This window comes from Serratia entomophila (assembly GCF_021462285.1).
GTDB lineage: Bacteria > Pseudomonadota > Gammaproteobacteria > Enterobacterales > Enterobacteriaceae > Serratia > Serratia entomophila.
The window spans coordinates 1,700,456-1,757,173 of the sequence record NZ_CP082787.1; the positions used below are offsets into that span (position 1 = coordinate 1,700,456).

At 60.0% G+C, this 56,718-nt stretch carries 54 protein-coding genes; 25 read left to right on the top strand and 29 right to left on the bottom strand.

Translation table 11 applies throughout. The features are described from left to right. Positions 1-359 precede the first annotated feature (359 nt). Together deoR and deoC are read right to left on the bottom strand one after the other, a co-directional pair. Positions 360-1,124 carry a DNA-binding transcriptional repressor DeoR gene (deoR, locus tag KHA73_RS08355; protein WP_234590243.1) on the bottom strand — a complete coding sequence of 255 codons (765 nt, stop codon included), beginning with the start codon at positions 1,122-1,124 and terminating at the stop codon, positions 360-362. A gap of 158 nt (positions 1,125-1,282) precedes the next feature. Next, positions 1,283-1,963: a deoxyribose-phosphate aldolase gene (gene deoC, locus KHA73_RS08360; RefSeq protein ID WP_234590245.1), complete on the bottom strand. Its 681-nt coding sequence runs from the start codon at positions 1,961-1,963 to the stop codon at positions 1,283-1,285. A gap of 202 nt (positions 1,964-2,165) precedes the next feature. Here deoC and rbsK point away from each other — a divergent pair, with 202 nt between their 5' ends. The 3 genes from rbsK to KHA73_RS08375 are packed head-to-tail and all read left to right on the top strand — an operon-like array spanning position 2,166 to position 5,453. After that, entirely contained in the window at positions 2,166-3,095 is a 930-nt protein-coding gene (rbsK, locus tag KHA73_RS08365; protein ID WP_234590247.1) for a ribokinase, read from the top strand. Between the two features lies 1 nt (position 3,096). After that, complete coding sequence (fucP, locus tag KHA73_RS08370; protein WP_234590248.1) at positions 3,097-4,443, top strand: L-fucose:H+ symporter permease; 1,347 nt, start codon at positions 3,097-3,099, stop codon at positions 4,441-4,443. Continuing rightward, on the top strand, positions 4,440-5,453 hold the full coding sequence (locus tag KHA73_RS08375; RefSeq protein WP_234590250.1) for an aldose 1-epimerase family protein: 1,014 nt from the start codon (positions 4,440-4,442) through the stop codon (positions 5,451-5,453). Before fucP ends, KHA73_RS08375 begins: the two co-directional genes overlap by 4 nt. A 37-nt stretch (positions 5,454-5,490) precedes the next feature. Here KHA73_RS08375 and ybjG read toward each other — a convergent pair whose 3' ends face one another. Next, positions 5,491-6,096, bottom strand: coding sequence for an undecaprenyl-diphosphate phosphatase (ybjG, locus tag KHA73_RS08380; RefSeq protein ID WP_234590252.1), 606 nt, complete (start codon positions 6,094-6,096; stop codon positions 5,491-5,493). A 5-nt stretch (positions 6,097-6,101) separates the two neighbouring features. Beyond that, positions 6,102-6,836, bottom strand: a complete 735-nt coding sequence (locus tag KHA73_RS08385; RefSeq protein ID WP_234590254.1) for a phosphatase PAP2 family protein — start codon at positions 6,834-6,836, stop codon at positions 6,102-6,104. 145 nt (positions 6,837-6,981) lie between these two features. On the opposite strand from KHA73_RS08385, the gene KHA73_RS08390 reads away from it, so the two are divergent. The 4 genes from KHA73_RS08390 to KHA73_RS08405 all read left to right on the top strand — a co-directional run bounded on the left by KHA73_RS08390 (position 6,982) and on the right by KHA73_RS08405 (position 10,046). Next, positions 6,982-7,824 (top strand): 5'-methylthioadenosine/S-adenosylhomocysteine nucleosidase, encoded by an 843-nt coding sequence (locus tag KHA73_RS08390; RefSeq protein ID WP_234590256.1) that lies wholly within the window; start codon positions 6,982-6,984, stop codon positions 7,822-7,824. A 140-nt stretch (positions 7,825-7,964) separates the two neighbouring features. Continuing rightward, entirely contained in the window at positions 7,965-8,477 is a 513-nt protein-coding gene (gene eco / locus KHA73_RS08395; protein ID WP_234590258.1) for a serine protease inhibitor ecotin, read from the top strand. Between the two features lie 142 nt (positions 8,478-8,619). After that, positions 8,620-9,636: a hypothetical protein gene (locus KHA73_RS08400; protein WP_234590260.1), complete on the top strand. Its 1,017-nt coding sequence runs from the start codon at positions 8,620-8,622 to the stop codon at positions 9,634-9,636. Positions 9,637-9,653: 17 nt separating this feature from the next. Continuing rightward, positions 9,654-10,046, top strand: a complete 393-nt coding sequence (locus KHA73_RS08405) for a hypothetical protein (protein ID WP_234590261.1) — start codon at positions 9,654-9,656, stop codon at positions 10,044-10,046. 361 nt (positions 10,047-10,407) lie between these two features. Here the strand turns inward: KHA73_RS08405 and KHA73_RS08410 are convergent, their stop codons facing one another. Beyond that, positions 10,408-12,096 carry an aspartate:alanine antiporter gene (locus KHA73_RS08410; RefSeq protein WP_234590263.1) on the bottom strand — a complete coding sequence of 563 codons (1,689 nt, stop codon included), beginning with the start codon at positions 12,094-12,096 and terminating at the stop codon, positions 10,408-10,410. Between the two features lie 315 nt (positions 12,097-12,411). On the opposite strand from KHA73_RS08410, the gene ybjM reads away from it, so the two are divergent. Next, entirely contained in the window at positions 12,412-12,789 is a 378-nt protein-coding gene (gene ybjM, locus KHA73_RS08415; RefSeq protein WP_234590265.1) for an inner membrane protein YbjM, read from the top strand. 42 nt (positions 12,790-12,831) lie between these two features. On the opposite strand, the gene KHA73_RS08420 is transcribed toward ybjM, so the two are convergent. Next, the gene (locus tag KHA73_RS08420) at positions 12,832-13,095 is read right to left on the bottom strand and encodes a GrxA family glutaredoxin (RefSeq protein WP_012006074.1); all 264 of its coding nucleotides are present in this window, start codon (positions 13,093-13,095) and stop codon (positions 12,832-12,834) included. A gap of 242 nt (positions 13,096-13,337) precedes the next feature. On the opposite strand from KHA73_RS08420, the gene KHA73_RS08425 reads away from it, so the two are divergent. The 9 genes from KHA73_RS08425 to rlmC all read left to right on the top strand — a co-directional run bounded on the left by KHA73_RS08425 (position 13,338) and on the right by rlmC (position 21,617). Then, positions 13,338-13,652 carry a YbjC family protein gene (locus tag KHA73_RS08425; RefSeq protein WP_234590266.1) on the top strand — a complete coding sequence of 105 codons (315 nt, stop codon included), beginning with the start codon at positions 13,338-13,340 and terminating at the stop codon, positions 13,650-13,652. A gap of 56 nt (positions 13,653-13,708) precedes the next feature. Further along, positions 13,709-14,611: a 30S ribosomal protein S6--L-glutamate ligase gene (gene rimK, locus KHA73_RS08430; RefSeq protein ID WP_234590268.1), complete on the top strand. Its 903-nt coding sequence runs from the start codon at positions 13,709-13,711 to the stop codon at positions 14,609-14,611. 135 nt (positions 14,612-14,746) lie between these two features. Then, positions 14,747-15,226 carry a type III secretion system chaperone family protein gene (locus KHA73_RS08435; protein WP_234590270.1) on the top strand — a complete coding sequence of 160 codons (480 nt, stop codon included), beginning with the start codon at positions 14,747-14,749 and terminating at the stop codon, positions 15,224-15,226. A gap of 408 nt (positions 15,227-15,634) precedes the next feature. Further along, complete coding sequence (gene potF / locus KHA73_RS08440) at positions 15,635-16,744, top strand: spermidine/putrescine ABC transporter substrate-binding protein PotF (protein ID WP_234590272.1); 1,110 nt, start codon at positions 15,635-15,637, stop codon at positions 16,742-16,744. Between the two features lie 128 nt (positions 16,745-16,872). After that, complete coding sequence (gene potG / locus KHA73_RS08445; protein WP_234590273.1) at positions 16,873-18,006, top strand: putrescine ABC transporter ATP-binding subunit PotG; 1,134 nt, start codon at positions 16,873-16,875, stop codon at positions 18,004-18,006. A 24-nt stretch (positions 18,007-18,030) separates the two neighbouring features. Next, positions 18,031-18,996 (top strand): putrescine ABC transporter permease PotH, encoded by a 966-nt coding sequence (potH, locus tag KHA73_RS08450; RefSeq protein ID WP_380738208.1) that lies wholly within the window; start codon positions 18,031-18,033, stop codon positions 18,994-18,996. Then, on the top strand, positions 18,993-19,838 hold the full coding sequence (gene potI / locus KHA73_RS08455; RefSeq protein ID WP_234590275.1) for a putrescine ABC transporter permease PotI: 846 nt from the start codon (positions 18,993-18,995) through the stop codon (positions 19,836-19,838). Before potH ends, potI begins: the two co-directional genes overlap by 4 nt. A 103-nt stretch (positions 19,839-19,941) precedes the next feature. Continuing rightward, positions 19,942-20,421: a YbjO family protein gene (locus tag KHA73_RS08460; RefSeq protein ID WP_234590277.1), complete on the top strand. Its 480-nt coding sequence runs from the start codon at positions 19,942-19,944 to the stop codon at positions 20,419-20,421. A gap of 68 nt (positions 20,422-20,489) precedes the next feature. Beyond that, positions 20,490-21,617: a 23S rRNA (uracil(747)-C(5))-methyltransferase RlmC gene (gene rlmC / locus KHA73_RS08465; RefSeq protein ID WP_234590278.1), complete on the top strand. Its 1,128-nt coding sequence runs from the start codon at positions 20,490-20,492 to the stop codon at positions 21,615-21,617. A 43-nt stretch (positions 21,618-21,660) separates the two neighbouring features. Here rlmC and artJ (KHA73_RS08470) read toward each other — a convergent pair whose 3' ends face one another. From artJ (KHA73_RS08470) to KHA73_RS08495, 6 genes are all read right to left on the bottom strand, one after another. Next, positions 21,661-22,395 (bottom strand): arginine ABC transporter substrate-binding protein, encoded by a 735-nt coding sequence (gene artJ, locus KHA73_RS08470; protein WP_234590280.1) that lies wholly within the window; start codon positions 22,393-22,395, stop codon positions 21,661-21,663. A 203-nt stretch (positions 22,396-22,598) separates the two neighbouring features. Continuing rightward, complete coding sequence (gene artM / locus KHA73_RS08475; protein ID WP_234590282.1) at positions 22,599-23,267, bottom strand: arginine ABC transporter permease ArtM; 669 nt, start codon at positions 23,265-23,267, stop codon at positions 22,599-22,601. Next, positions 23,267-23,983 (bottom strand): arginine ABC transporter permease ArtQ, encoded by a 717-nt coding sequence (artQ, locus tag KHA73_RS08480; RefSeq protein ID WP_234590284.1) that lies wholly within the window; start codon positions 23,981-23,983, stop codon positions 23,267-23,269. Before artQ ends, artM begins: the two co-directional genes overlap by 1 nt. A 9-nt stretch (positions 23,984-23,992) precedes the next feature. Beyond that, positions 23,993-24,724, bottom strand: a complete 732-nt coding sequence (gene artJ / locus KHA73_RS08485; protein ID WP_234590285.1) for an arginine ABC transporter substrate-binding protein — start codon at positions 24,722-24,724, stop codon at positions 23,993-23,995. Positions 24,725-24,757: 33 nt separating this feature from the next. Then, positions 24,758-25,486: an arginine ABC transporter ATP-binding protein ArtP gene (artP, locus tag KHA73_RS08490; RefSeq protein ID WP_234590286.1), complete on the bottom strand. Its 729-nt coding sequence runs from the start codon at positions 25,484-25,486 to the stop codon at positions 24,758-24,760. A 261-nt stretch (positions 25,487-25,747) separates the two neighbouring features. Beyond that, positions 25,748-26,296 carry a lipoprotein gene (locus KHA73_RS08495; RefSeq protein ID WP_234590287.1) on the bottom strand — a complete coding sequence of 183 codons (549 nt, stop codon included), beginning with the start codon at positions 26,294-26,296 and terminating at the stop codon, positions 25,748-25,750. 159 nt (positions 26,297-26,455) lie between these two features. On the opposite strand from KHA73_RS08495, the gene KHA73_RS08500 reads away from it, so the two are divergent. After that, positions 26,456-26,779 (top strand): heavy metal-binding domain-containing protein, encoded by a 324-nt coding sequence (locus KHA73_RS08500; RefSeq protein WP_234590288.1) that lies wholly within the window; start codon positions 26,456-26,458, stop codon positions 26,777-26,779. A gap of 44 nt (positions 26,780-26,823) precedes the next feature. Here the strand turns inward: KHA73_RS08500 and KHA73_RS08505 are convergent, their stop codons facing one another. Then, positions 26,824-28,293 carry a DUF3300 domain-containing protein gene (locus KHA73_RS08505; RefSeq protein ID WP_234590289.1) on the bottom strand — a complete coding sequence of 490 codons (1,470 nt, stop codon included), beginning with the start codon at positions 28,291-28,293 and terminating at the stop codon, positions 26,824-26,826. A 184-nt stretch (positions 28,294-28,477) separates the two neighbouring features. Between KHA73_RS08505 and KHA73_RS08510 the strand changes: the two genes are divergently transcribed. Next, positions 28,478-29,314, top strand: coding sequence for an N-acetylmuramoyl-L-alanine amidase (locus KHA73_RS08510; RefSeq protein WP_234590290.1), 837 nt, complete (start codon positions 28,478-28,480; stop codon positions 29,312-29,314). On the opposite strand, the gene KHA73_RS08515 is transcribed toward KHA73_RS08510, so the two are convergent. After that, positions 29,315-30,325, bottom strand: a complete 1,011-nt coding sequence (locus tag KHA73_RS08515; protein WP_234590291.1) for an NAD-dependent epimerase/dehydratase family protein — start codon at positions 30,323-30,325, stop codon at positions 29,315-29,317. It lies immediately after the preceding gene. 157 nt (positions 30,326-30,482) lie between these two features. Further along, a complete protein-coding gene (locus tag KHA73_RS08520; RefSeq protein ID WP_234590292.1) occupies positions 30,483-31,922 on the bottom strand; it encodes a DUF2867 domain-containing protein in 1,440 nt (479 codons plus the stop codon). Positions 31,923-32,072: 150 nt separating this feature from the next. On the opposite strand from KHA73_RS08520, the gene KHA73_RS08525 reads away from it, so the two are divergent. Further along, positions 32,073-32,420 carry a DUF1294 domain-containing protein gene (locus KHA73_RS08525; protein ID WP_234590293.1) on the top strand — a complete coding sequence of 116 codons (348 nt, stop codon included), beginning with the start codon at positions 32,073-32,075 and terminating at the stop codon, positions 32,418-32,420. Between the two features lie 30 nt (positions 32,421-32,450). Here KHA73_RS08525 and ltaE read toward each other — a convergent pair whose 3' ends face one another. The 5 genes from ltaE to KHA73_RS08550 form a co-directional block, all read right to left on the bottom strand. Continuing rightward, entirely contained in the window at positions 32,451-33,467 is a 1,017-nt protein-coding gene (gene ltaE / locus KHA73_RS08530) for a low-specificity L-threonine aldolase (protein WP_234590294.1), read from the bottom strand. Between the two features lie 123 nt (positions 33,468-33,590). Further along, the gene (gene poxB / locus KHA73_RS08535; RefSeq protein ID WP_234590296.1) at positions 33,591-35,312 is read right to left on the bottom strand and encodes a ubiquinone-dependent pyruvate dehydrogenase; all 1,722 of its coding nucleotides are present in this window, start codon (positions 35,310-35,312) and stop codon (positions 33,591-33,593) included. Between the two features lie 215 nt (positions 35,313-35,527). Then, entirely contained in the window at positions 35,528-36,529 is a 1,002-nt protein-coding gene (gene hcr, locus KHA73_RS08540) for an NADH oxidoreductase (RefSeq protein ID WP_234590298.1), read from the bottom strand. Between the two features lie 54 nt (positions 36,530-36,583). Then, positions 36,584-38,233, bottom strand: coding sequence for a hydroxylamine reductase (hcp, locus tag KHA73_RS08545; protein ID WP_234590300.1), 1,650 nt, complete (start codon positions 38,231-38,233; stop codon positions 36,584-36,586). Positions 38,234-38,407: 174 nt separating this feature from the next. Next, complete coding sequence (locus KHA73_RS08550) at positions 38,408-39,304, bottom strand: lysine exporter LysO family protein (protein ID WP_234590301.1); 897 nt, start codon at positions 39,302-39,304, stop codon at positions 38,408-38,410. Between the two features lie 186 nt (positions 39,305-39,490). Between KHA73_RS08550 and KHA73_RS08555 the strand changes: the two genes are divergently transcribed. After that, positions 39,491-41,149 carry an ATP-dependent endonuclease gene (locus KHA73_RS08555; protein ID WP_234590303.1) on the top strand — a complete coding sequence of 553 codons (1,659 nt, stop codon included), beginning with the start codon at positions 39,491-39,493 and terminating at the stop codon, positions 41,147-41,149. On the opposite strand, the gene KHA73_RS08560 is transcribed toward KHA73_RS08555, so the two are convergent. Next, positions 41,146-42,117 carry a VirK/YbjX family protein gene (locus KHA73_RS08560; protein ID WP_234590305.1) on the bottom strand — a complete coding sequence of 324 codons (972 nt, stop codon included), beginning with the start codon at positions 42,115-42,117 and terminating at the stop codon, positions 41,146-41,148. The two genes, KHA73_RS08555 and KHA73_RS08560, sit on opposite strands and share 4 nt — an antisense overlap. 195 nt (positions 42,118-42,312) lie before the next feature. On the opposite strand from KHA73_RS08560, the gene macA reads away from it, so the two are divergent. Together macA and macB are read left to right on the top strand one after the other, a co-directional pair. Beyond that, complete coding sequence (macA, locus tag KHA73_RS08565) at positions 42,313-43,428, top strand: macrolide transporter subunit MacA (RefSeq protein WP_234590306.1); 1,116 nt, start codon at positions 42,313-42,315, stop codon at positions 43,426-43,428. After that, positions 43,428-45,374, top strand: a complete 1,947-nt coding sequence (macB, locus tag KHA73_RS08570; RefSeq protein ID WP_234590307.1) for a macrolide ABC transporter ATP-binding protein/permease MacB — start codon at positions 43,428-43,430, stop codon at positions 45,372-45,374. The genes macA and macB overlap by 1 nt, the downstream gene beginning before the upstream one ends. Positions 45,375-45,457: 83 nt before the next feature. Here macB and cspD read toward each other — a convergent pair whose 3' ends face one another. Then, entirely contained in the window at positions 45,458-45,679 is a 222-nt protein-coding gene (gene cspD, locus KHA73_RS08575; protein ID WP_004942590.1) for a cold shock-like protein CspD, read from the bottom strand. Between the two features lie 354 nt (positions 45,680-46,033). Here cspD and clpS point away from each other — a divergent pair, with 354 nt between their 5' ends. Both clpS and clpA read left to right on the top strand, forming a co-directional pair. Then, positions 46,034-46,354 carry an ATP-dependent Clp protease adapter ClpS gene (clpS, locus tag KHA73_RS08580; RefSeq protein ID WP_234590308.1) on the top strand — a complete coding sequence of 107 codons (321 nt, stop codon included), beginning with the start codon at positions 46,034-46,036 and terminating at the stop codon, positions 46,352-46,354. A gap of 27 nt (positions 46,355-46,381) precedes the next feature. Next, positions 46,382-48,661 (top strand): ATP-dependent Clp protease ATP-binding subunit ClpA, encoded by a 2,280-nt coding sequence (clpA, locus tag KHA73_RS08585; RefSeq protein WP_234590309.1) that lies wholly within the window; start codon positions 46,382-46,384, stop codon positions 48,659-48,661. 204 nt (positions 48,662-48,865) lie between these two features. Here the strand turns inward: clpA and infA are convergent, their stop codons facing one another. From infA to trxB, 7 genes are all read right to left on the bottom strand, one after another. Then, positions 48,866-49,084: a translation initiation factor IF-1 gene (gene infA, locus KHA73_RS08590; protein WP_002211347.1), complete on the bottom strand. Its 219-nt coding sequence runs from the start codon at positions 49,082-49,084 to the stop codon at positions 48,866-48,868. A 105-nt stretch (positions 49,085-49,189) separates the two neighbouring features. Next, positions 49,190-49,915 carry a leucyl/phenylalanyl-tRNA--protein transferase gene (aat, locus tag KHA73_RS08595; protein WP_234590310.1) on the bottom strand — a complete coding sequence of 242 codons (726 nt, stop codon included), beginning with the start codon at positions 49,913-49,915 and terminating at the stop codon, positions 49,190-49,192. An 18-nt stretch (positions 49,916-49,933) separates the two neighbouring features. Next, positions 49,934-51,682: a heme ABC transporter ATP-binding protein/permease CydC gene (gene cydC, locus KHA73_RS08600; RefSeq protein ID WP_234590311.1), complete on the bottom strand. Its 1,749-nt coding sequence runs from the start codon at positions 51,680-51,682 to the stop codon at positions 49,934-49,936. Positions 51,683-51,684: 2 nt separating this feature from the next. Next, complete coding sequence (cydD, locus tag KHA73_RS08605; protein WP_234590312.1) at positions 51,685-53,451, bottom strand: heme ABC transporter permease/ATP-binding protein CydD; 1,767 nt, start codon at positions 53,449-53,451, stop codon at positions 51,685-51,687. A 176-nt stretch (positions 53,452-53,627) separates the two neighbouring features. Then, positions 53,628-54,245 carry a glutathione transferase GstA gene (gstA, locus tag KHA73_RS08610; protein WP_234590313.1) on the bottom strand — a complete coding sequence of 206 codons (618 nt, stop codon included), beginning with the start codon at positions 54,243-54,245 and terminating at the stop codon, positions 53,628-53,630. Between the two features lie 96 nt (positions 54,246-54,341). Then, positions 54,342-55,229 (bottom strand): LysR family transcriptional regulator, encoded by an 888-nt coding sequence (locus KHA73_RS08615; protein WP_234590314.1) that lies wholly within the window; start codon positions 55,227-55,229, stop codon positions 54,342-54,344. Positions 55,230-55,308: 79 nt separating this feature from the next. Next, a complete protein-coding gene (gene trxB, locus KHA73_RS08620) occupies positions 55,309-56,280 on the bottom strand; it encodes a thioredoxin-disulfide reductase (protein ID WP_234590315.1) in 972 nt (323 codons plus the stop codon). Between the last annotated feature and the right edge of the window lie 438 nt (positions 56,281-56,718).

The window sequence follows — 56,718 nt, forward strand, 5'->3', positions numbered from 1 at the left end:
CTCAGGTAAACTAATTCGTGATTAACCGGATAAAAATGCTTAATCATTCATCATATAAATAGGGCTATTTGGCGATATTTGCTGCATGCAGGTTAAACGGCTGTTGATATTCAATGGGGGGACGTCATGCCTGTTTGCCATATAAAAAGCCTGCCGTTGTGCTTAATTCACGCAAATAGACGGCGGTTTAGCTGCTGTGCAAATAATAACCCGGGTGAGCTGTTGCATTCTATTAACCTGATGTTGCATAGGGAGAAGCGAAATTGGCCAACTGATTGCGCATTATTTGCACAATATTGCCGGGGCCTGCGGGAGAAAAGATGGGGGCATCGCCGCCGAACGCCGACGGCGGCGGAAGGTTAGAAACGGATGGCGATGGCGTTTTCGCTGAAAAAATCGGCGAATTCGGCATCCGGTTGGCGATCGGTGATCACCCGGTCGAACTGGGCCAGGGGGCCGATGCAGGCCGGCTTGGTTTTGCCGAACTTGCTGTGATCGGCCACCAGGATCTTTTGCTGCGCCATCGCCATCGCGCGGTGCTTCATCTCCAGCTCGTCGAAGTTAAAGCAGGTGGCGCCGTGCTGGAGGCTGAGGCCGGCGGCGGAGATAAAGGCGATGTTCGGGCAGATGTGATCCAGCTCGTTGTGCTGGCCGACGCCGGTAAAGATATAGTTGTTCGGCTTGAATTCCCCGCCGCACAGGATGACCTTGCAGTTGGGTTTGTCCTGCAGCGCCAGAAAGGTGTTCAGCGAGTGGCAGACCGCGGTAAAGGACAGTTCGTCGGCGATGGCGTCGATGATCGCCGGGGTGGTGGTGCCGCAGTCGAAAAACACTGTGTCGTTTTCATTGATTAACGGGGCGGCCAGCAGGCCGATGCGGCGTTTTTCCGTGACCTGCTTGGCTTTTTGGTCGGAGACAAAATAGTTGGTCACGCCGTTGCTGCGCGGGTCGGTCACCACATAGCCGCCGAGCAACACAACGGCCGCCGGTTCTGCGCTGAGATCGCGGCGGATGGTCATCTCCGACACGCCCAGCAGCACGGCGGCTTCCTTGAGGTGGATCTTGTCGGCGCGTTTTAACGCCTGCACTAACCGGTTGATACGTTCTTCGCGCCGCGTTTCCATCTGTCCGCTTCCCACAGGTTTAAGAGATAAAAGAGTGCGTGCTGCCGTTGTTCGGGGCTATATGCAACGATGCGGGGCAATATCGGGCAGCCTGCGCCGCCCGTATTGTCCCGCATCAGATTATCTCGGCGCGCCGGCTACCGGCGCGCTTCAGGCTATCAGTAACTGCCTGCCGCCGCTTGCTCGCCGGAAACGATGGCCACGCCTGAGCTGGTGCCGATACGCGTGGCGCCTGCTTTGATCATCTTCTCGGCGGTTGCGCGATCGCGCACGGCGCCGGAAGCTTTCACGCCCATCTCGCCGCCCACGGTGGCGCGCATCAGTTTGACGTGCTCTTCCCGCGCGCCGCCGGTGCTGAAGCCGGTGGAAGTTTTAACGAAGGCCACATCGAGCTCGCGACACATTTCACAAACCTGAACGATCTGCGCATCGCTGAGCAGGCAGGTTTCCAATATTACCTTCAACGGGATCGCCGCGCAAACCTCACGCACTGCGGCGATGTCGGCTTTTACTTCGTCCAGCAGGCCGCTTTTCAGCCAGCCGACGTTGATCACCATATCGATTTCCTGCGCGCCTGCGGCGATTGCCGCCTTGGCTTCAAAGGCTTTGGCGACGGTCAGGCCTGCGCCCAGCGGGAAACCGATCACCGAACACACTTTCACCGCGCTTTCCTGCAGCAGGTGCGCCGCCAAAGGCACATAGCCGGAGTTGACGCATACGGCATAGAAGTTGTGCTGCTGCGCTTCTTCACACAGCTTGGCGATTTGCGTTTCGGTGGCGTCCATCGCCAGCAGGGTGTGATCGACGTAGCTTGCGTAATCAATGTTTTCAGTAGTCATCTCGATTCCTTAGTGAGGTATAGACAAAGCAGGATGTGAGTAATGTGAGAATAGTAACATTACTCACGCCGCAAACCTAGCTTGTTTTACCGTGCAACAGCTAAATCATTGTTGGGATCGATGTCACAGCTATCACATAAGTCGATTGATAATGTTATTTAACTAACATTGAATGCTCAAAAAGACCACAGGGGACAGCAGGATGGATATCGCAGTGATTGGTTCGAACATGGTGGATCTGATTACCTACACTGACCGGATGCCGAACGCCGGGGAAACGTTGGAGGCGCCGGAGTTTGAAATCGGCTGCGGCGGCAAGGGCGCCAATCAGGCGGTGGCCGCTGCCAAACTTGGCGCCAGTGTAATGATGGTGACATGCGTGGGCGACGATCTGTTCGCCGATAACACCCTGCGCAACCTGCAACAGGCCGGCGTGGATACCCGCTATGTGAAAAAGGTGACGGGCGTCTCCAGCGGCGTAGCGCCGATCTTCGTCGATAGCGCCTCGCAAAACCGCATCCTGATCGTCAAGGGCGCCAACAACCACCTGCTGCCGGCGGATATTGAACGTGCGGCCCCGGCGCTGCAAGCGTGCCGGCTGATGATCCTGCAGCTCGAGATCCCGCTGGAGACGGTGTATGCGGCAATCGACTTCGCCCGCCGGCATCGCATTGCGGTGATCCTTAACCCGGCGCCGGCGTCGCGCGATCTGGATATCGCCTATGCCTGCCAGTGCGACTTCTTTATGCCGAACGAAACCGAGCTGGAGATCCTGACCGGTATGCCGGTGGACAGCGAAGAAAATATCCTGCGCGCCGGCCGCACGCTGTTGGCGAAGGGGTTGCGCAATCTGATCATCACCCTTGGCCAGCGCGGCGCGCTGTGGATGACCGGCGATCGGGTAGAACATGTTGCGCCGCTGCAGGTAAAGGCGCTGGACACCAGCGGCGCCGGGGATGCCTTTATCGGCTGTTTCGCCCACGAATACGTGCGCCACGGCGATGTGCCGCAGGCGATGCGCCAGGCTTCGGCCTATGCCGCCTACAGCGTTACCGGCAAAGGCACCCAACGTTCTTATCCCGATGCATCGCAATTCTTTGATTTTATAACCGCTACGCGGCAAGGAAAATAACATGCGCGCTAATATCGTTCAGCAGCCAGACGGCTATCTCGACAGAACGCCGTTGTTCCAGTTCATTTTGCTTTCCTGTCTGTTCCCGCTGTGGGGCTGCGCCGCCAGCCTCAATGATATCCTGATCACCCAGTTCAAGAGCGTGTTCGAACTGAGCGATTTCGCCAGCGCGCTGGTGCAGAGCGCGTTTTACGGCGGCTATTTCCTGATTGCCATTCCGGCTTCGCTGGTGATCAAAAAAAGCAGCTACAAGGCGGCGATCCTGATCGGCCTGACGCTGTATATCGTCGGCTGCATGCTGTTCTACCCGGCCTCGCACATGGCGACCTACACCATGTTCCTGGCGGCGATCTTCGCCATCGCCATCGGCCTGAGCTTCCTGGAAACCGCCGCCAACACCTACAGTTCGATGATTGGCCACCGTGATTACGCCACGCTGCGGCTTAACGTCAGCCAGACTTTCTATCCGGTCGGCGCGCTGATGGGGATTGTGCTGGGCAAGTATTTGGTGTTCCAGGAAGGCGACAGCCTGCAAACGCAGATGGCGGGCATGACGCCGGAGCAGATCCACCAGTTTCGCTTGACGATGCTGGAGCATACGCTGGAGCCGTATAAATATCTGATCATCGTGCTGCTGGTGGTGATGCTGCTGTTCCTGATGACCCGTTACCCGCGCTGCAAACCGCAGAACGAGCGCGGTGAACAGGCCGCCGGGCCTGCGTTGGGAGAAACGCTGAAGTACCTGGCCGGCAACGCGCGCTTTCGCAAGGGCATTGCCGCGCAGTTCTTGTATGTCGGCATGCAGGTGGCGGTGTGGTCGTTCACCATCCGCCTGGCGTTGAATTTGGGCGCTTCCAACGAACGCGACGCTTCTAACTTTATGATCTACAGCTTTATCTGCTTCTTTATCGGCAAGTTTGTCGCCAACTTCCTGATGACGCGCTTCCGGGCGGAAAAGGTGCTGATCGCCTATGCGGCGCTTGGCGTACTGACGTTGGCCTATGTGATGCTGGTGCCGAGCTTTACCGCCGTCTACGCCGCGGTGTTCGTCAGCGTGTTGTTCGGGCCGTGCTGGGCCACCATCTACGCCGGCACGCTGGATACGGTAGACAACAAATACACCGAGGTGGCCGGGGCGATCATCGTGATGTCGATCGTCGGCGCGGCCTTCGTGCCGGCGTTGCAGGGCTACGTGTCCGATCACCTGGGCTCCATGCAGCGGGCGTTCGGCGTGTCGTTGCTGTGCTTCGCCTACGTGGGGTTCTATTTCTGGGGCGAGCTGCGGCATAAACGGCGCGATGCGCGGCAGACGCCGGCCGAACGCGAAACGGCAGGGGAATGGCGATGACAGCGATAATCAACCTAATCCCTGAGCAGTTCGGCGCACAGCCGCGCGAGCTGTATCGGTGCGCCGAGTTTTGCGTCACCGCATTCCGTTACGACAGCGGCATCGCCGCGCTGAAACTGGCCAATAGCCGGGGTTATCTGACGGTGCTGCCGTATTACGGCCAGATGGTGTGGGACGCCGAGTTCGACGGCCATCAACTGAAGATGGAGAACATGTTCACTCAGCCGCGCCAGGGCGAAAGCATCATCGACAGCTACGGCTGCTTCGCTTTCCATTCCGGGCTGCGGCGCAACGGGTGCCCGGCGCCGGAGGACGATCATCCGCTGCACGGCGAAATGCCCTGTGCGGCGATGGATCGCATCTGGCTGGAGGTGAACGGCGATACGCTGGCAATCGGCGGCAGCGTGGAATATGTGAAAGGCTTTGGCGACCATTATCTGGCGCAGCCGCGGGTGCGGCTGACGGCTGGCAGCGCGCAGTTCAACATCGAGATGCAGGTAACCAACCTGGCCAGCGTGGCCATGCCGCTGCAGTACATGTGCCATATGAACTACGCCTACGTACCGGGCGCCACCTTCCGGCAGAACCTGCCGGGATCGGCGCTGCAACTGCGGGAAAGCGTGCCGGCCCACGTGCAGCCGACGCCGCAGTGGCTGGCCTATACGCAAAAGCTGGCGCAGCGCGGCCACGGCCTGTGCGAACTGAACGAACCGCAGCATTACGATCCGGAGATCGTGTTTTTCGCCGACGAGCTGTCGCAGTATGTCGACCAGGCGGAGTTCTTTATGCTGGCGCCGCAGGGCCACCGTTTTGTGACGCGTTTTTCCACCGCGCAGTTCAACTACGGCACGCGCTGGATATTGCACAACGGCGATCAAAAAGTGGCGGCGTTTATTTTGCCGGCGACCTGCAGACCTGAAGGCTATCTGGCGGCGAAACGGGCGGGCACCTTGCTGATGCTGGAAGCGGGGGAAACGCGGGAGTTTTGCGTCACCACGGGCGTGGTGTGATAAGCAGGGGCGGTAACGCCCCTGTCATATTGTGCGGTTATTCTTTTACCCAACCTTTGCGGATCGCGAAGGCAAAGACGAAGCGGTACAGGCGCGCCAGGCGATCGGCGATGATGTCGCCAAACAGGTTCCACACCAGTTGGGCGAACAGGCAGCCGACCAGGCCGAGCAGGAAGCCGCCGACCATGTCCAGCGGCCAGTGCACGCCGAGATAAACGCGTGACCAGGCGATGCCGGCGGCGACGATCATCAGCAGCACGCCGGACCATACGCGGTGCCAGAATACGAACGCCAGCGCAAAGGTAAAGATGGCGGTGCCGTGATCGCTGGGGAAAGAGCTGTCTGGCGCGTGGGCGAGGAAGGTATAACCGACGCCGGCGACGAACGGCCGTTCGTGCGGCAGCAGCATGCCGATAGTCGAGGCGGTGAGCATGGCGAACAGCAGCGCGATTGTCGTCTTGGCGACCACTTCACGCTGTGAAACCAGCTGGCTTTGCGGCCCCCACAGCCATAGGCCGACGATCAGCAAGGGGACTATGGCGATCAGATCGCGCGCCAGGAAGGTGGCGAAGTCGATAAGCCACTCGGGGGACGCCGGGGTCGCATTGATCCAGGCGAAAAGAACGTGATTCAACTGCTCCATAACTTTTACCTCGTCTGACGGCGGTAATAGCCGCTAACCGTCCAATAAATAGCCAATTGGCTGAGCCAAACCCACCAACCCGCCCACAGGTTATGGGTAAGAAAATGTGCGCCGCGCATGACCTGGCCAAAGCCCATCAGCATGCCGAGCGCGATGCCGCCGAACCAGCACCAGTAGGCCAGGCGCGGGCGCTGCGGATAGAACAGGAAAAACAGCGCCATCACCGCAAAGCCGCTGGAGGCGTGGCCGCCGGGGAAACAACGTCCCGGGCCGGAGAACGCCGGCGCTGCGCCTAACAGCGGATAAGACATCGCTTTGCCGCCGTACTCGATCAGATCCCAGGGGCACGAATGCGCGCTGGTGGCTTTAAGCACGCCGACCACCAGGGGGCCAATGCCGATCAGCAACATGCTGACGATCAGCCGCGGGCTGCGGCGATAAATACCCCACAGCAACGCCAGCACCGCGCCGGCAATCACCAGCAGCTTCAGCAGGCGATGGTTGATCAGATCCAGCCAATAATTGTTCTGCCAGGGAAAATGCCCGCTGGCCGGGTCGAACCAGTAATTACTGATGGCCCAGTCCAACTGCTCGTTGCGCGACAGCCAGAGAAACAGCAACCCGCTGACCAACAGGCCAAAAGCCTGCCAACGGTAAAAGGATGTCGGCAGGGAGTAAATAGCAGTCGTCTGAATGTGGGGGGCCGTTGAGGATTGATTTAATGAAGCTTTTGAATTCACGTGCAGGCTCGGTAGCTGAAGGGTATCCGGCTACTGTAATCATTCCGCCTTAAGAAAACCTTAATCTCCCCTGGGAAAAAGTCATATCCGCAACCGTCGCTTTCAGCTAAGGTAAACGTTTGCTTTTTATTGGGATGATGCGGTGATGAAGAATAAAACGATCGTTTTGCTGCTGGCCGCTGCGGGCGCCGCCTTTTCGCCATTGGGCTATGGGCAACAGCCTGCGGGGCCGATTGTGGTGCAGGGGGCGATGCCGGTGGAGGCGGAGCGTTTCGCCCAGCGGCTGGAAAACCCGCGTGAAGAGCAGATTGGCGGCTGGCGCTTTTGGCATGGCACCGTCGACGGCTATCCGGTGGTGGTTTCCGAAACCCTGAAGGGCATGTCTAACGCGGCGGCGGCTACGGCGATTGCCGCTACGCAGTTCCACCCGGTGGCGATCATCAACCAGGGCACCGCCGGCGGCCACGATCCTGCGCTGAAGGTATATGACATCGTGCTGGGCAAATACTCGGTCAATTTGGGCGCGTTTAAAACGCCGAACAAGGCGCAGGGCGAGGGCAGCGATTCGCGCCAGTGGCGGCCGATGGATCTGCTGGCCTCGAAAGGCAGCGCCGGCGAGGACAAGAACGCCCACAGCATCCGCCAATTCCCGGCGAGCGGGCAACTGCTGGCGATTGCGGAAAGCGTGAAGGACAGCTATAAGCAGGGGCGGGTGGTGGAAGGGGTAATCGGTTCGGCAGACGTGTGGAACAGCGAGCTGGATCGTATTCGCTATTTCCGCGATAGCTACCACACTTCGGTAGAAGAGATGGAGACCGCTTCCGCTGCGCAGATCGCCGCGGCGTTCAATATCCCGTTTGTCGGCATTCGCGTGCTGTCCAACAACATCACCAATCAGGGCAAATACGATCCACAGACCGGGTTGGCGTGCCAGGACTATGTCTACCAGGTGGTGAAGGCCTACATTGCCAAAACTGCAGCTCACTAAGGCATTGCTCTGAATAACAGGAAATGTCAGGCGATTGTCACTGATAATCGCCTATTGTAAAGAAGATTAAACCTGTGGCGGCGCCAGCTGTAGTGTATTAGTTTATAGACGGATTATTTGATAAATCGTAGGGATAAAACATGAACAAGGCATCCGTTGTATTTTCCGGCCTGCTGATGGCCGTTTCCGCCAGCGCCATTGCGGCCACCTCTGCAGAAGACGCCGACATCAGCAAGCAGCCGCTGGAAAAGGTCGCGCCTTACCCGAAAGCTGAAAAAGGCATGAATCGCCAGGTAATCTACCTGCCGAAGCAGGAACATGAAGAGAACTTCCAGGTTGAGCTGCTGATCGGCAAAACGCTGGAAGTGGACTGCAACCGCCATATGATGGGCGGCACGCTGGAAAGCAAAACGTTGTCCGGCTGGGGTTATGACTACCTGGTGCTGGAAAAACTGTCTGCACCGGCGTCCACCATGATGGCCTGCCCGGAAAACACCAAACAGCAGAAATTTGTCGCCGCCAACCTGGGCGACGCCGCGATGCAGCGCTACAACAGCCGCCTGCCGATCGTGGTGTACGTGCCGAAAGACGTGGAAGTGAAGTACCGCGTGTGGAAAGCCGAAGACACCGTCAAACAGGCGGAACAGAAGTAAACCTGCCCCACGAAGCCGGGGATCGCCCGGCTTCACAATAATCTTTTCTGATCCTTTCCTGTGGTTGCAACGGTTGGGTGTTTACGGGCACACTGCGCTTTATTGCATAACATCAGCGTTGCATCAAAGAAAGGATATCTTGATGACTAAATCTATCACGCCCGGTTACTGCATCGTAGAACAACCCGGCCCTTTGGCCTTTCAGGCTCAAACGTTATTCAACGGGCGTAGCAACAATGCCAGTAGATATTTCATGACTCTGAATGCAGACAGTGCATGGTTGAAGCCAGGGCAGATCCTATTGGTTGCAGACCCAGAAAACGCTCTCACTCCGAATACGTTGCGCTTGTTGCGACTGGCAAAGCAGAACGTGAATCGTACCATTGCGCCAATGTCTACAGACGATGCGGGATTCATGCAAAAAAATTATGGCGCTATAGCGGCGTTAACATCTGTAGGGGACAAATTGTTTGGGACAGCAAGTGATGTTGGTGAGAAATACTTCCGTCAGATAGAGTCTACGCTGCAAAAAATAGAAAAAAGTTATCAGAGTCAATACCGTTCCCAAGGCAGTCTGATTAGCCAGCAATTTTATGCCGAACGTGCCGCATTGTTTACAGAGCTCAGGGGGATGGTAAATAAGCCCATTCTGGCACGATTAACTCAAAAGACTTTAAAACTAAAACACTATGAAGACATGCGCCATGCGCTTAACCTATCCAGTAAATCCATAGTGCATGAATGGTCTACCGCAGGAGTAGGGGCGATTAAGGGGTATTCAACTTATTTGGACGGCGCTTCTCGTGCTGCAACCTTTATGAAAAGTGGCGGATATATTGCAATCGCTTTCTCCGGTTTAAACGCAACTAACGAAGTGATGAACGCTTGTACTACCGGTCGAGAAATGGATTGCCCAAAAGTTGCTGTTAAGGAATACAGTAAGTTTGGTTTTAGCACGGGAGGGGCGATTCTCGGAGGTTCGGGGGGCGCAATGCTGGTAGGAGGGATCTGTGTTGTGGCGGGTATAGCCACCGGTGGAGCGGCGGCGTTTGCTTGCGGTTTGGTGGGATCTCTCGGTGGGGGATTATTAGGCGGCGCAGCTGGTGAACAGGTGGGGGCCAAGTTTGGTGATGGCGTTAACACACTGTTTTTAAATTGAGAGCGAAGGAGTAGCCGGTGGATTTGTTTTTAATGAGAATATTTGTTGCCCTTGGTGCCGTTTTCATTTTTCTTTTTCTGACGTGTGTCGTTATGTTTTTTAGGCATAAAAATCACTACAATTATATTGTCTCTAGCTATTTAGAGGCGAAATTGTTTATGCCAAGCTATTATAAATTTTTGTCTCAGGCCGGTTTTTTTGGCAGCTTTCCGGTGGTGTTGTTTTTTAGGAAAGTAATTGAAAAAAAGAAAGTGAAAATTTCCCATGGAGAATACTTACCAGAAGACGCTTATGTTTTTTTTAGTGGGCAATCGTTGGTAAACATTAAATGGATGAAAAGGTATAGTTTTTTGTACCTCAGCTTAATGGTCGTATTTTTTCTGCTAATAATACTGACTTTTTGGATTTGAATTACCGCTGTTTTTACATAGTAAAAAAACCAATTACATGCAAAGGAAATAATTTCAATTTATATTATTTTGGTGCTAATTTTGTCGTGATGATGACTTGTTGCGCTAAGCGTTGTGTCTGCCGCCATTTCATCGCCACTAGGCATATGCTCCAACTGTATGCTTTTGTTATATAGCTATTTATTCAACAAAAAACCCGATAATCTTGAACCTAAAAGGCGGGATTATCGGGCTCCACAAATTGGGGACATCAAAGAAAAGCAGTGGCACTAATTCAGACTGCCCCCCGCAACGAAAGTTCTCTGCGGCGATAAAAAAATCAAAATATTTTTACCGCCGATTCATCTCCGCTGCTTATCAGTTACCCGGCGATCCCCGGCCACAGCACCACGATCAGCGAACCCGCGAGGGTTAACAGTACGTTAGCGATGGCGTAGGTGCCGGCATAGCCCAGCGCCGGGATATTGCTGCGTGCGGTGTCGCTGATGATCTCCATCGCCGGCGCACAGGTGCGGGCGCCCATGATGGCGCCGAACAGCAAGGCGCGGTTCATGCGCAGCACGTAAGCGCCGAACAGGAAGCAGATGATCACCGGCACCAGGCTGACGATCAGCCCGGCGATCAGCATCTGGCCGCCGACCGCGCCCAGGCTGTGGCCGATGCCGGCGCCGGCGCTCAGGCCCACGCCGGCCATAAACACCATCAGGCCGAATTCTTTCACCATGTTCAACGCGCCCTGCGGGATATAGCCGAAGGTCGGGTGGTTGGCGCGCAGGAAGCCGAGCATGATGCCGGACATCAGCAGGCCGGCGGCGTTGCCGATACCGAACGAGAAGTTGCTGAACTGGATGGTTATCTGGCCTATCAGCAGGCCGATGATAAAGAAGGCGCAGAACGCCAGCAGATCGGTGACCTGGCTGTGGATCGAGATAAAGCCGATCTTCTCCGCCACGCTCTTCACCCGGCGCGCATCGCCGCTCACCTGCAGTACATCGCCCTTGTTGAGCACGATGCTGTCATCGATGGGCATTTCAATCTGGCTGCGGATCACCCGGTTGAGGAAGCAGCCGTGGTCGGTCAACTTCAGCTGGCTCAGGCGTTTGTTCACCGCGTTGCTGTTCTTCACCACGATCTCTTCGGTGACGATGCGCATGTCGAGCAGATCGCGGTCGAACACTTCCTTGCCGTTGCGGAAGCTCGGGTCCAGGCGCGCATGGGCGTCCGGGTAGCCGACCAGCGAGATCTCGTCGCCCACCTGCAGCACCGCGTCGCCGTCGGGGTTGGCCAAAATGCCGTTGCGGCGGATGCGTTCAATATAGCAGCCGGTCTGGCGATAGATGCCCAGCTCGCGCAGGTTCTTGCCGTCGGCCCAGGCCACCAGCTCGGGGCCGACGCGGTAGGCGCGGATCACCGGCAGGTACACCTTGCGCTGGCTGTCGGTGTCCAGGCCGCGCTCGCGGGCGATCTGTTGGGCGGAGGTAGACAGATCCTGGTGCTGCAGTTTCGGCAGGTAGCGCGCGCCGAAGATAAGGCTGACCAAACCAATCAGATAGGTGAGGGCGTAACCGAGGCTCAGATGGTCCTGGGCCGCCAACAGCGCCGGGCCGTTGACGATGGTGTTGCGCAGCGTATCGCCGGCGCCCACCAATACCGGAGTCGAGGTCATTGAACCGGCCAGCATGCCGGCGGTCAGGCCGATGTCCCAGTGGAACAGCTTGCCGAGGCCGATGGCGATCACCATCGCCGAACCGACCATCACCAGCGCCAGCATCAAATAGTTTTTGCCGTCGCGGAAGAAAATCGAGAAAAAGTTAGGGCCGGCTTCCACCCCCACGCAGAAAATAAACAGCATAAAGCCGAGATTCAACGCTTCGGTGTTAATGGCGAAGTGTTGCTGGCCGAGCAGCAGCGAAACCACCAAAACGCCAATGGAATTACCGAGTTGAACGGAGCCCAGACGGACTTTACCGAGGCACAGCCCCAGTGCGAGTACCACGAACAGTAACAGAATGTAGTTACCGTTTAACAAACTAGCGACGTTTATGTTCACGGAGGATAACTTATTGTTTACCAGTAAGTGCTTGATTTTTGATGACTATAAGATATAAATTCAGCCATAAAATGACGTCATAAATAACTCACCAGCGGAAGGCGATTCGAACCATCGATCGGCGGCGTTTATTCTAGTCGCTCTGGCGCGTGACAGCCAGCATAAAGCTGATTTCCTGCGCCGCCGGGCGCATTTAACTCTCTTTTGGCCAAGGAAAAGTTCAGTTCAGCGTTGCCGGTTGGCGGCAAGGCGTCACCTATTTTGTGACACGGCTGATTTTAATTGATGCGGTGATGGGCAAGGGGGAGCGTTCGCATGGCGAGTTATCGATATTGGTTGGGGATTTTAAGCTGTTTCCTGCTGTTCAGTTTGCTGTTCCTCGGCCAGCAGAGCGGCCTGTTCGGCAGCACCGACCACGAGCACCACGGCGAGACCGGCCTGCTGCTGTTCGTCATTCCCGGCGCCATCGCCAGCTATCTGTCGAGCCGCAAGCGCCTGCTGTGCCCGCTGTTAGGCGCACTGTATGCGCTGCCGCTATGTTTGGCGATCCGCCATTTCTGGCTGACGCCGTCCTATTCGTTCTGGCAGGAACTGGCCTACGCCACCAGCGCGGTATTTTGGTGCGTGTTCGGCGCCATGCTGATGCTGTGCGCCCATGCGTTGCAACAGCTGTACCGCGGCGAGCGGCAATAAAAAAAGGCGCTCTAAGCGCCTTTTTGTCGTTCAGCCTGCGGCTTACTGGAACAGATTGAGGTTTTCTTTGGCGTAGGCTTCAAAATCAGTGCAGCCGCCAATGTGTTTCTCGTCCAGGAAGATCTGCGGTACGGTTTCAACCGGTTTGCCGACGGTTTTTTCCAGATCGGCCTTGGTGATGCCTTCAGCGTGGATATCAACGTAACGGAAGTTGAAATCGTCGCGTTCTTCAGTCAATTTTTCCGCCAACTCTTTAGCACGGACACAATAAGGACAGCCCGGACGCCCGAAGATTACTGCAAACATGCAACGCTCCTTAATTTGATATTCAATGAATTACTCGCAATCGCAACGACATTCTGTCAGCCCCAAAAGACCCAAGCCTGCCCATCACCCGCGTTAATGCCGCTTACTATGCCCGTTGAGCTGATGAAAAAAAAGCAGGAATTACCTGTTAATCTGATTCATGTAACCAATTGGTCTGCCGGGGCTGTCGTCGCCGACGGGAATTCACTACACTGTGGGCAGAGCCTCTGGAGAAGAAAAATATGCGTTCATTCGGTGACTTACCGCGCCCGGTGTTGGTGCTGGAAGGCCTGGGCATGGTGCTGCTGGTGCTGGCCTATCTCGGCATTCACGGCCATCTGCAGTTGCCGGGGTGGCTGGCATCGCAGCAGGCGGCGGTCGGCATGATCTTCCTCGGCGTGGCGATGATGGTGCCGGCGGCGGCGTTTTTGGTGTGGCGCGTGGTGCAGGGCTTTGGTCCGTTGATGCGCGGCGGCCTGCCGCCGGAAAACGACCGCCATAAGCCGCAGGACGACGACAAGTCGAAAAATAATCAGGACCGCGATCCGCGCGCCTGAGTGCGGCGGCCGCTTATCCGCCTGCCGGGCAGGCGTTTGCCTTTTTGGGGTGACGAGTGAAAATTGCCATTCTTTCGCGCGACGGAACGCTGTACTCATGCAAGCGGCTGCGGGAAGCGGCGGAGGATCGCGGGCACAGCATCGATGTCATCGATCCGCTCTCCTGCTATATGAACATCAACCCGGCGGCGCCGACCATCCACTATCGCGGCCGCCAGCTGGATCGCTACGACGCGGTTATCCCGCGTATCGGCTCCGCCATCACCTTCTACGGCACCGCGGTGCTGCGTCAGTTTGAGCTGCTCGGCAGCTATCCGCTGAACGAATCGGTCTCCATCACCCGGGCGCGCGACAAACTGCGTTCGCTGCAGCTGCTGGCGCGGCAGGGTATCGATCTGCCGATAACCGGTTTCGCCCATTCGCCGGACGATACCGGCGACCTGATTGAGCTGGTGGGCGGCGCGCCGCTGGTGGTGAAACTGGTGGAGGGCACTCAGGGCATCGGGGTGGTGCTGGCGGAAACCCGCCAGGCGGCGGAGAGCGTGATAGACGCCTTTCGCGGCCTGAACGCGCACATTCTGGTACAGGAGTACATCCGCGAAGCGCAGGGCAGCGACGTGCGCTGTCTGGTGGTGGGCGGCCGGGTGGTGGCGGCCATCGAGCGGCAGGCCAAGGCCGGAGAGTTCCGCTCCAACCTGCACCGCGGCGGCACCGCCCGCAAGGTGAGCATCACCGCCAAGGAGCGGGCGATAGCGGTGAAAGCGGCCGCCACGCTGGGGCTGGACGTCGCCGGGGTGGACATCCTGCGTGCGGCGCGCGGCCCGCTGGTGATGGAGGTCAACGCTTCGCCGGGGCTGGAGGGGGTGGAAACCACCACCGGGCTGGATATCGCCGGCATGATGATCGAATACATCGAGCTGCGGGCGCGGCCGGGATTCAGGCTGAAGTCGGGCGGATAAGCCGGTTGGAACGCAACTTTTTCTCGCCGATAATTATCCTTTTAGTGAATTAAGCCGCATTGATCGTGGCGCATCGGGTGAATATTCCGTAAGCTATGCGCCTTTTCGCGTTTTGAATATTGTGAGGCTGGTTATATGGATTCACTCATTGTCCCTGATTTGGCGCTGCTGCGGCGCTGGCTGGATCAATCGGGCATTTCTTTCTTTGAGTGCGATTCCTGTCAGGCGCTGCACCTGCCGCACATGCAAAACTTCGACGGCGTGTTCGACGCCAAGATCGATCTGGTGGACAACGTGATCCTGTTCTCGGCGCTGGCCGAGGTGAAACCGACCGCCTTGATCCCGCTGGTGGCCGATCTGAGCCAGATCAACGCCAGTTCGCTGACCATCAAAGCCTTTGTCGACATTCAGGACGACAACCTGCCGAAACTGATCGTCTGCCAGTCGCTGAGCATCGCCGTCGGCGTGACGCTGGAGCAGTTCACCCACTTTATGCAGCAGGGCGAAGAGCAGATCTCGATGGTGATCCTCGAGGCGCGGGCGAACGATCTGCTGTTTATGGGCGACGAAGAAGAGAACCCCGCTGGCGCCGAGCGCCAGCCGATGCTGCACTGATCCCCGCTGTACATTATGCGTGCCGCTGTTTCGGCGGCATGCTGCCGTTATTCCCCTCCGCAATAATATATTCTGCATTTTGCCCGCTGTTGCCAGATATTTCTCGTCGTTTGTGCCGTTAATGGCGTATCACATAGAGAAAAACTGCATAAAAAATCGATAAAAGGCGTTTTTTACCCTGGAGGCTGGCGGGTTCCGGCCGCAGCGGTTATGCTGCTGATTCTGCTAAGGGCTTGCGATTCCCCTTGTGACCACGCGGGCTGGGCAGCTGAAAAAGGCTTATGCAATCAACTGCATAGCCATTCAATCCGCGGTTGCAACGATTGCGCTCGATCAGGAAAGGTTTTGTATCGTCTCGCGATACAAGTTCAATTCTATGATTCACCCCTGTTTTGGAGGAAGTTACGGATGGTCACCCAACGTAAAAAGTGGTTATCGGGTGTTGTTGCCGGCCTGCTGATGGCCGCGTCCGTCACAGCGTCAGCCGAGGAAAAAACGCTGCACGTGTATAACTGGTCCGACTATATCGCGCCGGATACCTTAGCCAAATTCCAGAAAGAAACCGGCATTAAAGTGGTGTACGACGTCTTTGACTCCAATGAAGTGTTGGAAGGCAAACTGATGGCGGGCAGCACCGGTTATGATCTGGTGGTGCCTTCATCCAACTTCCTCGAGCGCCAGTCCAAAGCCGGCATCTTCGAGCCGCTCGACAAGAGCAAAATGCCCAACTACAAAAACCTTGATCCCGAGATGCTGCAACTGGTGGCGCATAACGACAAGGACAACAAGTTCGGCATCCCTTACCTGATGGTGACCACCGGCATCGGTTATAACGTCGACAAGGTGAAGGCGGTGCTGGGCAAAGACGCGCCGGTCAACAGTTGGGATCTGATCCTCAAGCCGGAAAACCTCGAGAAGCTGAAAAGCTGCGGCGTTTCCTTCCTGGATGCGCCTAGCGAAGTTTATGCCACCGTGCTGCACTACCTGGGCAAAGATCCCAACAGCACCAACGCGGCGGATTACACCGGCGCAGCCAACGATCTGCTGCTGAAGCTGCGGCCGAACATTCGCTACTTCCACTCCTCGCAGTACATCAACGATCTGGCGAACGGCGACATCTGCGTGGCGATCGGCTGGTCCGGCGACGTAATGCAGGCGGCCAACCGCGCCAAGGAGGCGAAGAACGGCGTAAACGTGGCCTATGCGATCCCGAAAGAAGGGGCGTTGACCTACTTTGACATGTTCGCCATGCCGGCGGATGCCAAAAACAAAGATGCCGCTTACCAGTTCCTGAACTTCCTGCTGAAGCCGGACGTGATGGCGGATATCAGCAACCACGTCTACTACGCCAACGCGGTGAAGGACTCAACCCCGCTGGTGAACGCGGAAGTGCGCGACAACCCGAACGTGTATCCGCCGGCGGACTTGCGCGCCAAGCTGTTTACGCTCAACGTGCAATCGCCGAAGCTGGACCGGGTAATTACCCGCGCCTGGACTAAAGTTAAAAGCGGGAAATGATGCGCAGGGCTCAGCATGCTGAGCCCAATGCCATACCGGCAGGCGGGTGATCCCCGCCTGCATTGCCATTTTGGGCCATGGCAATCGCCGTGGTTTTTTGTACTGCTTTACGCCGGAGATCACCCCGATTGAACGACGCCATCCCTCGTCCTCAAGCCAAGTCGCAGAAGGTTTTCACCCCTCTGCTGGAAATCCGTAACCTCACCAAAACCTTCGACGGGCAGAACGCGGTTGAAGACGTCAGCCTGACCATCTACAAGGGCGAGATCTTCGCGCTGCTGGGGCCGTCCGGCTGCGGCAAGTCGACGCTGCTGCGCATGCTGGCCGGCTTTGAACAGCCGACGGAAGGGCAGATTGTGCTCGACGGGCAAGATATGTCGCACGTGCCGCCGTACCAGCGGCCGGTCAATATGATGTTCCAGTCTTACGCGCTGTTCCCCCATATGACGGTGGAGCAAAATATCGCCTTCGGCCTGAAGCAGGACAAAATGCCGCGGGCGGAAATCGCCGCTCGGGTGGCGGAAATGCTGTCGCTGGTGCATATGCAGGAATACGCCAAGCGCAAGCCGCACCAGCTTTCCGGCGGCCAGCGGCAGCGGGTGGCGCTGGCGCGCAGCCTGGCCAAGCGGCCGAAACTGCTGTTGCTGGACGAGCCGATGGGCGCGCTGGACAAAAAGCTGCGCGACCGGATGCAGCTGGAGGTCACCGACATCCTTGAACGCGTCGGCGTGACCTGCGTGATGGTGACCCACGATCAGGAAGAGGCGATGACCATGGCGGGGCGCATCGCCATCATGAACCGCGGCAAGTTTGTGCAGATAGGCGAGCCGGAAGAGATCTATGAGCACCCGAACAGCCGCTTCAGCGCCGAGTTTATCGGCTCGGTCAACGTGTTCGACTGCGTGCTGCAGGCGCGCCACGACGACGCGCTGATCCTGCAAAGCCCGGGCCTGCGCCATGCGATCAAGGTCGATCCGGACGCCTCGGTGGTGGACGGCGTGCCGATCCAGGTGGCGCTGCGGCCGGAAAAAATCATGCTGTGCGAAGAGGTGCCGGAAGACGGCTGCAACTTCGCGGTGGGGGAAGTGGTGCATATCGCCTACCTGGGGGATTTGTCCATCTACCACGTGAAGCTGCACAGCGGCCAGATCATCAGCGCCCAGCTGCAAAACGGCCATCGCTTCCGCAAAGGCATGCCGACCTGGGGCGACGAAGTGCGTCTGTGTTGGGAAACCGACAGCTGCGTTGTGTTGACGGTGTAGATGAGACGCTGAGGAGTAACCCTGATGACAATGCTTTCTGAACGCACGCCGCCGGAGCCGCCGGCCAAGCCGCACGGCGGCCTCAAGGCGCTGTTCCAACGGCTGCAGATGGCGCACGGCCGCAGGCTGGTGATCGCGTTGCCGCTGCTGTGGCTGATGCTGCTGTTTATGCTGCCGTTCCTGATCGTGTTCAAGATCAGCCTGGCGGAGCTGGCGCTGGCGGTGCCGCCTTATACCGATCTGATGAGCTGGGCGGACGGCAAGCTGGACATCGCGCTCAACTTCGCCAACTACCTGCAGTTGGCTGACGATCCGCTGTATATCGACGCTTACCTACAGTCGCTGCGCGTGGCGGCGGTGTCTACGCTGTGCTGCCTGATCATCGGCTATCCGTTGGCCTGGGCGGTGGCGCACAGCAAGGCTTCGACCCGTAATATTCTGCTGTTGCTGGTGATCCTGCCGTCCTGGACCTCGTTCCTGATCCGCGTATACGCCTGGATGGGGATCCTGAAAAACAACGGCATTCTGAACAACTTCCTGCTGTGGCTGGGGGTGATCGACCAGCCGCTGGTGATCCTGCACACCAACCTGGCGGTGTATATCGGCATCGTTTACTCCTACCTGCCGTTTATGGTGCTGCCGATTTACACTGCGCTGACCCGGCTGGACTATTCGCTGGTGGAGGCGTCGCTGGATCTGGGCGCCCGGCCGCTGAAAACCTTCTTCAGCGTGATCGTGCCGCTGACGCGCGGCGGCATTATCGCCGGGTCGATGCTGGTGTTCATTCCGGCGGTGGGCGAGTTCGTGATCCCGGAACTGCTTGGCGGGCCGGATAGCATCATGATCGGCCGCGTGCTGTGGCAGGAATTCTTTAACAACCGCGACTGGCCGGTAGCCTCGGCGGTCGCCACCATCATGCTGCTGTTGCTGATCGTGCCGATCCTGTGGTTCCACAAGCACCAGAACAAGGAAATGGGGGGGCAGGGATGAACAACTTGCCGGTAGTGCGCTCGCCGTGGCGCATCGCTATTTTGGTGCTTGGTTTCACCTTCCTGTACGCGCCGATGCTGATGCTGGTGATTTACTCGTTCAACAGCTCCAAGCTGGTGACGGTATGGGCCGGTTGGTCCACTCGCTGGTATACCGAGCTGTTCCACGATTCGGCGATGATCGGCGCCGTTGGCCTCAGCCTGACCATCGCCGCGGCTTCGGCCACCGCTGCGGTAGTGCTCGGCGCCATTGCCGCGGTGGTGATGGTGCGTTTCGGCCGTTTCCGCGGCTCGACCGGCTTCGCCTTTATGCTGACCGCGCCGCTGGTTATGCCGGACGTCATTACCGGCCTGTCGCTGCTGCTGCTGTTCGTGGCGATGGGCCATGCCTTCGGTTGGCCGGCGGAGCGCGGCATGTTCACCATCTGGTTGGCGCACGTTACCTTCTGTACCGCTTACGTGGCGGTGGTGATCAGTTCGCGCCTGCGCGAGGTGGACAGGTCCATCGAAGAAGCGGCGATGGACTTGGGAGCGACGCCGCTGAAGGTGTTCTTCGTCATCACTTTGCCGATGATTGCGCCAGCGCTGGTTTCCGGCTGGATGCTGGCGTTTACCCTGTCGCTGGACGATCTGGTGATCGCCAGCTTTGTCTCCGGCCCGGGGGCGACCACGCTACCTATGCTGGTATTCTCCAGCGTGCGTTTGGGGGTTAACCCGGAAATCAACGCGTTGGCCAGTTTGATCCTGCTGGTCGTGGGCATTATCGGCCTGATCGCCTGGTGGTTTATGGCGCGCTCGGAAAAACAGCGATCGCGCGAATTACAACGGGCCGCCCGTAGCTGAGCCGCAACAAACCTGCTATTTTTGAAACTATTGTTATTGCAACTAGTTAGCTGGTTTTATATACATTACCTGAATTGGTTGTGTGTTGTTGTGGAACAGGGATATGTCAGAGATGCTGAAAAGCAGGCAGGGGATGGGATCGGCTTCAGACGCGCCTGTGCCGGTGATGGTGGCCGGCACGGCGATGGTGGCCATCAAGTGCATCAGCGTGCTGTTGCTGCTGGGGGAACTGGGCGTCGACGGCGCCCAGGAGTTTGTTAACACCAGCGCGCAGGCCTGGGATTCCACCTTTATTTTTCTGGCCGGCCTGGTATTGCTGTGTCTGCAAATCAGCTGCGGTTTTGCGGTAATGCGCGGCCGCAACTGGGGGCGCTGGGGCTATGTGGCCTGCCAGTGCGTGGTGGTCGCCTACCTGCTGCTGGCTACCATCGGCAGCCTGTTGCCGGAAGTGTTCACCGTGGAAGGGGAAACCAGCGGGCAGATCCTGCGCATCTTGATTTTGCAAAAGATCCCCGATGCGGTGATTTTGGCGCTGTTATTCGTTCCTGCCGCCAGCCGCCGGTTTTTCGCCGCCGGCGGTTGAGACTTTGAGGGCGCGGAGTGCTAGAATCTGCGCCCTTAATTCTTCATCCTGAACGCAGAGTACTCTTCATGCATTGCGCTTTGTATACGGCGGGCACCTGCCGTTCCTGCCAGTGGCTGGAAAAGCCGTACCCACGGCAGCTGGCCGACAAACAGCATCACCTGCAATCGCTGCTGGCCGGGCGCGCCGTTGCGCAATGGCGGGAGCCGGTGGCAGGGGAGCAAAGCGCGTTCCGCAATAAAGCCAAGATGGTGGTCAGCGGCAGCGTTGAACGCCCGCTGCTCGGCATGCTGCACCGCGACGGCACGCCGGCCGATCTCAGCGACTGCCCGCTGTATCCCGCCAGCTTCGCCCCGATGTTCGGCGTACTGAAAAGCTTTATCGCCCGCGCCGGGTTAACGCCCTATAACGTGGCGCGCAAGCGCGGCGAGCTGAAGTATCTGCTGCTGACCGAAAGCACCCTTGGCGGCGGCGTGATGCTGCGCTTCGTGCTGCGGTCGGAAACCAAGCTGGCGCAGCTGCGCGCCGCGCTGCCCTGGCTGCGGCAACAGCTGCCGCAGCTCCGGGTGATCTCCGCCAATATTCAGCCGGTGCACATGGCCATCATGGAAGGGGAACGCGAGATCGCGCTAACCGATCGCCAGGCGCTGGAGGAGCAGTTTAATCAGGTGCCGTTGTATATCCGCCCGCAGAGCTTCTTCCAGACCAACCCGCAGGTAGCCGCCGGCCTGTACGCCACTGCCCGCGACTGGGTGCGGGCGTTGGGCATCGGCAGCATGTGGGATCTGTTCTGCGGCGTCGGCGGCTTTGGCCTGCACTGCGCGCAGCCGCAAACCCGCCTGACCGGCATAGAAATCAGCGCAGAGGCGATTGCCTGCGCGCGCCAGTCGGCGCAGCAGCTGGGCCTGCAGCAGGTCGATTTTCAGGCGCTGGACTCAACGCGTTTCGCCACCGCTGAAGGCCATGTACCGCAGCTGGTGCTGGTCAATCCGCCGCGGCGCGGCATCGGCCAGGCGCTGTGCGAGTATTTGAACCACATGGCGCCGGGCTACATCCTGTATTCCAGCTGCAACGCCGAGAGCATGGCGAAAGATATCGATATGCTGCCGGGCTACCGCATCGAGCGGGTGCAGCTGTTCGACATGTTTCCCCATACCGTGCACTATGAAGTGCTGACGCTGCTGGTGCGCAACTGACTGATATAAGGCCCGGTTGAACGGGCCTTATGATTTGCGGGGTTTACTGCGGGAACCATTTGTCGTTGATGGCTTGGTAAGTGCCGTCGGCCTTGATGGCGTCCAGCGCGGCGTTCAGCTTGGCCAGCAACGCCTGGTTATCCGGGCGCACCGCGATGCCCAGGCCGGTGCCGAAGTATTGCGCATCGGTGACGTGTTCGCCGACCGGCGCCAGGCCGGGGTTGTTCTTCAGCCATTCATTCACCACCGCGGTATCGCCGAACACGCCGTCGATACGGCCGTTTTTCAGCTCCAGAATGGCGTTCTGGTAACTGTCGTAGGAGACGGTGTTGATTTCCGGGTGCTTGTCCTGCATGTATTTCTGGTGGGTGGTGCCGTTTTCCATGCCGACTTTCTTGCCCTTCAGATCTGCCAGCGAACTGAACTTGCCTTTCTGGGCGATAACGACCGCCGAGTTGGCGTAGTAGGGTTGGGTGAAGGAAACCTGCTTGCTGCGCTCCGGCGTGATGTCCATACCCGAGATCACCGCATCGTATTTTTTGAATTTCAGCGCGGCGATCAGGCTGTCGAACGCCTGGTTGGTGAAGGTGCATTCCACCTTCATCTGTTTGCACAACGCATTGGCCAGATCGATATCAAAACCGACGATCTGGTTGCTGGCGTCCAGCGATTCGAACGGCGGATAGGTGGCGGAAGAGGCGAAGCGAAGGGTGTCGGCGGCGCCGGCGTTAAAGGCGATCCCAGCCAACACTGTCGCGGCCAGCAGTAATTTTTTCATGCGTAGTGCTCCTGTCTGTATTCAGAATGTCGTTATCTCGCCATCGCTTGATTTTACTGATAATAACCAGAGGGTTTTCGCGAATGTGCCGGAAGATAACCATGCCATTGAGTGAATTGATATGCAATGTAAATGATTAAAAATTGCTATGGGCATAAAAAAGCCCCGTACTGAGACGGGGCTTCGACAGGGGCGTCTTGCCTTCAGTTGCGGCGTTCGAACGCCAGCGCGCGGCGCTCGACCAGCCGCATCAGCAGCGTCAGCAGGCCGTTCACGCACAGGTAGACCAGGCCCGCGGCGCCAAACACCATCACGTCGTAGGTGCGGCCGTACATCAGCTGGCTGTAGCCCATGACCTCCATCAGCGTAATGGTGTAGGCCAGCGAGGTGCTTTTAAATACCAGCACCACTTCGTTGGAGTAAGACGACAGCGCGCGTTTGAAGGCGAACGGCAACAGGATGCGCAGCGTCTGTTTGCGCGACATGCCCAGCGCCTCGCAGGACTGCCATTGCCCGGCGGGGATCGCCCGCACCGCGCCGTAGAACAGCTGGGTAGTGTAGGCCGCGCTGTTCAGCGCCAGTGCGATCATCGCGCACAGCCATGGCTGCGACAGCAGGTTCCACAGCCACGGATAGTCGCGGATCGACGGGAACTGGCCGGGGCCGTAGTAGATCAGGAAGATCTGCACCAGCAGCGGCGTGCCGGTAAACAGCGTGATGTAGATTTTCACCAGCGGCGTCAGGATCGGCGTTTTCAGCGTCAGGATCACCGTCAGCAGCAGCGACAGCGCCAACGCCACGATCAGCGCGGCGAGGGTCAGCGTCAGGCTGGTGTGCAGCCCTTTGACGATTTCCGGCAAATACTCAAGCATCAGGCTGGCCCCCGCTCAAAGCGCGTGGTGCGCAGCTCGATCCGTTTGATGACGTACTGGCTGAGCAGGGTGACCAGCAGATAGATCGCCGCCGCAATCACGTACCAGGTAAAAGGCTCCTGGGTGCGGGTGGCGATGCTCTTGGTCTGCAGCATCAGGTCGTTCACGCTGATCAACGACACCAGCGCGGTGTCCTTCAGCAGCACCAGCCATTGGTTGCCGAGGCCGGGCAGCGCATGGCGCCACATCTGCGGCATGATCAGGCGGAAGAAGATCGCCGCCTTGCTCATCCCCAGCGCCTGGCCGGATTCCCACTGCCCCTGCGGCACCGCTTTCAGCGCGCCGCGCAGCGTTTGCGAGGCGTAGGCGGAGTAGAGCAGGGCCAGGGCGATCACGCCGCACAGGAACGGGCTGACTTCGAAGTTATCGATAGCCAGCTGGATAGGCAGCTGGAACAGGCCGAGGTTGAGGGTAAAGCCGTCTGACAGCATCAGCAGCAGCTGCGACGAACCGAAATAGATGAACAGCACCACCAGAATTTCCGGCAGGCCGCGCAGCAGGGTCACCCAGGCGGTGCCGAGCCAGCTCACTACTCGCCAGCGGGAAGACTCCCACACCGCGAACAGCATCGCCAGGATCAGCCCGAGGATCAGGGCGCAAACGGCAAGGCCGACGGTCATGCCGGCGGCGCTTGCGAGAGGTTGAAATTCATTCATCGGGGCGTATTACTGCTGGAACCATTTTTTGTAGATGGTTTCATAGGTCCCATCCTGCTTGATCTTGTCCAGGGCGGCGTTGAACTTGCCCTGCAGCTCGGTATTTTTCTGACGCACCGCGATGCCCAGGCCGGTGCCGAAGTAGTCTTTATCGGTAACCTTGTCGCCCACCGCCGCCAGCGCGGCATTTTGTTTCAGCCACTCGTTGACCACCGCAGTGTCGCCGAATACCGCGTCCACGCGGCCGTTTTTCAGATCCAGAATGGCGTTCTGGTAGCTGTCATAAGGCACGGTAGTGATTTCCGGGTGCTTGTCGGTCAGGTATTTCTGGTGAGTGGTGCCGTTCTGCACGCCCACTTTCTTGCCTTTGAGCGCGGCGACGTCGGCCACCTTGCCTTTCTGGGCAACAAACAGCGCCGAGTTGTCATAGTACGGCTTGGTGAACAGCACCTGTTTTTCGCGCTCCGGCGTGATATCCATACCGGCCATCACCGCATCGAAGCGTTTGAACTTCAGGCTGGGGATCAGGCTGTCGAACGCCTGGTTGGTGAAGGTGCAGTCGGCCTGCATTTCTTTGCACAATGCGTTGGCCAGATCGACGTCAAACCCCTGGATCTTGTTGCCGGCGTCAATAAATTCAAACGGAGGATAGGAGGCTTCGGTAGCGAAACGGATAGTTTCGGCTGCGGAGGCGGAAACGCTGATGCCAGCCAGAACGGCGGCGATTATTAGTTTTTTCATCGCAAACTCCCCAAATTACAGCAAGTTAAATTTTTAGTGTGATAAGTAGTTGGCAAACTCGGTGGTCTGCGGCTGCGTGAAGTGGCTGCTGTCGCCCTGTTCCACCACGCGGCCGTTTTCCATATACACCACGCGGCTGGCGGTTTTGCGCGCCACTTCCACTTCGTGGGTCACGATCACCTGGGTGATGCCGGTGCCGGCCAGTTCGCGAATGATGCTGACGATCTGCGCGGTGATTTCCGGATCGAGCGCCGCCGTGGGTTCGTCAAACAGCAGCACCTGCGGTTCCATCATCAGCGCGCGGGCGATCGCCACACGCTGCTGCTGGCCGCCGGAGAGGTGCAGCGGGAAACGATCGGCAAAGTCGGTGAGGCGCAGGCGCTTCAGCAGCTTATCCGCACGCGCCATCGCCTGCGCCTTGGTCAGGCCCAGCACGCGGCAGGGGGCTTCAATCAGATTTTGCACCACGGTGAGGTGGGGCCACAGGTTGTATTGCTGGAACACCATGCCGACGTTCTGGCGCAGTTCGCGGATGGATTTTTCACCCGGAGCCTGCTTGAAGTCGAACTGATTGCCGGCGATCTGCAGCTGGCCTGAACGCGGCATTTCCAGCAGGTTCAGCACCCGCAGCAATGAACTTTTCCCGGCGCCGCTTGGACCAAGCAGCACCAGGGTTTCCCCCGCTGGGCAATCCAGCGTGATGTCAAACAGCGCCTGATGCGCGCCGTAATAGCAGTTGATACCGTTAAGTTGAATACTCATGCGCCAGAATTGAATAGACATTGATGCCGCGAATGTTAACTTCCACAGAATACTTATGCAATCTTTGTGCGTTAAAATTTATGACCGTGCGGCGGGACAGTAAAAGAATAGCACAAGATATCGCGACTCAGGCTGGAGCAGGGGATTTGTGGCGCAGGCTGTGAGATGCGTAGCGAAATTTTTTAAGTTGGCGGAAATTTGCGCGGCTGCGGAGCCTTTGCCGCACTGCCGGCGCCGCGGGGCGCCGGCCTGTGAAGCGGATTACTGGTTTTCCAGCACCTGGCGCAGGCTGCCGCTGGCGGCATGCGGCGGCACGTTCAGGTAACGGACGTCGTCCACCACCCAACAGGTGCCTTCGCGCACCATCAACACTTCATCCTGCCAGTTGACCGCGCTGCCGCCGTCTTTCTGGTAGCTCAGCGCCACGCGCAGCGGGATGTTTTTCGCATCGGTATTGGGAATGGTAGAGGCGCTGGCGACGGACGCGCTGGTCGGGCCCTGGGCATTGCCGGAGAACAGGTCGCCGGTCACCTGATGTTTACCCGGGTTCTGGCCGGCGCTGAGCAGATCCTGATACAGCACCTGGCTCAGGTAAGGTTGCAGCTGCGCCAGGCGGGTGCTGTCCGGCAGGCTGGTGGCGGAACCCTGCTGAATGCGCAGATCATAGAACTTCTGTGCGACCGTATCCGGGCCGCCTTCCACACAGCTGCCGCTGCGGGTGCCAATATCCTTGAATGCCGGCTCTACGGTGGTGCAGGCACTCAGCAACAGCGCTAGAGGAAAAACAGCCGCAATAGTTTTTGTTTTCATCTTATTACCTTATGTGAAAGTCTCTACCATGAAGACCGATAGCTTACAGTATAAATGCGTTTTTTGGCCTTGCATTCGTACTGCGTGCCATTGCATCGCCGAACATAATGCCAAATTTCTGGTCATAGATGTGTTGAATTAATCAAACAAGGAATTCTGATGCAGCTTTCAACCACCCCGACCCTGGAAGGGTTTACCATTACCGAATACTGCGGCGTTGTCACCGGTGAAGCGATCCTGGGTGCCAATATTTTCCGTGATTTCTTCGCCGGCGTGCGCGACATCGTCGGCGGCCGCTCCGGGGCTTACGAGAAAGAGCTGCGCAAGGCGCGGCAGATCGCGTTTCAAGAGCTGGAAGAGCAGGCGAAGGAGCTGGGCGCCAACGCGGTGGTCGGCATTGATATCGACTATGAAACCGTCGGTAAAGACAGCAGCATGCTGATGGTGACCGTCAGCGGCACCGCGGTGAAGGTAAGCCGCTAACCCCGTCCCAAACGCCCCGGCCTGCACCGGGGCGCAGTCGTTTCTTACGGCACCTTGTGCTCTTCAACCTTCACCGGGCGTTGCTCCTGCGGTTTGGCCACCTGTTCCTGCCGATGTTGAATTGGCAGCAGGTGCGGCTGTTGCTGCGGTGTCGGGGGCTGATGCGGGATCGGGCGCACGGGCTGTGGCATCTGCGCTGGGCGTTCCAGCGCCGTCGCAGGGTGATTGAAAACTCTGGCCGGCGCCGCCGGCGGTGCGGCGACATGCTGCACCGCTGCGGGCATGGTCCGATTTTCGGCCGGGTGCGCCGTTGCGGCTTTTACCTCTGGGCGCGTCGGCGTTGGCGCCGGGTGAATGAGGGCCGGCCCGTTCATCTTCTGCTGGAGGTGGGTCGGCGCAGCGGCCGGGTGTTGCGGCGCGGCCGCCGGCATGTGCGCAAAGGCCGGCATGGTCATCGGCTGATGCGGGTTGGTCGCCGGCGGCGGAGCGAAGTGCGGCTGCGGCGTTGGCGCGGCGTTGTATGCCGGATGGGCTACCGGCGGAGCGAAGTGCGGCGCTGGATTGGCGGTGGCGTTATTGTAGTTGTTCACCGTATTGCTGCGGTTCACATTATTGTATTGATTGATATTGGTGACGCGGTTAATCACAGTGGTCGAATGCGAAATATAAGGCGCATTGTTGTAAACCACCGGCTGGCGCCGGTTGTTCCAATGCACATCCCAGCTGTGCCAGCCGTTATTGTGCTGATTGATCAAGGCGCCGACGGCGATGCCGACGCCGAAGCTGATCGCCCCGGCCGCCAGCATATCGCCGCTGCTGTAGCTGGAGTAGGTTTGATAGCGGTAGTCAGGGTAGGCCGGCACCGGTTCACCATAGGCCACCCAGGGATCGTAATGCGGCACGTAGATCACATCCGGCTGGCTGGGCTCAATCACGATGGTTTGCGCGGGGGCGGCCACCAGGGTTTGCGGGTAGGGCTGCTGCGCGGCGGGCGTTATCACCACCCGCTGCTGCGGCGACGTTTTCAGCGTGCCCTTGCCGGCCGCGCGTTGGCGCATTACCTGAATGGCGTTCATCACGTCGGTGGGGTCGTTGAGGTAAGCGCTGCCCAGCGCGGTGGTCCAGGGGCGGTTTTTCGCCATCTGATCGAGCACGTCAGGGAACTGCACCAACCCGCGCACGCTGGGATCCCAGGGCTGCGCGTCGGCCGCATTGGTCAACGCCGCCGGCTGTAGCCCGCGGTTTTGCGCCAGCCAGGCGTCGGCGGCGCCGATTTGGTCGGGATAACCCGCGCCGGCCAGCACCTGGGCCAGCAGTTTGTCGGGAAACAGCGCCACCGGGCTGACCAGCTGGTACAGTTGATCGGCGCTGAGCGGCGTATAGGTCGGGGTATTGGCCGCCGGCGTCGCCGGTGCCGCGGCGCCCATTGCATTGGCCACCGTTTTTTGGTCGCAGCCGCTGAGCTGCAGCATGGCGACGCAAATAAACCAGGCCAGGTACCTTGGTTTGAACATGTTGGACTCCGCATTTCAGCGCAGGGGATACTTTGAGGCTATCATGGGGAACATAGGGCGCCAGCCGGCAGCAATACTCGCTTGCACTTCGGCGGGCTCTGTCATCATTTATGGATTAACTTGATTATTGGATACAGGTTAATCAACCTGAGTTACAAATCACGGACGCAAATCAGGGGGACAAGTGAAGATTTGGCCAGGGATATTCACCGCCGCGCTGCTGGCGGGATGCCAAAACCCTCATCAGGGCACCACCGTCGATCGCGGGGATTACCAGTTGGAAACCCTGCATCAGGCGCAGGGTGCCGATCGGCGGATTCGTTTTCTGGTGATGCACTACACCGCGGAAGATTTCCATTCCTCGCTGAAGACGCTGACCGACGAGCACGTCAGCGCGCACTATCTGCTGCCGGCGCACCCGCAGCTTGAGCATGGCAAGCCGACGGCCTTTCAACTGGTGCCGGAGGAAATGCGCGCCTGGCATGCCGGGGTCAGCGGCTGGCGTGGCCGCAGCAATCTGAACGACACCTCGATCGGCATCGAGATCGTCAATCGCGGGTTCACCCGCAGCATGCTGTTTACCCATTGGCAGCCCTACACGGCGGAGCAAATTGCGCTGTTGATCCCGCTGAGCCGCGACATCATTCGCCGTTACGGCATTCAGCCGCCGGACGTGGTGGGGCACAGCGATATCGCGCCGCAGCGCAAGCAGGATCCCGGCCCGCTATTTCCGTGGCAGGCCCTGGCCGAGGCCGGCATCGGCGCCTGGCCGGATGCCGCTGAGGTGCAGCGCCTGCTGGCCGGGCGCGACAAACATGCGCCGGTGCCGATGGCGCCGCTGCTCGCCAGGCTGGCGCGCTATGGTTATGCGATAGATCCGGCGTGGGATGTTAGCCAGCAGCGCAACGTGCTGGCGGCGTTTCAAATGCATTTCCGGCCCGACGATTTTCGCGGCGAGCCGGATGCGGAGAGTGAAGCGATCGTGGATGCGCTGCTGCTGAAGTACGGCGCGGCGCGTTGATTACAGGCCGTGCAGCTTGCCGTGTTCTTTCAGCCAACGGGCCGTGCGCGCAATGCCTTCATCCAGTGAGACGATCGGGTGATAGCCCAGTTCTTGCCGGGCGCGGGTGGTGTCGAGCGTCAGATCGAAATTGAGTTTGGCGACGCCGTAATGGGTCAGCACCGGTTCCTTTTCGCTTTTGCTGCCCAGCCGCTCCATGCCGCGTGCCATCATGTCGAGCATGGGGTAAGGCACGGAGCGGATGCGGCACTTCATGCCCAGGTCGTCGATCAGCTGTTGCACCACGCTGCGCAGCTGGCGCGGCTGCTCGTTGGTGATGTTGTAAGCGCGGCCCGACGGCGTGTCTTCTTTTTGCGTCGCCAGCCACATGGCGTGCACCGCATTTTCCAGGTAGGTCATGTCCACCAGCGCCGCACCGCCGCGTGGCAGCAGCAGGTTGCCGTAGCGTTTGATCATCTGCAGCAGGCGCGGCAACATCACCTTGTCGTGCGGGCCAAACAGCCCCTGCGGCCGCAGGATGGTAAAGTGGGTTTGCGGGTTGGACAGCGCCAGCTGTTGGATCACCTGTTCACCGGCGGCCTTGCTGCGCGCAAACTCGTTGGCGTAGCGCGCCGGGCGAAAATCCTCACCGACGTTGCGGTGGTGGTGATAGTCGAAGTAAATCGCCGGCGAAGAAATGTGAATGAACTGCGCAACGCCATAGGCTGCGGCCCATTCCCCCAGGCGGCGGGTGGCGCGCACGTTGGCCAGTTCGAAGGCTTCTTCGGTACCCCAGGGGGAGGTAAAACTGGAGCAATGCCACAGCACGTCGACGTCCATCAACATCGCTTTGGCCTGAGAAGAAATCAGGTTGGTGAGATCGGCATGGATGAACTCCGCACCCATTTTTTCCAGTAGGCTGCCCATCGCCTGGTTGCGACCGGTGGCGCGCACTTTTATGCCCTGGCGGCGGAGATATTCAACGGCGTTACGGCCTAACCCACTGGTTGCACCGGTGACCAATACCTTCATAACGGACTCTATTCTCACCAAAAATCAGAATGCCGGGGGCCGTTGTGGGCGCCCCGGCAAATAAGATGCCATTCTTGCGGGATTTTGTGCGCTATGCAATCGGAAAGGGACTAACCACAGCGGTAAACTGTGCGGTTGATCGACAAATGAACGACGGCTAGGGCTGATTCCGATCCTGCTGTTGCGCCAGCGCGGCGATGCGCTTTGCCATGCCGCGGAAAATAAACCGGTGAGCCGGCATCATGGCGAACCAATACAACAGGCCGCTGAAGCCGGCCGGGTGCCACCAGGCGCGGACGTCCAGGGTGCGGCGGTCGCCATGGTCCTTGATGGTGAAGCTCAGGCGCCCAAGCCCCGGCGCCTTCATGCCGAACAGCAGCGCCAACTGGCGTTGGGGAACGAGTGTGATCACCTTCCAGCCGTCGACCACATCGCCCAGCGCCAGCGTATCGCGCGGTGGCCGGCCGTAAACCACGCCGTTGCCGATCATGTCGTCCATACGGGCGCGGATCTGCCACAGGATATTGGCGTAGAAATAGCCTTCCTCGCCCCCCAGCTGTTGCACTACACGCCACAGGGCCGCGCTGGAGGCCTGGGTTTCCAGCGTGCAGCCGGCCTGCTTGGGGTAGTAGCCGTAGCCCGGCCGCCAGCGCGCCTGGGCGGCCGGATCGTAACCCCAGTCGGCGGAGTCGACCACCTCGCGTTCGCGTTGCAGCGTCGTCGCCACCGCCTGCTCGAAGGTGTGCAGCCGCTGCGGGATCAATGCCTGCAGCGGCCGGCCGTCGGCGGGCAGATCGTGCTTCAGCCCCTGGATCAGCGCGCGGGCGATGGACGTGGGCACCGAGGTGATCAGGCTGATGAACCACACCGAGATCAGGCGCGTCGGCAGCGGGACAGGGATCAGCCAGCGCCGTTTGCCGCTGATGGCGATAAAGCGTTCGAACATCGTCTGGTAGCTGAGGTATTCCGGCCCGGCGACGTCGAAAATACGGCTCTCCTGCGCCGGGTGTTCCAGCAGATCGGCCAGATAAACCAGCAGATTATCCAGCGCCACCGGCGAAGATTTCGAACGTACCCAGCGCGGCGGCGTCAGCAATGGCAGGTTATAGACCATATCGCGCATGATCTCGAAGGCCGCCGAGCCGGGGCCGACGATAATGCCGGCGCGCAGTTCGGTCACCGGAATACCGCTCTGGCGCAAAATCTCGCCGGTCAGCCGGCGCGCCGCCAGGTGCGGCGAACTGTCGTCGGTCGGCTGCAGTGCGCCGAGAAAGAAAATCTGTTTGACGCAGGAGCCGCGCAGCGCATCGCGCAGGTTTTCCGCCGCCTGCCGCTCTTTCTCGATGAAGTCATCGCCGTCGCTCATGGCGTGCACCAGGTAGTAGAGGCTGTCTATTTCCCACAGCGCCGCATCCAGGGTTTCCGGGCGATAAAGGTCGGCGTATCGGCAAGTGACCCGTGGCCAGTGCCGTTCTTCCAGCCATTCGATGCGTCGCGCGGCGGCGGTGATTTGGTGGCCCTGTTCGATCAGGTGCGGGATCAGGTTTTGGCCAATGTAGCCGCTGGCCCCGAGAACCAGCACACGTTGAGGTGTCATCAGTCCGCCTTATGCGGTGAGAGTGGCAGCATGGCCACAGGATGCCAAACTCAGGGTTTAAATGCACTTTTTGTGTGGATATATCGCAGTTGCATCCGTCGTCGGGCAAGGCGACACTACGCGCCTTTCATTAGCCGAAAATCGAATGCCATGAGACTCAATGTAATTTGTTATGTCCTGCTGGGCCTGGCGCTGGCCGCCAGTCTGTTTTTCCCGCACCCGATCATGATGTGGCTGCTGTTGGCCAACGTGCTGACTCTGGTGATTTACGGCTGGGACAAGCTGGCGGCGATTAAGGCGTGGCAGCGGGTGCCTGAGGTCACGCTGTTGCTGCTTGGCCTGGCGGGGGGATGGCTGGGAGCGCTGGTTGCGCAGCAGCTGTTCCGTCATAAAACCCAGAAACAGCCGTTCAAAACCTGGTTTGTACTCAGCGTGGCCCTGAACCTGGCGGCGACGCTGGCCCTGTGGTATTGGGTGTACGGCCGTTGGATCCTCTGAAACCGGGGCGCCGTGCGGCGCCCCTGCGCATCAGGCCTGCTGTTGCAGGAACGTCCGCCACAGCTCGACCAGCTTCTGCAGATCCGCTCTGCTGACGTCGAGATGGGTCAGAATGCGCGTCAGCGGGCCGCTGCTGATCAACACGCCGCGCTCGCGCATCCACGGACCCAGCCTGGCCGCCAGCGCCGGCGGCTGGCGCAGATACAGCACGTTGGTCTGCGCGCCGGGCGCGACAATCTCTACGCCGATGCTTTGCAACTGCTGTTCCAGCCATTTGGCGTTATCGTGATCGTCCCGCAGCCGGGCGACGTTATGCTCCAGTGCGTACAGGCCGGCCGCTGCCAGAATGCCCGCCTGGCGCAGGCCGCCGCCGGTCATTTTGCGCCAGCGTAGCGCACGCTGGATAAACGCCTCGCTGCCGCACAGCAGTGAACCGACCGGCGCACCCAGCCCTTTCGACAGGCAGATAGTGAAAGTATCGCAATACTGCACGATCTCTTTCAACGGCACATCCAGCGCCACTGCGGCGTTGAAGATGCGTGCGCCGTCGATATGCAGCGCCAGATTACGCTCGCGGGTAAACTGCCAGGCCTGTTGCAGGTAGGCCTGCGGCAATACTCTGCCGCCGAAGGTGTTTTCCAGGCTCAGCAGCCGGGTGCGGGCGAAATGAATGTCGTCGGGTTTGATGGCGGCGGCCAGCTTGTCCAACGGCAGCGTGCCGTCCGCATCCGCCTCGATCGGCTGCGGTTGGATGCTGCCCAACACCGCGGCGCCGCCGGCTTCGTACTTGTAGTTGTGCGCCTGTTGGCCGACCAGATATTCATCGCCGCGCTGGCAGTGGCTGAGCAACGCCACCAGGTTGGCCTGGGTGCCGCTGGGCAGGAACAGCGCGGCCTCTTTGCCCGACAGGCGAACCGCCTCCGCCTGCAATGCGTTGACCGTCGGGTCATCGCCGTAGACGTCGTCGCCGACTTCGGCGCGGGCCATCGCCTCGCGCATGGCGGCGCTGGGCCGGGTCACGGTGTCGCTGCGTAGATCGATAAACATACAACTCCTTTATCCCCTTCATCTTTCAAGCCGCAGCGTTGTTGGCTACACCTGCTTATCGCTTGGCTGCAACCTGAAATCTATTGGGGATAGCTGTCAGTGATGGGAAAGAGGATACGATTATTAACGCAGCCAGTTGGTTTTCGCCAGCTCGACCACTTCGTCGCCGCGGCCGTTGATGATGGCGCGCAGCATATACAGGCTGAAACCCTTGGCCTGCTCGAACTTGATCTGCGGCGGCATCGCCAGCTCCTGCTTGGCGGTGACCACGTCGAGCAGCGCCGGCCCGGGGTGCGCCAGCATCTCTTGCAGTGCACCGTCCAGATCCGATGCTTTCTCCACCCGGATGCCCTTGATGCCGGCGGCGTTGGCGATCGCCGCAAAGTCCGGGTTATGCAGATCGGTGCCGTCGGTGAGGTAGCCGCCGGCCTTCATCTCCATCGCCACAAAGCCCAGGACGCTGTTGTTGAATATCACGATTTTCACCGGCAGCTTCAGCTGAGCCAGCGACAGAAAGTCCCCCATCAGCATGGTGAAACCGCCGTCGCCGCACATGGCGATCACCTGTTTGTGCGGTTCGGTGGCCTGGGCGCCAATCGCCTGCGGCATGGCGTTGGCCATCGACCCGTGGTTGAACGAACCGAGCAGCCGGCGCTTGCCGTTCATCTTCAGGTAGCGGGCGGCCCACACCGTCGGCGTGCCGACGTCGCAGGTGAACACCGCGTCGTCGCTGGCGTAATGGCTGAGCTGCTGCGCCAGATACTGCGGATGGATTGGCTGATCGTCGTTGGCGGTCGCCAGCCCGTCGAGATCCTTGCGCGCGTTGCGGTAGTGCTCCAGCGCCTTGTCGAGAAACGCCCGGTCGCTTTTCGCTTCGAGCTGCGGCAGCAGGGCGGACAGGGTGGTGTGGATATCGCCCACCAGCGCCATATTCACCGGGCAATGCGCGCCGATGCTGCCGGGGTTGATATCGATTTGAATGATGTTGGCATTGGTCGGGTAGAAGGCGCGGTACGGAAACTGGGTGCCGAGCAGCACCAGCGTGTCGGCGTTCATCATCGCATGGTAACCGGAAGAGAAACCGATCAGGCCGGTCATGCCGACGCTGTAGGGGTTATCCCATTCGATATGCTCCTTGCCGCGCAGCGCATGCACGACCGGCGCCTGCAGCAGCTCGGCCAGCTTGACGACCTGGTCGTGCGCCCCGGCGCAGCCGCTGCCGCACATCAGGGTGATGTTCTTCGCTTTGTTCAGCACTTCCGCCAGCTTGTTGAGCTCGCTCATCGGCGGCTGCACCAGCGGCAGCGCCGGGGTGTGCCACACCATGGCGGCGTCTTCCGGCGCCATGCGCAGCGCCACATCGCCCGGCAGCACGATCACCGAGACGCCGCGATTGAGGATCGCCTTGCGCATGGCTATCTCCAGCACCCGTGGCAGCTGTTCCGGGTTGGAGACCAGCTCGCAATAATGGCTGCATTCGCGGAACAGCTCCTGCGGATGGGTTTCCTGGAAATAGCCGCTGCCGATTTCGCTGGAGGGAATATGCGCGGCGATCGCCAGCACCGGCACATGGTTGCGGTGGCAGTCGAACAGGCCGTTGATCAGGTGCAGGTTGCCGGGGCCGCAGGAGCCGGCGCAAACCGCCAACTGGCCGGTAAGCTGGGCTTCGGCGCCGGCGGCGAAGGCGGCGACTTCTTCATGACGGGTGCCCAGCCATTCGATGGTGCCCATGCGGTGCAGGCTGTCGCTGAGGCCGTTGAGCGAATCGCCGGTGACCCCCCAGATGCGTTTCACGCCCGCCTGTTCCAGAGTTTTGGCGACCAGTGTGGCTACGGTTTGCTTCATAGTTCCCCCAAATATGGTGAAGATCCCCTTCATCTTTCAAGCCGCAGCCGGGCTGCGCCTGTGCACCCCGGCTGCGGCTTGAAAATCTATTGGGTATCATTCTGAGTGCTTGCTGACGAAATCATTGATACGCATGGAACAGAGGAAAGTGTAGAAGGGGAGTGCGGGACGTGCTTGCCGATAAATGCCCCATCGGCGAGATGGGGCGGGTAGAATCAGGCCAGGGTGACGTCGCCCCGCAGCTGGCAGCTGCAGGCCAGCACGTAGCCTTGCGCAATCTCTGCCGGCGTCAGCGTCATGTTGCTGGTGGTGGCGTAGTCGCCCTCGAGAATGCGGGTCTTGCACGCACCGCACACTCCGGCGCGGCAGGCGGCGTTGACCGGCAGCGCGTTGGCTTCCATCGCCGCCAGCAGCGTGCTGCCGACCGGCACGCGAAACTCGCGCAGCGGGCGGGCGGCGCGCAGCGTTAACCCCTCACCGGGTTCAGCCTTGGCCTCCGGCGTATGGAACCGTTCCTGATGGAAGCGCGAGGCCGGCACCCCGAGCTGAAGGCACAGCCGCTCCACCTGATCCATATAGGGCGCCGGGCCGCAGGTCATCACCCGGCGTTCGGCGATATCCGGCGCCACCTGCCGCAGCACCTGCCCGTTGATGCGGCCGCCGAGGTAACCCGGCTGGAGATCTTGTTCGGCCATCAGCGTCAACCTCAGCTGCGGATGCGCGGCGCACAGGGCGTGCCACTGGCCGGCGAAAAGGGTATCGGCCGGGGTGCGCACGTTGAAGATCACCGCGATATCGCAGGACGGGCGGTTCGCCACCAGCCAGCGGCACATCGATACGATTGGCGTTACGCCGCAGCCGGCGGTCAGCATCAGATAGCTATCCGCCGGATGGCGCACGCAGCTGAAATCGCCCTGCGCGTCGGAAAGCCACAGGGTATTGCCGGGCTGTACCTCCTGCGTCAGCCAGCGCGAGCCGACGCCGTTCGGCAGGCAGCGCACGCTGATGCTGAGAAAACGGCTCTGGCCGGGGGATGACGACAGCGTATAAGCGCGCAGCGTTTCTTCATCGTTGCGGATACCGATCAGCGCGAACTGGCCGGGCTGGTAGGGATAAAAAAAGTCGCAGATCAGGTTCAACGTCCAGACGTCGGCGGTTTCCCGCTGAATGGAGTGCACCTGCATGCGGTTGGGACACCGCGGGCTGGGTTGGGTCATGGGCTACCTCAAAAGCAAAGGGGCCGATGCGAGCGGCCCCGGGAAACAAACGCATCAGCCGAGCAGAGCGGAAAGATCCTGCTCAACGGTGGTGATTGGCCGCATGCCGAACTTCTCGTTGAGGACTGCCAGCAGGTTGTCGGTCAGGAACCCCGGCGCGGTCGGGCCGGTGACGATGTTTTTCACCCCCAATGACAGCAGCGTCAGCAGGATGACGATCGCCTTCTGCTCAAACCACGACAGCACCAGGCTGAGCGGCAGCTCATTGATATCGCAGCCCAGCGTCTCGGCCAGCTTGACCGCCAGCATGATGGCGGAATAGGCATCGTTGCACTGGCCGACGTCCAGCAGACGCGGCAGCCCTTCCAGCGTGCCGAAGTCCAGCTTGTTAAAGCGGTATTTGCCGCAGGCCAGGGTCATGATCAGGCAGTCTTGCGGTACGCTGCGGGCGAAGTCGGTGAAGTAGCTGCGTTCGTCGCGGCTGCCGTCGCAGCCGCCTACCAGGAACACGTGGCGCAGCTTTTTCTGCGCCACCAGATCGATCACCGTGTCGGCGGCGTTGAGCAGCGTCTGGCGGCCGAAGCCGACGGTGATCAGGTGCTCAATCTCGGTGTAAGGGAAACCGCTCATACCCTGCGCCTGGCGAACGATAGCGCCGAAGTCGTCGCTTTCCAGGTGGTTGACGCCCGGCCAGCCGACGATGCTGCGGGTCCAGATACGATCACCGTAATTGCCGACGTTAGGATCGATAATGCAGTTGGAGGTCATCAGGATCGGGCCGGGGAACTTGGCGAACTCAATCTGCTGGTTCTGCCAGCCGCTGCCGTAGTTGCCCACCAGATGTGTGAATTTTTTCAGTTCCGGATAACCGTGCGCCGGCAGCATTTCACCGTGGGTGTAAACGTTGACGTTCTGGCCTTCGGTCTGCTCCAGCAGCATGCGCAGATCTTTCAGATCGTGGCCGGAGATCAAAATCGCCTTGCCGGCCACCGGCCGCACGTTTACCGCGCTGGGTTGCGGATCGCCGTAGGTCTGGGTTTCGCCGCGATCGAGGATCGCCATCACGCTGAAGTTCATCTTGCCAATGCCCATCGCGTTGTTCAGCAGGGTATCGACGTCGCGCGGGCGGGTGCCGAGCCAGGCCATAAAAGCGTGGTAATCGGCGTAGATCTGTGCGTCAAACTGCCCCAGCACGTGGGCGTGTTCCATATAGGCCGCCGCGCCTTTGAGGCCGTACAGGCACAGCATGCGCAGGCCATGCACGTCATCGCCCACCTCGGCCTTGTCGCTGTCGAGGGCGAACTGCGCCGCCTGCTGCAACAGCGACGGCATATCGTTGCCCGCCAACTGCAGCGCCGCCAGCGGATGATCGACGTGCACCCCTGCTGCCAGCAGCCGGCAGCGCGCCGCCAGCGAGTCGCGCAGCATCAGGGTTTCCCGCGCGTAGCCGATGATGCGCTCGGAATCGAAGTTGACGTTGGTCAGGGTGGAGAAGAAGGCGCGTGGGGCGAAACTGTCGATGTCGTGGTCGACTATCCCCAGCGAACGCGCCTGCAGCGCCCAGGCGGACAGGCCTTGCAGCGCCGCCACCAGCAAATCCTGCAGGTCGGACGTTTCCGCCGTTTTGCCGCACATGCCCTGGGCATAAGAGCAGCCGTTGCCTGCCGGGGTACGAATGGTTTGTTCACATTGCACACAGAACATAATCGCTTCCTTTTTAAAGTTGCATTTATAATGCCTGTTTAAAAGCATAGATCGGCGACCGGGGATGAAAAAGGCTTTTGTGCGACTACTGCGGGCAACGTTGATTTAGCGCAATTTTGCCGTGCGGATGGGAATTATTACGCTTTCGGGGGCCGGCCGGCCCCCGGGCAGGGATCAGGAAAACAGGGCGATCAGCACCGGCGCCAGCAGGCTCAGCAGGAAGCCGTGCACGATGGCCGGCGGCACCATTTCCAGCCCGCCGCTGCGCTGCAGCACCGGCAGGGTGAAGTCCATCGAGGTGGCGCCGCACAGGCCGAGGGCCGAGGAGCGGCTGCGGCGCACCAGCGTCGGGATCAGCATGATAGCCACCAGCTCGCGGGCCAGATCGTTGAAGAAAGCCGCGCTGCCCAACACCGGGCCGTAGGCGTCGGTGATCAAAATGCCGGACAGCGAATACCAGCCAAAACCGGAGGCCATCGCCAGCCCGGCCTTCAGCGGCAGGCCCATCAGCTGCGCCGCCAGCGCGCCGCCCGCCAGAGAGGCCACGGCCACCGCCAGCGCCACCAGCGTGCCGCGGCGGTTCAGTACGATTTGACGCAGGGTCATGCCGCTGTTGCGCAGCTGAATGCCCACCAGCAGCAACAGGAAAATCAGCGCGTACTCGCTGCCCTTGCCGGCGAACTGCAGCCAGTGCCACTGCGTCAGCCCGAGCAGGAAGCCGCCAAGCACCACGCCGCACAGCTTGAGCGATTCCAGCGCCATATGCAGACGCGAGGGCAACTTCTCTTGCTTGTGCGTATTGCGCCACGGCATGCGGCGTTCCAGCAGCGCCAGCAGCAGCAGGTTGGCGCAGAAGATGCACAGGAAAAACACCGCAGTGTACTGGAAGATCAGCAGCAGGTTGCTGCTGAGGTCTTCCAGAAACGCCAGGCTGATGCCCATGAAAAACAGGATCACGTACACCATCCCGCTCAGCATCCGGTTGATCTGCTGCAGCAGCGAGCGGCTGCGTAAAGGGATGAGGTAACCGGCAATCAGCGGTAACAGAATAATCAGCAGTCCTGAATACATGGTGAAACTAAAGTCCTTTATTTGGAGCGCGGGGAGTTCCGGCGAGGACCACACGCTAACCAAAAGCCGGGCCGGAGTAAAGCGGCAGATTTCGCGTTGGCTGCTTGACCTGCAAGGGGTTTTTTGACCATGCTCTGTTAAGGTCACCTCACTGAGGACGGTGACGGCGCGCACGGGAGGCGGCTGATGTTCTTGGAGCGTATCGAGATTGTGGGGTTTCGCGGCATTAATCGGCTGTCGTTGATGTTGGACGACAATACGCTGTTGCTCGGCGAAAACGCCTGGGGTAAATCCAGCCTGCTGGATGCGCTGACGCTGCTGCTGGCGCCGGAACAGAAGCTGTACCGCTTCGAAGCGCAAGATTTCCATTTCCCGCCGGGAGAAGAGGCCGCCAAGGAACGCTATCTGCAGGTGGTATTCACCTTCTGTGAAAAAGACATCGGTCATGCGCATTTGCCGCGCTATCGCCACCTGTCGCCGCTGTGGGTCAAGGGCGACGACGGCCTGAGCCGCATTCACTTCCGCTGCGAGGGCGAACTGGCCGACGACGGCACGGTATGCACCTGGCGCAGTTTTCTCGATGCTGACGGCAATGCCATGCAGCTGCACCATATCGAGCAGTTGGCGCACGCCATTATCCGCATTCATCCGGTGCTGCGCCTGCGCGATGCGCGCTTTATCCGCCGCCTGCGCCCCAGCAGCCTGAATGATGAAAACGCTACCGACCAGCAGGCGCTGGCGCAGCAGTTGGATCAACTGACGCACGAGCTGGTGCGCAATCCGCAAAAGCTGACCAACGGCGAACTGCGCCAGGGCCTGGCCGCCATGCAGCAACTGCTGGAACATTACTTCGCCGAACAGGGCTCTCAGACGGTACGGCCGCGGCGCCGTGGCCAGGAGCTGGAACAGGACGCCTGGCGCGCACTGGACGGCATCAACCGTATGGTGGCCGAACCGAACAGCCGCAGCATGCGCCTGATCCTGCTCGGGATGTTTTCAACGCTGCTGCAGGCCAAGGGCAGCGTCAAGCTGGATCCGCACGCCCGGCCGCTGCTGCTGGTGGAAGACCCGGAAACCCGGCTGCACCCGATCATGCTGTCGGTCGCCTGGGGGCTGCTCAACCAGCTGCCGTTGCAACGCATCACCACCACCAACTCCAGCGAACTGGTGTCGCTGGTGCCGGTGGAACACGTCTGCCGGCTGGTGCGCGAGTCGGGGCGGGTGGCGACCTACCGCCTTGGGGCGCGCGGGCTGGGCGCCGAAGACGGGCGCCGCATCGCGTTTCATATCCGCTTTAACCGGCCGTCGTCGCTGTTCGCCCGCTGTTGGCTGTTGGTGGAGGGCGAGACCGAAGTCTGGCTGCTGAACGAACTGGCGCGCCAGTGCGGTTACCACTTTGAAGCGGAAGGGGTGCGGGTCATCGAGTTTGCCCAGTGCGGCCTGAAGCCGCTGTTGAGATTCGCCCGGCGCATGGGTATTGAATGGCATGCGCTGGTGGACGGCGACGAAGCGGGCAAGAAATACGCCAATACCGTGCGCAGCATGCTGGACAACCACGAAGACAACGAGCGCGACAGGCTGACCGCATTGCCGGCGCCGGATATGGAGCACTTTATGTTCCGTGAAGGTTTCAGCACCGTTTATCACCGGATGGCGTCGGTACCGGCCAACGCCCAGATGCCGATGCGCAAGGTGATCCTGAAGGCGGTGCACCACTCTTCGAAACCCGATCTGGCGATCGAGGTGGCGATGCAGGCCGGTGAATGGGGCACGGATTCGGTGCCGCCATTGCTGAAAAAGATGTTCTCCCGGGTGATCTGGCTGGCGCGCGGCCGGGCGGACTAGCGTTCGGTCAGGATCTGCCTGGCGGTGAAGTGCGCCGCCATACCTTGTTCCAGCTCATCCAGCAGCTGGTAGCGGCGGCGGTACTCGGCGCGCTTCTTGCTGGCTATCTCGTCAATCGGCTTGCGGGCGATGCGCTCCGGCAGCAGGAAATAGCCGCTGCCGAGCGGCTTGCCGCCCATCGAAACCCAAAACTGGTCATAATCGGCGTGCAGCTGAGCTTGCTTCTTACTTTTATAGCGCCAGTTCTGATAGATATGGGTGGCGTTGCCGACCGCCACTATGTGGTGAATGTCCAGATGGCGCGCCAGTGCGCAAACTCCCTCCAGCGCCAGCCGTTTCGGGAACAGGCCGTGGCATTCTTTGGTGGTTTGCTGGATCTCGGCGTGCGGCACCTCGTGGTTTGCGCCCTGCAGGCCGCCGATAAACAGCGTCGGCTGCTGTTGATAGTGCATCAGCGTAAAGGTAATTTGCGTCAGCATGACGCCGTTGGCGTTGCGCAGCAGCAGGGTGGCTTCCCCTTCTTTATTCAGGTGATCGATCGCCGCCAGCTCCAGCGTCACCGGCTCGCCGTTTTTACCCTGCATGCGGGCCAATATCACCGGCTGCCGGCTCAGGTGGCCGAGGCGCATCTTCAGCGGCATGCGTTGGATAAGCACATCGTAATGATCGCGCAGCGCGAACAGACCTTCTATCTTGTTCATGTTCGCCGCCAGATACGGGCGGTGCAGTTTGCACGGCAGGTTCGGCTGCGCGCTCAAGATTTCGTCCAGCATCGGGTTGGCCGCCAGGGTGCCGAGCAGGGCGCGGGTGGTGCGCCAGCTCAACAACGAACGGCCGAGAAACTTCAGGCGAAATGCGGTTTTGTTCCAGGCCTTGCTCGGCGCTTTTTCGCCAGTGGCCAGCGCCGTCATCAGTTGCCAACCATTTAGCGGCCTGGTGGATACGAATGGATAACTGAGCTGTGACATGATGAAATCCTTGGCTGTGTTGAATGGCCTTATTTCATCAAGACTTCACTAAACGAGAGTTCAATGCCCCATTGTAACCAGGCGTGTCTCCACACTGTGTTGAGCTAAGGTTTAGTTATTTCGCCTGCTGCGTGATAATTTATTTCGCCGTCGCGAAAGGCGGCCCCTATTAACGAGAACAGGCAGGAATCCATTTTGACGTGGTTTAAAGGACATAGACGACGCTGGGCGATAATTTTGGTGATTATCGGGGTCATCGCCGCTGCGGCGGTCTGGCATTTTCGCCACCCGGCGCCCACCGACTTCAAAACGGTGAAGGTGGCCAAGCGTGATTTGCAGCAAAACGTGTTGGCGACCGGCCAGCTGGACGCGGTGCGCAAGGTAGACGTCGGCGCGCAGGTTAGCGGGCAGTTGGAGAGCCTGTCCGTCGAGATCGGCGACAAGGTGAAAAAAGGGCAACTGCTGGGGGTTATCGATCCGCAGCAGGCGCAGAACAGCATCCGCGAAGGGGAGGCGACGCTGCGCGAACTGCACGCCCAACTGTTGCAGGCGCAGGCGGAGCAACGGCTGGCGGCGGTGACGCTGCAGCGCAATCAGGCGTTGGCCAGGCTGCAGGCGGTTTCGCGCCAGGACCTGGATCAGGCGGCCACGCAGCTGGCGGTGAAAAAAGCGCAGGTAGGCACCATCACCGCGCAGATTGCCAGAAACCAGGCCAGCCTGGACACCGCCAAGATCAACCTGGCCTATACCCGCATCGAAGCGCCGATGGATGGCGATGTGGTGCAGATCACCACTCTGCAGGGCCAAACGGTGATCGCCGCGCAGCAGGCGCCGAACATCCTGACGCTTGCGGATCTCAGCACCATGCTGGTCAAGGCGCAGGTGTCGGAAGCCGACGTCATCAACCTCAAGCCGGGCCAGAAAGCCTGGTTTACCGTGTTGGGCGATCCTACCCGGCGCTTTGACGGCGTATTGAAGGACATCCAGCCAACGCCGGAAAAGGTCAACAACGCTATCTTCTATTACGCGCGTTTCGAAGTGCCCAACCCGGAAGGGCTGTTGCGTCTGCAGATGACGGCGCAGGTGCATATCCAACTGGCGGGCGTTGAACAGGCGGTGGTGATCCCGCTGGCGGCGCTGGGCGATCAAATTGCCGATAACCGTTACCACGTTGCGGTACTGAAGCAGGGTAAAGAAGAGCAGCGCGAAGTGACTATCGGCATGCGCAATAATATCGACGTGCAGATCCTCAGCGGCCTGCAGCTGGGGGATGACGTGATAGTCAGCCGCGGCGGCGCGGAGGCCCTCTGATGACGGCACTGTTGCAATTGAGCGGCATTCGCCGCAGCTATCAGTCGGGCGAACAGACGGTGGACGTGTTGAAGGACGTCAGCCTGAGCATAGAAGCCGGCGAAATGGTGGCCATCATGGGCGCCTCCGGCTCCGGCAAGTCGACGCTGATGAATATCCTCGGCTGTCTGGATAAGCCCAGCGCCGGCGTTTATCGGGTGGCCGGGCAGGACGTGGCGACGCTGAACGACGATGCGCTGGCGCAGCTGCGCCGCGAGCATTTCGGTTTTATCTTTCAACGCTACCATCTGCTGCCGCACCTGAGTGCGGCGCATAACGTCGAAGTGCCGGCGGTGTATGCCGGGCTGGGCAAGGCGGCGCGGCGCGAGAGGGCGGTGGCGCTGTTGCAGCGGCTGGGCTTGGGCGAACGCGTCGGCTACCGGCCTAGCCAGCTTTCAGGCGGGCAGCAGCAGCGCGTCAGCATCGCGCGGGCATTGATGAACGGCGGGCAGGTGATCCTGGCGGACGAACCGACCGGCGCGCTCGACAGCCACTCCGGCGAAGAGGTGATGGCCATCCTCAAGCAGCTGCGCGCGCAGGGGCATACGGTGATTATCGTCACTCATGACCCGGCGGTGGCGCAGCAGGCGGAAAGGATCATTGAGATCCGCGACGGCGAGATCATCGCCGACACGCGCCCCGCGCAGCAGGACAACCCGCAGGCCAAGCCGCTGGAGCTGGCATCGGCCGCCCCATCCTGGCAGCAGATGGCGGGCCGTTTCCGCGAAGCGCTGGTGATGGCCTGGCGGGCGATGGCGGCCAACAAGATGCGCACCGCGCTGACCATGCTCGGCATTATCATCGGCATCGCCTCGGTGGTGTCGATCCTGGTGATCGGCGACGCCGCCAAGCAGATGGTGCTGGCGGACATCAAATCCATCGGCACCAACACCGTCGATATCTACCCCGGCAAGGACTTCGGCGACGACGATCCGACTTTCCGCCAGTCGTTGAAGTATGAGGATCTTGACGCGCTGCGCGAACAGCCTTACGTCAACGCGCTGTCGCCGACCATCGGCAGCAGCATGCGGCTGCGCTTGGGCAATGTCGACGTGGCGGCCAACGTCAGCGGCGTCAGTGAACAATTCTTCCGCGTCTACGGCATGACCTTTACCCAAGGGAGCGGCATCGATCCCCTCCAGGTACAGTCGCAGTCGCAGACGGTAGTGATCGACGAAAACACCCAGCGCCGGCTGTTCCCGCATCAGAAGAACGTGGTGGGCGAGGTGATTCTGGTGGGCAACATGCCGGCGACGGTGGTGGGGGTGGCGAAGCAGAAGCAGTCGATGTTCGGCAGCAGCAAGACGCTGAGCGTGTGGGTGCCTTACAGCACCATGGCCAACCGGCTGATGGGCAACGCCTATTTCGACTCGATCACCGTGCGTATTCGCGACGGTTACAACAGCCAGGAGGCGGAACAGCAACTGACCCGCTTGCTGACGTTGCGCCACGGCAAGAAGGATTTCTTCACCTACAACATGGACAGCCTGGTGCAGACCGCGGAGAAAACCACCCGCACGCTGCAGCTGTTTCTGACGCTGGTGGCGGTTATCTCGCTGGTGGTGGGCGGTATCGGGGTGATGAACATCATGCTGGTGTCGGTCACCGAACGCACGCGCGAGATCGGCATTCGCATGGCGGTGGGCGCCCGCTCCGGCGATGTGTTGCAGCAGTTCCTGATCGAGGCGATATTGGTGTGCCTGGTCGGCGGCGCGCTGGGGATTACGCTGTCGTTCGCCATCGGCCTGCTGGTGCAACTGGTATTGCCGGGCTGGCAGATAAGTTTCCCGCCGGCGGCGCTGCTGAGCGCCTTTGTCTGTTCAACCGCCATTGGCGTCGTGTTCGGCTACCTGCCGGCGCGCAACGCGGCGCGCTTGAACCCGATTGACGCCCTGGCGCGCGAATAATTAAGCCCATAAAAAATGCCAGTCACACGGCGGCTGGCATTTTTAGCGGCGTATTATTGGCAGAGCGTCTCTGCGGGAAGCGTTTAGGCCAGCGCCTCGCTTTCCAGTGGCACAATAAGACTTGCATGGTTCCCTTTTGGCCCTTGGTGCACGTCGAAACTGACCTGCTGGCCCGCCTTCAACGTCCTGTAACCATCCATCTTGATCGTAGAGTAATGAGCGAAAATATCTTCGCCGCCGCCTTCAGGGCAGATGAAGCCAAAGCCTTTGGCGTTGTTGAACCATTTAACAGTACCCGTCTCCATGCTTTTACATCCCTCGCAACGCTATTTTAAGTGAGATGAATAACTGAATTCGCACCCGCCAGTAGCGGGTAGCAGGTGGGCAGAGGGTGGTTAAAAGACCACCAGCTCACGAATTTACACTCTAGAGCAAATGATCATCACGTCAAGGGATCGGCTTTTGTCGGCGGGGAGCAGTTCACCAAAGTTTGAAGCAGGTAACGCTATTGACATTGTTTGGTAACAATTCGCCGCTGTTTTTTGCGCACGTTACAGTGCGGCGGGAATGCGGCGAAGATGATAAAATAGTAACTATCCCCCACTTTGAATAACCGAAACCTGCCCCCATATAAGGCAGAGCAGAGAAGATGAGCAGCGATGGGCAATAACAACGATTGGTTGAATTTCGAACATTTAGCCGAAGAAAAACAAATCGATGCGGTAAAACCGCCGTCTATGTATAAAGTTATACTTAACAACGACGATTACACACCGATGGAATTTGTGATTGACGTTCTGCAAAAGTTCTTTTCTTATGATATTGAACGCGCAACGCAACTGATGCTCAGTGTTCACTACCAAGGCAAGGCGATTTGTGGTGTTTTTACCGCCGAAGTGGCGGAGACCAAAGTCGTCCACGTGAACCGCTATGCAAGGGAGAACGAGCATCCGTTGCTTTGTACGCTGGAAAAAGCCTGATTAAGGCAATCTATTGGGGAGGTGCTTATGCTCAATCAAGAACTGGAACTCAGTCTCAACATGGCTTTCGCCAGGGCGCGTGAGCACAGACACGAGTTTATGACCGTGGAGCACCTGTTGTTGGCATTGCTCAGCAACCCTGCCGCGCGGGAAGCGCTTGAGGCATGTACGGTGGATCTGGCCGCACTGCGCCAGGAGCTGGAAGCCTTCATCGAACAAACCACGCCGACGCTGCCCGTCAGCGAAGAAGAGCGCGATACCCAACCGACGCTCAGCTTCCAGCGCGTATTGCAGCGCGCGGTATTCCATGTGCAATCTTCCGGCCGCAGCGAAGTTTCCGGCGCCAACGTGCTGGTGGCGATTTTCAGCGAGCAGGAGTCGCAGGCGGCTTACCTGCTGCGCAAACACGACGTCAGCCGTCTTGACGTGGTGAATTTCATTTCACATGGCACACGTAAAGACGAGCCGGGCCAAGCGCCAAATGCGGAAAACCCGGTGAACGAAGAGCAGTCCGGAGGGGAAGACCGTATGGAAAACTTCACCACCAACCTCAATCAGTTGGCCCGCGTGGGCGGTATCGATCCGCTGATTGGCCGCGATCCTGAGCTGGAGCGCGCCATTCAGGTGCTGTGCCGCCGTCGTAAAAACAACCCGCTGCTGGTGGGCGAGTCCGGCGTGGGCAAAACGGCGATCGCCGAAGGCCTGGCCTGGCGCATCGTGCAGGGCGACGTGCCGGAAGTGATGGCGGATTGCACGCTGTACTCGCTGGATATCGGTTCGCTGCTGGCCGGCACCAAATACCGCGGCGACTTCGAAAAACGCTTCAAGGCGTTGCTGAAACAGTTGGAGCAGGATCAGAACAGCATCCTGTTTATCGACGAAATTCACACCATCATCGGCGCCGGTGCGGCTTCCGGTGGGCAGGTGGATGCCGCCAACCTGATCAAACCGCTGCTTTCCAGCGGCAAGATCCGGGTGATCGGCTCGACCACCTATCAGGAATTCAGCAACATTTTCGAGAAAGACCGCGCGCTGGCGCGTCGCTTCCAGAAAATCGACATTACCGAACCGACGCCGGAAGAGACCGTTCAGATAATCAACGGCCTGAAGACCAAATACGAAGCGCACCACGACGTCCGTTACACCGCCAAGGCCATCCGCGCCGCGGTGGAGCTGTCGGTGAAATACATCAACGACCGTCACCTGCCGGATAAAGCGATTGACGTGATTGACGAGGCGGGCGCCCGCAGCCGGTTGATGCCGATCAGCAAGCGCAAGAAAACCGTCAACGTGGCGGACATCGAATCGGTGGTGGCGCGCATTGCGCGCATTCCGGAAAAAACCGTGTCTGCCAGCGATCGCGACGTGCTGAGAAGCCTGGGCGACCGGCTGAAAATGCTGGTATTCGGCCAGGATCAGGCTATCGAAGCCCTGACCGAGGCGATCAAAATGAGCCGCGCCGGTCTGGGCCACGACCGCAAGCCGGTGGGTTCTTTCCTGTTCGCCGGGCCGACCGGGGTGGGCAAAACCGAGGTCACGGTGCAACTGGCCAAGGCGATGGATATCGAGCTGCTGCGTTTTGACATGTCCGAATATATGGAACGTCATACCGTCAGCCGCCTGATTGGCGCGCCTCCGGGCTATGTCGGTTACGATCAGGGCGGCCTGCTGACCGATGCGGTGATCAAGCATCCGCACTCGGTAGTGCTGCTGGATGAGATCGAGAAGGCGCACCCGGACGTGTTCAACCTGCTGCTGCAGGTGATGGACAACGGCACCCTGACCGACAATAACGGCCGCAAAGCGGATTTCCGCAACGTGATCCTGGTGATGACCACCAACGCCGGGGTGCGCGAAACCGAACGTAAATCGATCGGTCTGGTGCAGCAGGACAACAGCACCGACGCGATGGAAGAGATCAAGAAGGTGTTTACGCCGGAGTTCCGCAACCGTCTGGACAACATCATCTGGTTCAACCATCTGTCTACCGAGGTGATCCAGCAGGTGGTCGACAAGTTCATCGTCGAACTGCAGGCGCAGCTGGATGCGAAGGGCGTCTCGCTGGAAGTCAGCGACGAAGCGCGCGACTGGCTGTCGGTGAAAGGCTACGACCGTGCGATGGGCGCTCGCCCGATGGCGCGCGTGATGCAGGAAAACCTGAAGAAACCGCTGGCCAACGAACTGCTGTTCGGCTCGCTGGTGGACGGCGGCTCGGTGAAAGTCGAGTTGGATAAGGACAAGAAGCAGCTGACCTACCACTTCCTCAGCGCGCAGAAGCGCAAAGCGGACGAGGGTGCGGTGCACTAAGGCCGCGGTCGGATAAAGAAAAAGCGATGCTTCGGCATCGCTTTTTTTATGGGTGACATTCACCGCAAAACAGAAATGAGTGAGCCCTCTCAGTTTACCTGCGCACCTGCAACTCGGTGTTGAACGTTGCTACGGGGGTAAACGGAAAGGGCTCCGAGGGATTACATCCTCGATGCCGCCAGCGTCTGGCGACCGGTGAGCCGATTAACGGCTACGGAAGACAATGCGGCCTTTGCTCAGGTCGTACGGGGTCAGCTCTACAGTGACTTTGTCGCCCGTCAGGATGCGGATATAGTTTTTACGCATTTTACCGGAGATATGTGCGGTAACCACGTGCCCGTTTTCCAATTCAACGCGGAACATGGTGTTCGGCAGCGTATCAAGAACGGTGCCCTGCATTTCAATATTGTCTTCTTTGGCCATCGAATCCTCTAGGTCTAACTACCTTAGTTTTTAACCGGCAAGATAATGCCGAAAAACCCACATTATGTAAAGAAGTGTCGGTGAACATTGCACCGTTTCCGCAAATTAGTTTGTTGGGGAGGGCGGTTCAACCTGCTGTGGGAGTATGACTTGTGGCGCCCAGCATTCCTGCGCTAACGGCCTGCGCTGAAGGTTGCTGAGCTGCTGCAAAAATTGGCGGCGGGGGATTTCTCTCGCTCCAAGCCGGGCAGTGTGAGCGTTAAGCACCTGACAGTCAATCAATTCTCCGCCATAAGCGGCAAAATGGCGGCAAAAAGCCATTAGCGCGCACTTGGAAGCGTTGGTGACGCGGCTGAACATCGATTCGCCGCAGAACAGCGCGCCCTGCGTCACGCCGTACATGCCGCCGACCAACAGCCCGCCCTGCCAGACCTCCACCGAATGGGCGTAACCGAGGCGATGCAGCTCCAGATAGGCGTGCTGCACTTCCGGGCCAATCCAGGTGCCCTCGTGCGGCCGGTCGGCGCAGGCGGCGATGACCGCCGCGAAGTCGTGGTTGAGGGTGATACGGAACGGAAGATCGCGTAGAAAGCGTTTCAGGCTGCGGCTGAGATGATATTCCGCCGGGAACAGCACCGCCCGCGGATCGGGCGACCACCACAGAATGGCTTCCCCGGGCGAATACCAGGGGAAGATGCCGCGCTGGTAGGCTGCCAACAGGCGCGGCGCCGTCAGGTCGCCGCCAATCGCCAACAGGCCGTTAGGATCGCGCAGGGCGCCCTCAGGCGACGGGAAGGCCAGCGACTGCGGTGACAGCTTAACAATGCGCATATAAGGTCTCAGCGTCCTCTACAGGCCATTTTGCGGCGTTATGTTACCAATGCGGTGGTGGAAATGGGCATAACGTCCTTGCTGGCGAATCAGGCCGGCATGGTCGCCCTGCTCGACAATCTGGCCGTCGTCCATCACGCAGATGCGATCGAGATGCTCCAGCCCATACAGGCGATGAGTCACCAGAATCAGGGTTTTATCCTGGCAATGGCGGCGCAGCAGCGCCAGGATTTGCTGTTCGGTTTCGGCGTCCAGACCTTCAGTCGGCTCATCCAGCAGCAGCAGCGGCGCCGGGTGCAGCAGGGCGCGGGCGATGCCCAACCGGCGTTGTTCACCGCCGGAAAGCTGACGGCCGCCGTCGCCCAGCCAGGCGTTCAACCCTTCACTCTCCAGCAGCCTGGCCAATCCAACCTGCTGCAGCACTTCGCTCAGCCGTTCATCGGTGGCGGCAGGCGCGGCGAGGCGCAGGTTTTCCCGCAGCGTGTTGCTGAAGACATGTACCCGCTGGCTCACTACCGTGGTCATCTGGCGCAGCGCAGCTTCATCATAATCCTGCAGCGGCTGGCCGTTGAGCAGAATTTTGCCGTCGTCGGGGTTCCAGGCGCGGGTCAGCAGCTGCAGCAGGGTGGATTTGCCGCAGCCGGTGCGGCCGAGCAGGGCGATATGTTCACCGGCCGCCACCTCCAGCGATACGCCGCGCAGCACCGGCAGCGGTTGGCCCGGGTAGGTGAAGGCCAGCTGTTGCAGGCTCAGCGCCGCGTTGTCGGCGGCGGCCGGACCGGCGGCGGGGAAGGTGACTTCCGGCTGACGATCGATGATTTGCTTGACCCGGGTCGCGGAGGCGATGACCTGGCCGAGATGCTGGAAGGCGCCGGCGACCGGCATCATGGCTTCAAACGACGCCAGCGCTGCGAAAACGAACAGCGCAATCAGCGCGCCGGGCCGGCTGTCGCCGCCGATGCCGGCGGCGGTCAACCACAGCAATAGCGTAACCGTCAGGCCGCTGGCGAGGATCATCAACGCCTGCGCCATGCCGCCCAGCGAAGCCTGCTGCCACTGGCGGCGTTGCCATTGCCGTTCGGTGGCGTTCAGGGCGCCGCGGAATTCATTGACGGCGCCAAACACCACCAGCTCGGCCTGGCCCTGGAGCCAAACGGTCAGATCGGTGCGGTATTGGCCGCGCAGTGCGGTCAGCTGGCCGCCAATCGGCTTGCCGGCGCGATAAAACACCGGCGGCACCAGCACCAGCAGCAGCAGCAAAATGCCGCCCAGCGTCAGGGCCAGCGCAGGATCCAGCCAGCTCAGGCCGTAGGTGACCACCAGGATCACCACCGCCGCGCCGATCAGCGGCGATATCACCCGCAGATACAGATGATCCAACGTATCGACGTCGGCCACCAGGCGGTTGAGCAGTTCGGCCTGGCGGAAGCGGGCGATGCCGCCCGGCGACAGCGGCAGGATCTTGCTGAAGGTGAATACCCGCAGGTGCGACAGCACGCGGAAGGTGGCGTCGTGGCTGACCACGCGTTCGGCGTAGCGCCCGGCGGTGCGGAAAATCGCCGCGCCGCGCACGCCGGCGGCGGGCAGCATGTAGTTGAAGGTAAACAGGCCCGCCAGCCCGGCCAGCGACGAGGCGGCCAGGAACCAGCCGGAGAGCGCCAGCAGGCCGATGCTGGCCAGCAGGGTGACGATCGCCAGCACGATGCCCAGGCAGATCAACAGGCTGTGGCGGCGGTACAGCGCCAGGAAAGGCAGCAAAACGCGCATGATTAAAGCTCCCCGCGGCGGTGGGCGATCAGGTTGGCGAACAGGCCCGGCTGTGCGCTGAGCGTGGCGTAATCGCCTTGCTGCACGATGCGCCCGCGGTCCATGACCCAAATCTGGTCGTAGTCTTCGGTATCTTCCAACTGGTGGGTGACCAGCAGGGTAGTTTGCTGATGCGAGGCGGCATTCAGCGCCTGCATCACCCGCCGTTCGCTGTGGGCGTCCAGGCTGGCGGCGGGCTCGTCGAGCAGCAGCAGCCGGCGTGAGCCAATCAGCGCGCGCGCCACCGCCACGCGCTGCGCCTGGCCGACCGACAGCCGCGCGGCGTTGTCGCCGATCTCGGTCTCCAGCCCCTGCGGCAGGTGCGGCAGCAGTTCGCTGACGTAAGATTGCTCTATTGCCTGTTGCAGCCGCGCCTCACTGGCCTGAGGATCGCCCAGCAGGATATTGGCGCGCAGCGTTTGCGCCGGCAGGTGCGGGTTTTGCCCGACCCAGCTCAGCTGGCGGCGCCAGCCGTCGGCGGCCAGTTCACGCAGCTCGACGCCGTTGACCTGCAGCGAACCGCGGTAAGGCAGGAAGCCGAGCAGCAGGTTAAGCAGCGAGCTTTTACCGGCGCCGCTCAGCCCGACCAGCGCGATGCGTTGGCCGGGTTGCAGGTCAAAGCTCAGCGGGCCGGCCAGCAGGACGCCGTTGGGCGACAAGATTTCCAGATCCTGCGCCTGCAGCGCCAGCGGCGCATCGGCGGGCAGCGTTTGTGCCCCGTTGCCCATTTGCTCGCCTTCGGCGCTGAGGAAGCTTTCCAGCGCCTCCGCCGCGCCCACCGCCTGCGCCTTGGCGTGGTAGAAGGCGCCGAGGTCGCGCAGCGGCTGGAAAAACTCCGGCGCCAGGATCAGCACCAAAAAGCCGGAAAACAGCGTGACGCCGAGGCCGTAGCTGCCGAAGTTAAGCTCGCCCAGATAGGAGAAACCGAAGTAGACCGCCACCACGGCGATCGAGATCGACGCGAAGAACTCCAGCACCGCCGACGACAGGAAGGCCAGGCGCAACACTTCCATGGTGCGGCTGCGGAAGTCTTCGGAGGATTTGGCGATCTGGGCGGTTTCCGCTTCGGCGCGATTGAACAGCCGCAGGGTATCCAACCCGCGCAGGCGGTCGAGGAAGTTGCCGCTCAGCCGCGCCAGCGCGACGAAGTTGCGGCGGTTGGCATCGGCGGCACCCATGCCGACCAGCGCCATAAACAGCGGGATCAGCGGCGCAGTGGCCAGCAGAATAAAGCCGGCGGCCCAGTTGATCGGGAAAACGGTGATGAGGATCAGCAGCGGGATAAACACCGCCAGGTACATTTGCGGCAGGTAGCGGGAGTAATAATCCTGCATGTCTTCAATCTGCTCGACGATGATGCTGGCCCAGCTGCCCGCCGGCTTGCCCTGGATCCAGGCCGGGCCGAGTTGCTGCAGCTTGTCCAGCACCTGTTGACGCATGCGTTGGCGGATCACCTGGCCGCAGATAAAGCCGACGCGCTCCCGCAGCCAGCTCAGCACCGCGCGCAGCGCAAAGGCGGCGGCCAGCCAGGCAAAGGTGGGGATCAGCCGTTCGCGTGGGGTATGTTCGATGATCAGGGCGTGCAGCAGGCTGGCCAGCAGCCATGCCTGCGCGACGATCAGGAGGCCGCTTATCAGCCCCAGCAGCATGGAAAGGCGCAGCCAACGCTGCGCCAACGAACTCTGGGTTTTAAGCCATCGGGTTAACTGTTGCTGTCTGGTTTTTTTCATCAGATATGAGTCTGCGTCGCCGGCGCCCATTTGTTACAGGCAGGGTTAACGTGCTGTTAAATAAAAGTGTTTGTCGCAATCTGCGGCAAACAAGCAAGGTCTCATGTTACCTCGTCACCCGACAGACTTGAAATAATAAAGCGGCCAAATCTTGCTATAACAGCCGCTTTATGGGGTCATTTTACCTCCGGGCTGGCCGCTTCGGCCGCCAGGGCGGCGCGTACCGGCTCGCGTGCGCCGATCCGCAGCCTATAGCGGGCCAGCGACGGCCAGTCATTTAGATCGATAGCAAAGCGCTCCATCCAACGCAGCACGGTGAACAGATAGGCGTCCGCTACGCCGAAGCGGTTTCCCAGCAGAAAATCCTGCTCATCCAACGCCTGCGCGGCAAAGGCCAGGCGCTGGCGCAGCTTGCCGCGCAACAGCGTTTTGGCTTCTACCGGCAGGGCATCGTTAAACAGCGGGCTGGCGCCGGCGTGGATCTCGGCGGTAATAAAATTGAGCCACTCCTGCAGCCGCACCCGTTCAAAGGTGGCGCAGGCCGGCGCCAGGCCGATCTCGGGGCGCAGATCGGCAAGATACTGCACGATCGCGGCGCCCTCGGTAAGGATCCGGCCGTCGTCCAGTTGCAGGGCGGCGACGTAGCCCTTGGGGTTGATGCGGTAAAAGTCGTTGCCGTCCGCGCAGCGTTTGCTGCGGTTGTTGACTCGGATCAGTTCAAACGGCAGGCCCAGTTCCCGCAGCACGATGTGCGGCGAGAGCGAGCAGGTGTCGGGGGCGAAATACAGTTTCATGGTTTTTCCTCAGGCGGTGAGCGATGGCGTTTCGTCACCAGCATGCTGCCGCCGCCGCCCGCGGGAAAATTAGAATCTCAGAAAGCCGTTATCAGCTCAGCTACTGACGGGCTGCGGCAACTGCTCATGCAGATAGCTCAGCAGCGTCTGCACCGGCAAAGCACCGGCGGCGGCGAATGAGCAGACCAGGGCAAAATGGCGGTAAATGGGGACGGTAAGCGGCAGGGAGCAGAGGCCCACCGCGTCGGCGGCGATGGTCGACGCAGGCATTAACGCCACCCCGACGCCTTCGCGCACCAGCGTTTGCGCCGTTTGCCAGTCGCTGACGCTGGCGCGCACGTCGCTCAACGTCAGCCCGGCCTGCTGCGCCAGGCTTTGCGCATTGAGGTCGCAACCGCCGGTCGCCAGCACGAAGGGCTGTTTGACCCATTCGGCGAAATCAACCGCCCGGCGGCCCCGAGCCAAAGGGTGGTGACTGGCGGCTACCGCCAGCCAGGCATCTTGCCCCAGGGGAAGGCATGGCCGCTCCGGCGCGGGATTGAGCACTATACCGACGTCTGCGGTTTCCAGCGCCAGCCAGTTCTCTACCTCACGGTCAGTGCCTTCCAGCGGGATCAGTTCGATGGCGGGGTAGAGGCGGCGGAATTTACGCAGCAGCGGCGGCAGCAAGGCGCTGAACGCCGAAGGAAAGCTGGCGAGGCGAATCTTGCCCGACTGAGCCCCGTTGGCCTGCAGTGCGTAGTGCCGGATCGCCTGCAGTTCGGCCAGCATGGCGCGGGCGTGGCTGACTATCCGCTCGCCGCTTTGCGTTAGGGCAACGCTGTGCGGCAGACGCACCAGCAAGGGGGTATTCAGCGCGGATTCAAGCTGGGCGATGGCCTGGCTGGCGCCTGACTGGGTCATGCCGCATTGCGCCGCCGCCTGGGTTATCTTGCCGCTGTCGGCCACCGCAACCAACAGGCGCCAATGAAGAAGATTCTGCATCGCATGTTTGTCCACGTGAAATGAGGTACAAAAAAAGCGGCCGTAAGAAGCCGCTTTTTATTGATGACAGGATGCCGGATTAGCAGACTTCTGCGCCGGCGATGCCGTCCAGATAGCGCTCTGCGTCCAGCGCCGCCATACAGCCGGTACCGGCCGAGGTGATCGCCTGGCGGTAGATGTGGTCCATCACGTCGCCTGCGGCAAACACGCCGGGGATGGTGGTTTGGGTGGCATTGCCGTGAATGCCGGACTGCACCTTGATGTAGCCGTTTTCCAGTTCCAACTGGCCGCCGAAAATACCGGTGTTCGGGCTATGGCCGATGGCGATGAACACGCCGGCCAGTTCCAGTTCACGGGTTTCGTTTTCCGCCTTGGTGCTGCGGATGCGCACGCCGGTCACGCCCATTTCGTCACCCAGCACCTGGTCCAGCGTATGGTCGGTGTGCAGCACTATGTTGCCGCTTTTCACTTTTTCCATCAGACGGTTGATCAGAATTTTCTCTGAACGGAAGCTGTCGCGACGGTGGATCAGGTGAACTTCAGAGGCGATGTTCGACAGGTACAGCGCTTCTTCAACGGCGGTATTGCCGCCGCCGACCACCGCCACTTTCTGGTTGCGGTAGAAGAAACCGTCGCAGGTGGCGCAGGCGGAAACCCCTTTGCCTTTGAAGGCTTCTTCAGAAGGCAGGCCAAGGTAGCGCGCAGAAGCACCGGTAGCGATGATCAGCGCGTCGCAGCTGTATTCGCCGCTGTCGCCGAACAGGCGGAACGGGCGCTGCTGCAGATCAACGCTGTTGATGTGATCGAAAACGATCTCGGTATCGAACTTTTCCGCGTGCTGACGCATGCGTTCCATCAGCGCCGGCCCGGTTAGGTCTTCGGCATCGCCCGGCCAGTTTTCCACTTCGGTGGTGGTGGTCAGCTGACCGCCTTGTTCCATACCGGTAATCAGCACCGGATTCAGGTTGGCGCGCGCTGCATAAACGGCGGCGGTGTAGCCGGCAGGGCCGGAACCCAGGATCAATAATTTGCTATGTTTAGCCGTGCCCATGAATAACCTCTTTCCCACAATGGCGGATAATGAAGCCGATTGTAGGGAAAATGGCGCAGTAAAAAAAGCGTCAGGCGATGTTGTTAACGATTTGTATGATAGTTACCGCCTATTAATTTGTCGCCTGTCTATAAAATGAACGCCGGATACAGAAATTTAACTTATGAAACCGTTGCGCGGCGGGGAAGGGCAGAGCGGTCAAAAAGCGCAATCTTCCGCCTTTGGCCCATGGTGAAGGGCTTTATCAGCCAGCGATTCATAACTAAAAATGGGGTGCTGACTTTTAGTGACGGTACGTTCTTCTGATTTTGCTTCTTTTACTTTGACAATCCGCTGCGCATTTGCGAAAACATCATAGGAAGAAGAAATTATCCCCCTAACGCCAGCAAATCGTACGTATTTGCAGCGCAGCGGCACCATCGCGCGGCAGTTGAGGGG

Bases quoted from the DNA above. Each gene is read 5' to 3' on its own strand.
- deoR (WP_234590243.1), bottom strand. From the start codon at position 1,124: ATGGAAACGCGGCGCGAAGAACGTATCAACCGGTTAGTGCAGGCGTTA.
- deoC (WP_234590245.1), bottom strand. From the start codon at position 1,963: ATGACTACTGAAAACATTGATTACGCAAGCTACGTCGATCACACCCTG.
- rbsK (WP_234590247.1), top strand. From the start codon at position 2,166: ATGGATATCGCAGTGATTGGTTCGAACATGGTGGATCTGATTACCTAC.
- fucP (WP_234590248.1), top strand. From the start codon at position 3,097: ATGCGCGCTAATATCGTTCAGCAGCCAGACGGCTATCTCGACAGAACG.
- KHA73_RS08375 (WP_234590250.1), top strand. From the start codon at position 4,440: ATGACAGCGATAATCAACCTAATCCCTGAGCAGTTCGGCGCACAGCCG.
- ybjG (WP_234590252.1), bottom strand. From the start codon at position 6,096: ATGGAGCAGTTGAATCACGTTCTTTTCGCCTGGATCAATGCGACCCCG.
- KHA73_RS08390 (WP_234590256.1), top strand. From the start codon at position 6,982: ATGAAGAATAAAACGATCGTTTTGCTGCTGGCCGCTGCGGGCGCCGCC.
- eco (WP_234590258.1), top strand. From the start codon at position 7,965: ATGAACAAGGCATCCGTTGTATTTTCCGGCCTGCTGATGGCCGTTTCC.
- KHA73_RS08400 (WP_234590260.1), top strand. From the start codon at position 8,620: ATGACTAAATCTATCACGCCCGGTTACTGCATCGTAGAACAACCCGGC.
- ybjM (WP_234590265.1), top strand. From the start codon at position 12,412: ATGGCGAGTTATCGATATTGGTTGGGGATTTTAAGCTGTTTCCTGCTG.
- KHA73_RS08420 (WP_012006074.1), bottom strand. From the start codon at position 13,095: ATGTTTGCAGTAATCTTCGGGCGTCCGGGCTGTCCTTATTGTGTCCGT.
- KHA73_RS08425 (WP_234590266.1), top strand. From the start codon at position 13,338: ATGCGTTCATTCGGTGACTTACCGCGCCCGGTGTTGGTGCTGGAAGGC.
- KHA73_RS08435 (WP_234590270.1), top strand. From the start codon at position 14,747: ATGGATTCACTCATTGTCCCTGATTTGGCGCTGCTGCGGCGCTGGCTG.
- potF (WP_234590272.1), top strand. From the start codon at position 15,635: ATGGTCACCCAACGTAAAAAGTGGTTATCGGGTGTTGTTGCCGGCCTG.
- potH (WP_380738208.1), top strand. From the start codon at position 18,031: ATGACAATGCTTTCTGAACGCACGCCGCCGGAGCCGCCGGCCAAGCCG.
- potI (WP_234590275.1), top strand. From the start codon at position 18,993: ATGAACAACTTGCCGGTAGTGCGCTCGCCGTGGCGCATCGCTATTTTG.
- KHA73_RS08460 (WP_234590277.1), top strand. From the start codon at position 19,942: ATGTCAGAGATGCTGAAAAGCAGGCAGGGGATGGGATCGGCTTCAGAC.
- rlmC (WP_234590278.1), top strand. From the start codon at position 20,490: ATGCATTGCGCTTTGTATACGGCGGGCACCTGCCGTTCCTGCCAGTGG.
- artJ (WP_234590280.1), bottom strand. From the start codon at position 22,395: ATGAAAAAATTACTGCTGGCCGCGACAGTGTTGGCTGGGATCGCCTTT.
- artM (WP_234590282.1), bottom strand. From the start codon at position 23,267: ATGCTTGAGTATTTGCCGGAAATCGTCAAAGGGCTGCACACCAGCCTG.
- artQ (WP_234590284.1), bottom strand. From the start codon at position 23,983: ATGAATGAATTTCAACCTCTCGCAAGCGCCGCCGGCATGACCGTCGGC.
- artJ (WP_234590285.1), bottom strand. From the start codon at position 24,724: ATGAAAAAACTAATAATCGCCGCCGTTCTGGCTGGCATCAGCGTTTCC.
- artP (WP_234590286.1), bottom strand. From the start codon at position 25,486: ATGAGTATTCAACTTAACGGTATCAACTGCTATTACGGCGCGCATCAG.
- KHA73_RS08495 (WP_234590287.1), bottom strand. From the start codon at position 26,296: ATGAAAACAAAAACTATTGCGGCTGTTTTTCCTCTAGCGCTGTTGCTG.
- KHA73_RS08500 (WP_234590288.1), top strand. From the start codon at position 26,456: ATGCAGCTTTCAACCACCCCGACCCTGGAAGGGTTTACCATTACCGAA.
- KHA73_RS08505 (WP_234590289.1), bottom strand. From the start codon at position 28,293: ATGTTCAAACCAAGGTACCTGGCCTGGTTTATTTGCGTCGCCATGCTG.
- KHA73_RS08515 (WP_234590291.1), bottom strand. From the start codon at position 30,325: ATGAAGGTATTGGTCACCGGTGCAACCAGTGGGTTAGGCCGTAACGCC.
- KHA73_RS08520 (WP_234590292.1), bottom strand. From the start codon at position 31,922: ATGACACCTCAACGTGTGCTGGTTCTCGGGGCCAGCGGCTACATTGGC.
- KHA73_RS08525 (WP_234590293.1), top strand. From the start codon at position 32,073: ATGAGACTCAATGTAATTTGTTATGTCCTGCTGGGCCTGGCGCTGGCC.
- ltaE (WP_234590294.1), bottom strand. From the start codon at position 33,467: ATGTTTATCGATCTACGCAGCGACACCGTGACCCGGCCCAGCGCCGCC.
- poxB (WP_234590296.1), bottom strand. From the start codon at position 35,312: ATGAAGCAAACCGTAGCCACACTGGTCGCCAAAACTCTGGAACAGGCG.
- hcr (WP_234590298.1), bottom strand. From the start codon at position 36,529: ATGACCCAACCCAGCCCGCGGTGTCCCAACCGCATGCAGGTGCACTCC.
- hcp (WP_234590300.1), bottom strand. From the start codon at position 38,233: ATGTTCTGTGTGCAATGTGAACAAACCATTCGTACCCCGGCAGGCAAC.
- KHA73_RS08550 (WP_234590301.1), bottom strand. From the start codon at position 39,304: ATGTATTCAGGACTGCTGATTATTCTGTTACCGCTGATTGCCGGTTAC.
- KHA73_RS08555 (WP_234590303.1), top strand. From the start codon at position 39,491: ATGTTCTTGGAGCGTATCGAGATTGTGGGGTTTCGCGGCATTAATCGG.
- KHA73_RS08560 (WP_234590305.1), bottom strand. From the start codon at position 42,117: ATGTCACAGCTCAGTTATCCATTCGTATCCACCAGGCCGCTAAATGGT.
- macB (WP_234590307.1), top strand. From the start codon at position 43,428: ATGACGGCACTGTTGCAATTGAGCGGCATTCGCCGCAGCTATCAGTCG.
- cspD (WP_004942590.1), bottom strand. From the start codon at position 45,679: ATGGAGACGGGTACTGTTAAATGGTTCAACAACGCCAAAGGCTTTGGC.
- clpS (WP_234590308.1), top strand. From the start codon at position 46,034: ATGGGCAATAACAACGATTGGTTGAATTTCGAACATTTAGCCGAAGAA.
- clpA (WP_234590309.1), top strand. From the start codon at position 46,382: ATGCTCAATCAAGAACTGGAACTCAGTCTCAACATGGCTTTCGCCAGG.
- infA (WP_002211347.1), bottom strand. From the start codon at position 49,084: ATGGCCAAAGAAGACAATATTGAAATGCAGGGCACCGTTCTTGATACG.
- aat (WP_234590310.1), bottom strand. From the start codon at position 49,915: ATGCGCATTGTTAAGCTGTCACCGCAGTCGCTGGCCTTCCCGTCGCCT.
- cydC (WP_234590311.1), bottom strand. From the start codon at position 51,682: ATGCGCGTTTTGCTGCCTTTCCTGGCGCTGTACCGCCGCCACAGCCTG.
- cydD (WP_234590312.1), bottom strand. From the start codon at position 53,451: ATGAAAAAAACCAGACAGCAACAGTTAACCCGATGGCTTAAAACCCAG.
- gstA (WP_234590313.1), bottom strand. From the start codon at position 54,245: ATGAAACTGTATTTCGCCCCCGACACCTGCTCGCTCTCGCCGCACATC.
- KHA73_RS08615 (WP_234590314.1), bottom strand. From the start codon at position 55,229: ATGCAGAATCTTCTTCATTGGCGCCTGTTGGTTGCGGTGGCCGACAGC.
- trxB (WP_234590315.1), bottom strand. From the start codon at position 56,280: ATGGGCACGGCTAAACATAGCAAATTATTGATCCTGGGTTCCGGCCCT.